59 protein-coding genes (1 of these 59 running past the window's edge) are annotated in these 57,671 nt (G+C 42.0%); 29 read left to right on the top strand and 30 right to left on the bottom strand.

The features are described from left to right. Positions 1-226, top strand: the 3' portion of a protein-coding gene (locus tag HHA41_RS06725) for a PhoH family protein (protein WP_070155261.1). The gene continues 848 nt to the left of window position 1, outside the view; 226 of the gene's 1,074 nt are visible here — the last part of the coding sequence; the start codon falls outside the window, past its left edge; it ends in the stop codon at positions 224-226. A gap of 43 nt (positions 227-269) precedes the next feature. Beyond that, the gene (gene ybeY, locus HHA41_RS06720; RefSeq protein ID WP_168461089.1) at positions 270-752 is read left to right on the top strand and encodes an rRNA maturation RNase YbeY; all 483 of its coding nucleotides are present in this window, start codon (positions 270-272) and stop codon (positions 750-752) included. Positions 753-923: 171 nt separating this feature from the next. Here ybeY and HHA41_RS06715 read toward each other — a convergent pair whose 3' ends face one another. Next, a complete protein-coding gene (locus HHA41_RS06715; protein ID WP_171525268.1) occupies positions 924-1,781 on the bottom strand; it encodes a TonB family protein in 858 nt (285 codons plus the stop codon). A gap of 273 nt (positions 1,782-2,054) precedes the next feature. On the opposite strand from HHA41_RS06715, the gene HHA41_RS06710 reads away from it, so the two are divergent. The 4 genes from HHA41_RS06710 to HHA41_RS06695 all read left to right on the top strand — a co-directional run bounded on the left by HHA41_RS06710 (position 2,055) and on the right by HHA41_RS06695 (position 4,992). Then, positions 2,055-2,735, top strand: coding sequence for a hypothetical protein (locus HHA41_RS06710; RefSeq protein ID WP_168461086.1), 681 nt, complete (start codon positions 2,055-2,057; stop codon positions 2,733-2,735). 171 nt (positions 2,736-2,906) lie between these two features. Next, positions 2,907-3,620, top strand: coding sequence for a DUF3108 domain-containing protein (locus tag HHA41_RS06705; RefSeq protein ID WP_168461085.1), 714 nt, complete (start codon positions 2,907-2,909; stop codon positions 3,618-3,620). A gap of 127 nt (positions 3,621-3,747) precedes the next feature. Beyond that, positions 3,748-4,323: a xanthine phosphoribosyltransferase gene (locus HHA41_RS06700; RefSeq protein ID WP_168461084.1), complete on the top strand. Its 576-nt coding sequence runs from the start codon at positions 3,748-3,750 to the stop codon at positions 4,321-4,323. Positions 4,324-4,596: 273 nt separating this feature from the next. Then, positions 4,597-4,992, top strand: coding sequence for a hypothetical protein (locus HHA41_RS06695; protein WP_168418531.1), 396 nt, complete (start codon positions 4,597-4,599; stop codon positions 4,990-4,992). 68 nt (positions 4,993-5,060) lie between these two features. On the opposite strand, the gene HHA41_RS06690 is transcribed toward HHA41_RS06695, so the two are convergent. Next, complete coding sequence (locus HHA41_RS06690) at positions 5,061-5,252, bottom strand: hypothetical protein (protein ID WP_168461082.1); 192 nt, start codon at positions 5,250-5,252, stop codon at positions 5,061-5,063. Positions 5,253-5,540: 288 nt separating this feature from the next. After that, positions 5,541-6,137: an NAD(P)H:quinone oxidoreductase gene (gene wrbA / locus HHA41_RS06685; RefSeq protein WP_168461101.1), complete on the bottom strand. Its 597-nt coding sequence runs from the start codon at positions 6,135-6,137 to the stop codon at positions 5,541-5,543. A 112-nt stretch (positions 6,138-6,249) separates the two neighbouring features. On the opposite strand from wrbA, the gene HHA41_RS06680 reads away from it, so the two are divergent. Further along, positions 6,250-7,497 carry a YihY family inner membrane protein gene (locus HHA41_RS06680; protein WP_168418529.1) on the top strand — a complete coding sequence of 416 codons (1,248 nt, stop codon included), beginning with the start codon at positions 6,250-6,252 and terminating at the stop codon, positions 7,495-7,497. A gap of 150 nt (positions 7,498-7,647) precedes the next feature. Here the strand turns inward: HHA41_RS06680 and HHA41_RS06675 are convergent, their stop codons facing one another. The 6 genes from HHA41_RS06675 to HHA41_RS06650 form a co-directional block, all read right to left on the bottom strand. Continuing rightward, entirely contained in the window at positions 7,648-8,577 is a 930-nt protein-coding gene (locus HHA41_RS06675) for a DMT family transporter (protein WP_168461081.1), read from the bottom strand. A gap of 171 nt (positions 8,578-8,748) precedes the next feature. Further along, positions 8,749-9,153: a biopolymer transporter ExbD gene (locus HHA41_RS06670; protein WP_168461080.1), complete on the bottom strand. Its 405-nt coding sequence runs from the start codon at positions 9,151-9,153 to the stop codon at positions 8,749-8,751. Then, complete coding sequence (locus HHA41_RS06665) at positions 9,153-9,776, bottom strand: MotA/TolQ/ExbB proton channel family protein (RefSeq protein WP_004976156.1); 624 nt, start codon at positions 9,774-9,776, stop codon at positions 9,153-9,155. Before HHA41_RS06665 ends, HHA41_RS06670 begins: the two co-directional genes overlap by 1 nt. Before the next feature lie 19 nt (positions 9,777-9,795). Continuing rightward, positions 9,796-10,581: an energy transducer TonB gene (locus HHA41_RS06660; protein ID WP_168418526.1), complete on the bottom strand. Its 786-nt coding sequence runs from the start codon at positions 10,579-10,581 to the stop codon at positions 9,796-9,798. 261 nt (positions 10,582-10,842) lie between these two features. After that, positions 10,843-11,709 (bottom strand): formyltetrahydrofolate deformylase, encoded by an 867-nt coding sequence (gene purU, locus HHA41_RS06655; protein ID WP_168418525.1) that lies wholly within the window; start codon positions 11,707-11,709, stop codon positions 10,843-10,845. A gap of 91 nt (positions 11,710-11,800) precedes the next feature. Continuing rightward, a complete protein-coding gene (locus HHA41_RS06650; RefSeq protein ID WP_168418524.1) occupies positions 11,801-12,502 on the bottom strand; it encodes a TetR/AcrR family transcriptional regulator in 702 nt (233 codons plus the stop codon). A gap of 116 nt (positions 12,503-12,618) precedes the next feature. Here HHA41_RS06650 and HHA41_RS06645 point away from each other — a divergent pair, with 116 nt between their 5' ends. The 4 genes from HHA41_RS06645 (at position 12,619) to HHA41_RS06630 (ending at position 16,501) form a co-directional block, all read left to right on the top strand. After that, complete coding sequence (locus HHA41_RS06645) at positions 12,619-14,067, top strand: coniferyl aldehyde dehydrogenase (protein WP_168461078.1); 1,449 nt, start codon at positions 12,619-12,621, stop codon at positions 14,065-14,067. Positions 14,068-14,230: 163 nt separating this feature from the next. Beyond that, on the top strand, positions 14,231-14,467 hold the full coding sequence (gene rpmB, locus HHA41_RS06640; RefSeq protein WP_004976147.1) for a 50S ribosomal protein L28: 237 nt from the start codon (positions 14,231-14,233) through the stop codon (positions 14,465-14,467). 16 nt (positions 14,468-14,483) lie between these two features. Then, positions 14,484-14,639, top strand: coding sequence for a 50S ribosomal protein L33 (rpmG, locus tag HHA41_RS06635; protein WP_003654787.1), 156 nt, complete (start codon positions 14,484-14,486; stop codon positions 14,637-14,639). A 146-nt stretch (positions 14,640-14,785) separates the two neighbouring features. Then, on the top strand, positions 14,786-16,501 hold the full coding sequence (locus tag HHA41_RS06630; protein WP_168418522.1) for a cation:proton antiporter: 1,716 nt from the start codon (positions 14,786-14,788) through the stop codon (positions 16,499-16,501). A 128-nt stretch (positions 16,502-16,629) separates the two neighbouring features. On the opposite strand, the gene HHA41_RS06625 is transcribed toward HHA41_RS06630, so the two are convergent. From HHA41_RS06625 to HHA41_RS06595, 7 genes are all read right to left on the bottom strand, one after another. Then, positions 16,630-16,908 carry a hypothetical protein gene (locus HHA41_RS06625; RefSeq protein ID WP_004976142.1) on the bottom strand — a complete coding sequence of 93 codons (279 nt, stop codon included), beginning with the start codon at positions 16,906-16,908 and terminating at the stop codon, positions 16,630-16,632. Positions 16,909-17,011: 103 nt separating this feature from the next. Next, positions 17,012-17,515, bottom strand: coding sequence for a DUF6586 family protein (locus HHA41_RS06620; RefSeq protein ID WP_096901716.1), 504 nt, complete (start codon positions 17,513-17,515; stop codon positions 17,012-17,014). A 176-nt stretch (positions 17,516-17,691) separates the two neighbouring features. Continuing rightward, on the bottom strand, positions 17,692-17,946 hold the full coding sequence (locus HHA41_RS06615) for an RNA-binding protein (RefSeq protein WP_168418521.1): 255 nt from the start codon (positions 17,944-17,946) through the stop codon (positions 17,692-17,694). 79 nt (positions 17,947-18,025) lie between these two features. Next, the gene (locus HHA41_RS06610; protein WP_168461076.1) at positions 18,026-20,014 is read right to left on the bottom strand and encodes an ATP-dependent helicase; all 1,989 of its coding nucleotides are present in this window, start codon (positions 20,012-20,014) and stop codon (positions 18,026-18,028) included. A gap of 148 nt (positions 20,015-20,162) precedes the next feature. Further along, positions 20,163-20,918 carry a hypothetical protein gene (locus tag HHA41_RS06605; protein WP_168418519.1) on the bottom strand — a complete coding sequence of 252 codons (756 nt, stop codon included), beginning with the start codon at positions 20,916-20,918 and terminating at the stop codon, positions 20,163-20,165. Positions 20,919-21,013: 95 nt separating this feature from the next. Continuing rightward, on the bottom strand, positions 21,014-23,653 hold the full coding sequence (gene topA / locus HHA41_RS06600) for a type I DNA topoisomerase (RefSeq protein WP_168461075.1): 2,640 nt from the start codon (positions 23,651-23,653) through the stop codon (positions 21,014-21,016). 34 nt (positions 23,654-23,687) lie between these two features. Further along, on the bottom strand, positions 23,688-24,137 hold the full coding sequence (locus HHA41_RS06595; protein WP_168418517.1) for an ammonium transporter: 450 nt from the start codon (positions 24,135-24,137) through the stop codon (positions 23,688-23,690). A 413-nt stretch (positions 24,138-24,550) separates the two neighbouring features. Here HHA41_RS06595 and HHA41_RS06590 point away from each other — a divergent pair, with 413 nt between their 5' ends. Next, entirely contained in the window at positions 24,551-25,579 is a 1,029-nt protein-coding gene (locus tag HHA41_RS06590; RefSeq protein WP_007116247.1) for an IS701 family transposase, read from the top strand. Positions 25,580-25,592: 13 nt separating this feature from the next. Here HHA41_RS06590 and HHA41_RS06585 read toward each other — a convergent pair whose 3' ends face one another. The 3 genes from HHA41_RS06585 to HHA41_RS06575 all read right to left on the bottom strand — a co-directional run bounded on the left by HHA41_RS06585 (position 25,593) and on the right by HHA41_RS06575 (position 27,721). After that, entirely contained in the window at positions 25,593-26,351 is a 759-nt protein-coding gene (locus HHA41_RS06585) for a PIN domain-containing protein (RefSeq protein ID WP_252726725.1), read from the bottom strand. A gap of 15 nt (positions 26,352-26,366) precedes the next feature. Beyond that, positions 26,367-27,332: a hypothetical protein gene (locus HHA41_RS06580; RefSeq protein WP_168461073.1), complete on the bottom strand. Its 966-nt coding sequence runs from the start codon at positions 27,330-27,332 to the stop codon at positions 26,367-26,369. Positions 27,333-27,478: 146 nt separating this feature from the next. Beyond that, positions 27,479-27,721 (bottom strand): SlyX family protein, encoded by a 243-nt coding sequence (locus tag HHA41_RS06575; RefSeq protein WP_154321065.1) that lies wholly within the window; start codon positions 27,719-27,721, stop codon positions 27,479-27,481. A 35-nt stretch (positions 27,722-27,756) separates the two neighbouring features. Between HHA41_RS06575 and HHA41_RS06570 the strand changes: the two genes are divergently transcribed. From HHA41_RS06570 to HHA41_RS06560, 3 genes are all read left to right on the top strand, one after another. Continuing rightward, positions 27,757-29,664, top strand: coding sequence for an ATP-binding cassette domain-containing protein (locus HHA41_RS06570; RefSeq protein ID WP_168461070.1), 1,908 nt, complete (start codon positions 27,757-27,759; stop codon positions 29,662-29,664). A 159-nt stretch (positions 29,665-29,823) separates the two neighbouring features. Then, a complete protein-coding gene (locus HHA41_RS06565) occupies positions 29,824-30,759 on the top strand; it encodes a lauroyl acyltransferase (RefSeq protein WP_168461068.1) in 936 nt (311 codons plus the stop codon). Positions 30,760-30,904: 145 nt separating this feature from the next. After that, entirely contained in the window at positions 30,905-31,759 is an 855-nt protein-coding gene (locus HHA41_RS06560) for a hypothetical protein (RefSeq protein WP_168418512.1), read from the top strand. A gap of 272 nt (positions 31,760-32,031) precedes the next feature. On the opposite strand, the gene HHA41_RS06555 is transcribed toward HHA41_RS06560, so the two are convergent. Next, positions 32,032-33,159: an endonuclease/exonuclease/phosphatase family protein gene (locus tag HHA41_RS06555; protein ID WP_168461066.1), complete on the bottom strand. Its 1,128-nt coding sequence runs from the start codon at positions 33,157-33,159 to the stop codon at positions 32,032-32,034. A 187-nt stretch (positions 33,160-33,346) separates the two neighbouring features. On the opposite strand from HHA41_RS06555, the gene asd reads away from it, so the two are divergent. The 5 genes from asd to truA all read left to right on the top strand — a co-directional run bounded on the left by asd (position 33,347) and on the right by truA (position 39,267). Beyond that, the gene (gene asd / locus HHA41_RS06550) at positions 33,347-34,465 is read left to right on the top strand and encodes an aspartate-semialdehyde dehydrogenase (RefSeq protein ID WP_168461064.1); all 1,119 of its coding nucleotides are present in this window, start codon (positions 33,347-33,349) and stop codon (positions 34,463-34,465) included. A 170-nt stretch (positions 34,466-34,635) separates the two neighbouring features. Beyond that, the gene (locus HHA41_RS06545) at positions 34,636-36,042 is read left to right on the top strand and encodes a hypothetical protein (RefSeq protein ID WP_227591979.1); all 1,407 of its coding nucleotides are present in this window, start codon (positions 34,636-34,638) and stop codon (positions 36,040-36,042) included. Between the two features lie 68 nt (positions 36,043-36,110). Beyond that, entirely contained in the window at positions 36,111-37,430 is a 1,320-nt protein-coding gene (locus tag HHA41_RS06540; RefSeq protein ID WP_168461060.1) for a fimbrial protein FimV, read from the top strand. Between the two features lie 46 nt (positions 37,431-37,476). After that, complete coding sequence (locus tag HHA41_RS06535) at positions 37,477-38,457, top strand: asparaginase domain-containing protein (RefSeq protein WP_168461058.1); 981 nt, start codon at positions 37,477-37,479, stop codon at positions 38,455-38,457. 12 nt (positions 38,458-38,469) lie between these two features. Beyond that, entirely contained in the window at positions 38,470-39,267 is a 798-nt protein-coding gene (gene truA, locus HHA41_RS06530; RefSeq protein WP_168461056.1) for a tRNA pseudouridine(38-40) synthase TruA, read from the top strand. A gap of 114 nt (positions 39,268-39,381) precedes the next feature. On the opposite strand, the gene HHA41_RS06525 is transcribed toward truA, so the two are convergent. Continuing rightward, a complete protein-coding gene (locus HHA41_RS06525) occupies positions 39,382-40,389 on the bottom strand; it encodes an AraC family transcriptional regulator (RefSeq protein ID WP_168418505.1) in 1,008 nt (335 codons plus the stop codon). A 230-nt stretch (positions 40,390-40,619) separates the two neighbouring features. Here HHA41_RS06525 and infA point away from each other — a divergent pair, with 230 nt between their 5' ends. Beyond that, a complete protein-coding gene (infA, locus tag HHA41_RS06520) occupies positions 40,620-40,841 on the top strand; it encodes a translation initiation factor IF-1 (RefSeq protein ID WP_001284370.1) in 222 nt (73 codons plus the stop codon). 160 nt (positions 40,842-41,001) lie between these two features. Then, positions 41,002-41,409 carry a hypothetical protein gene (locus HHA41_RS06515; RefSeq protein ID WP_168461054.1) on the top strand — a complete coding sequence of 136 codons (408 nt, stop codon included), beginning with the start codon at positions 41,002-41,004 and terminating at the stop codon, positions 41,407-41,409. 115 nt (positions 41,410-41,524) lie between these two features. Here the strand turns inward: HHA41_RS06515 and leuB are convergent, their stop codons facing one another. The 4 genes from leuB to leuC form a co-directional block, all read right to left on the bottom strand. Continuing rightward, the gene (gene leuB, locus HHA41_RS06510; RefSeq protein ID WP_168461052.1) at positions 41,525-42,604 is read right to left on the bottom strand and encodes a 3-isopropylmalate dehydrogenase; all 1,080 of its coding nucleotides are present in this window, start codon (positions 42,602-42,604) and stop codon (positions 41,525-41,527) included. Between the two features lie 40 nt (positions 42,605-42,644). Continuing rightward, entirely contained in the window at positions 42,645-43,208 is a 564-nt protein-coding gene (locus HHA41_RS06505; RefSeq protein WP_168417507.1) for a hypothetical protein, read from the bottom strand. A 102-nt stretch (positions 43,209-43,310) separates the two neighbouring features. Beyond that, entirely contained in the window at positions 43,311-43,961 is a 651-nt protein-coding gene (gene leuD, locus HHA41_RS06500) for a 3-isopropylmalate dehydratase small subunit (protein WP_168417508.1), read from the bottom strand. 96 nt (positions 43,962-44,057) lie between these two features. After that, a complete protein-coding gene (gene leuC, locus HHA41_RS06495) occupies positions 44,058-45,506 on the bottom strand; it encodes a 3-isopropylmalate dehydratase large subunit (protein WP_168417509.1) in 1,449 nt (482 codons plus the stop codon). A gap of 324 nt (positions 45,507-45,830) precedes the next feature. Here leuC and HHA41_RS06490 point away from each other — a divergent pair, with 324 nt between their 5' ends. Then, the gene (locus HHA41_RS06490; RefSeq protein ID WP_167845755.1) at positions 45,831-46,067 is read left to right on the top strand and encodes a DUF2061 domain-containing protein; all 237 of its coding nucleotides are present in this window, start codon (positions 45,831-45,833) and stop codon (positions 46,065-46,067) included. A gap of 235 nt (positions 46,068-46,302) precedes the next feature. Continuing rightward, complete coding sequence (locus HHA41_RS06485) at positions 46,303-47,163, top strand: LysR family transcriptional regulator (RefSeq protein WP_167845754.1); 861 nt, start codon at positions 46,303-46,305, stop codon at positions 47,161-47,163. Between the two features lie 128 nt (positions 47,164-47,291). On the opposite strand, the gene HHA41_RS06480 is transcribed toward HHA41_RS06485, so the two are convergent. Both HHA41_RS06480 and HHA41_RS06475 read right to left on the bottom strand, forming a co-directional pair. Next, positions 47,292-47,537, bottom strand: a complete 246-nt coding sequence (locus HHA41_RS06480) for a DUF2789 domain-containing protein (protein ID WP_167845753.1) — start codon at positions 47,535-47,537, stop codon at positions 47,292-47,294. A gap of 153 nt (positions 47,538-47,690) precedes the next feature. Then, the gene (locus HHA41_RS06475) at positions 47,691-48,341 is read right to left on the bottom strand and encodes an HAD family hydrolase (protein WP_168417510.1); all 651 of its coding nucleotides are present in this window, start codon (positions 48,339-48,341) and stop codon (positions 47,691-47,693) included. A 183-nt stretch (positions 48,342-48,524) separates the two neighbouring features. Between HHA41_RS06475 and HHA41_RS06470 the strand changes: the two genes are divergently transcribed. Further along, a complete protein-coding gene (locus HHA41_RS06470) occupies positions 48,525-49,007 on the top strand; it encodes an RNA pyrophosphohydrolase (RefSeq protein WP_004976084.1) in 483 nt (160 codons plus the stop codon). 121 nt (positions 49,008-49,128) lie between these two features. Beyond that, on the top strand, positions 49,129-51,426 hold the full coding sequence (ptsP, locus tag HHA41_RS06465) for a phosphoenolpyruvate--protein phosphotransferase (RefSeq protein ID WP_168417511.1): 2,298 nt from the start codon (positions 49,129-49,131) through the stop codon (positions 51,424-51,426). 13 nt (positions 51,427-51,439) lie between these two features. Here the strand turns inward: ptsP and HHA41_RS06460 are convergent, their stop codons facing one another. Then, positions 51,440-51,631: a hypothetical protein gene (locus HHA41_RS06460; RefSeq protein ID WP_168417512.1), complete on the bottom strand. Its 192-nt coding sequence runs from the start codon at positions 51,629-51,631 to the stop codon at positions 51,440-51,442. Between the two features lie 443 nt (positions 51,632-52,074). On the opposite strand from HHA41_RS06460, the gene HHA41_RS06455 reads away from it, so the two are divergent. After that, positions 52,075-52,566: a macro domain-containing protein gene (locus HHA41_RS06455; protein ID WP_004976080.1), complete on the top strand. Its 492-nt coding sequence runs from the start codon at positions 52,075-52,077 to the stop codon at positions 52,564-52,566. Positions 52,567-52,710: 144 nt separating this feature from the next. Here HHA41_RS06455 and HHA41_RS06450 read toward each other — a convergent pair whose 3' ends face one another. Then, a complete protein-coding gene (locus HHA41_RS06450; protein ID WP_168461050.1) occupies positions 52,711-54,363 on the bottom strand; it encodes an acyl-CoA dehydrogenase family protein in 1,653 nt (550 codons plus the stop codon). 82 nt (positions 54,364-54,445) lie between these two features. Here HHA41_RS06450 and HHA41_RS06445 point away from each other — a divergent pair, with 82 nt between their 5' ends. Then, the gene (locus tag HHA41_RS06445) at positions 54,446-55,078 is read left to right on the top strand and encodes a TetR/AcrR family transcriptional regulator (RefSeq protein ID WP_168461048.1); all 633 of its coding nucleotides are present in this window, start codon (positions 54,446-54,448) and stop codon (positions 55,076-55,078) included. Between the two features lie 272 nt (positions 55,079-55,350). Next, entirely contained in the window at positions 55,351-56,871 is a 1,521-nt protein-coding gene (locus HHA41_RS06440; protein WP_168461099.1) for a catalase, read from the top strand. A gap of 74 nt (positions 56,872-56,945) precedes the next feature. Here HHA41_RS06440 and HHA41_RS06435 read toward each other — a convergent pair. After that, on the bottom strand, positions 56,946-57,671 hold a 726-nt coding region (locus tag HHA41_RS06435; RefSeq protein WP_216075689.1), incomplete at its 5' end, for an IS3 family transposase.

The following is a 57,671-nucleotide window of genomic DNA, read 5'->3' as shown; positions in this document are numbered from 1 at the left end:
TTTATCTCATGCGCTGCGTGTCTTGGAAAATGTGCATGAAATTCACATCACACGTTTCCACTCACGTGATGTAGTACGTCACCAGTTGGTGCAAAAAATTGTTGAAGCCTACGAAGGCTGGGACAGTGAGCAACAGCGTTTAAGTGCCGAAGCACGTGCTGAACGCAAAGCACGTCAGGAAGCTTTAATTGCGGAAAATGATGCCGCAGCAGATGCACAGCACTAGTGGCTGTGCGTTCTGCAACCTACTGAAGTATTAAGGATTCATTTTGAAACTAAGTCTAAGCCTGCAACAGGACATTCAAGCACCTGAGCTGGTATTAAAGCGCGCCTATCTTAAAAAAGTGGTGGAAACCACTTTAAGGCATATAGACACCCCAAGTGACTGTGAAATTGGGATTGCCTGTGTTGATCATGCAGAAAGTCTCAAGCTTAATCTGGAATATCGCAAAAAAGACAAATCGACCAATGTCTTGTCTTTCCCGAGTGATTTACCCGATGAAATGGCACAAGTGTTGCCAAGCTTTCCAATTGGTGATCTGGTGATTTGTATTCCTGTGGTTTTACAGGAAGCAGCCGAACAAGCTAAAACACCTTTGGCACATTTCACTCACATGCTGGTACACGGCACGCTGCATCTCATGGGCTACGACCATGAAACCTCAGATGAGGATGCCGAAGAAATGGAAGCTTTAGAAATTGAGATTCTTGCCAAGTTGGGTTTAGAAAATCCATACGTGGAAAGAGATTGAATTTGAAGTTCTAGAAAACTATAAAAATAGCGGGCTTAGGCTCGCTTTTTTGTTTACCCCTCCCTCTAACTCCCTCCCAACGGGAGGAAGAACACAGAGTAGAATCGTATGCGTGTATCACACAAAATTCCCTCTCCTTTCAGGAGAGGGTTAGGGGGAGGTGAATAATCATTAACGCACCTCAAACTCAGCTTCAGCAGGGTCAAAGCGCCACGTCCGCACAATCCGTAATTCAGAAATATCTTTCATTTTCGCATCGAATGCGCCAAAAGGTGCAGCCTTACGCACCGAAGCCTTCGCTGCTTCATCCAACATGGCATGACCTGAACTTTCAATTAAACGAATGGCACGAATCCCACCATTGCTGTTTAAAACTACCATTAAACGCACCTCACCCGCTAAATTCTGTGCTTTGGCCTGTTCGGGGTAATAGCGGTTGCCATAAAACTCGACTTTTTGACGGAATTTTTCCATATAGCCCGCAGTGTTATCTTGCTTGGCCTGAATTCCATCAATGGTTTTAATTTTTTGCTGACGGCTAAAGTTTTGTTGGCGTTTTAAATATTGCGCTTCAATACTGGCAACCATGGCCGCCTTGGCCTGAAACTGACTATTCAATTCCTGCATGGCTTTTTTACGCTGATTTTCTGCCGCCTGCTTTTGCCAACTAAGCGTGGTCATCAACACTTTTTCTTCAAAGTTTAATTCGCGCTGTTGCTGCATACGCTCTAAGCTTTCCAGCTGTTGTTCACCTGCACTTTGCTCAGTCATAGGTGCTGGCATGTCACTCGACATGCGATGTTCTTCTCGAAAAGTCCCCGAACCTTGCTGATCGGCCTGTGCTAAAAAGTCTGCATCTTCAACTTTTGTATCACTCATTCGTACCGATACCGCAATTTCTTTAACTGCGGCATCGCTTTGCTGTGGTGCAGCAAATTGTACAGCTAAAATCATCACGTGCAGCACAGCAGCCACGAGTAACGCAGCAGCAAAAATAGGGTCTTTCCACCACTCTTGTGAAGTAGGCATCAATTGAATTTTTTTTAGCATCACATTAATCCGACAAAATGTCCGATTCCCCAAGCCGCTAAATGCGGTATAAATCTAAGAGCAAGTTACTTTGAACAGATTTTACTTTTTTCAAAACTGCCAAGTTCATCAAAAAGCTGACTGCCGAATCTTAAAATATTAAAAATGGTGCAATTTATTTTGCTAAACTGCAAGCTTCTGTGCCTGTATTTTTAATACAATTCGATAAAATATTTGTATCTGAAAAGAATCAATGAACGACCTGGACGCCGTATGCAAAGCCTGATCACCAATATCTCTCAACGTATCCGACAAGTGTACCAAAAAGCGGAAGGATTTATTGAGGATGAACGTGAATTTCCATTATCTCAAGTCTTCTTAAATGCGACTTTTCAGCGCTTTGTGACTGATAATGTGAAAATGTTGCAAGATCTGCATGCAGACTTACACGATGACTGGTTACGCCTGTACGCCACGCTGGACTATAACGGTTTAAACATTACCCTTTCGGTTGATTTAAAACTGGTGCAGATGGAGCTGAATAAAAACACGCAGCTAATCGTGTTTGAACAAATCAGTGACACCCAAGTGATTGATGCCAGTTATCCAAGTGTTTTTCATAAAATTGCTGTGAAATGCGCCTTGTTCTACTATCAAAAAATACGCAATGACGACCCTTTGGGGATGATTTTAGAAAAACTGAAAGTCATTAAAGTCAAAGATGACCTACTGCATTTGGACTTAAACCGCTGGCTAGGTAAAAACCGCTCGATCATTGACACCTTAGGTAAAGTTCACGTGAATCACGCTGTATTACGTGAAGCCGAATTGGTACTGATGGGCAACGTCAATTTAACCGCGTTGTTCCGTAAAATGTCTGAAGAAAGACAGGATGATCTGAGTGAACCTCTTGAAGATACACAAGTGACACCATTGAAACAAAAACAAAGCTAATGCCTGCCTTGCTCATCGCATCTACTCAATTTGGTTAAATTTTGGAAGAGAATACATACAGGAAAACTACATAAGCCGTATATTTTCTAATTTTCTCTTCATATTCAATGCGTATAATGGCAACAAGCAAGCAAATTGCATCTCCCTACATACAGAGGAAATATCTCAGCAATGGCAAATCATGTATTGAAAACAATGGGTATGGCAGCCGGTGTGTCCACAGCACTGTTCTTGGCTGGTTTCTCTAGCCAAGCATTTGCCATGAGTCCTTTCCAAGCCAGTTACCAGTTTAACTACAATGGTAAAAACTTGGGTTCTGCAACACGTACCTTAAGCAAAACAGGCAATCAGTGGAATTATGTATTTGCAGCCAAAGCGGGTGTGATTGCATCTGCCACTGAAACCAGCCGTTTTACTTTTAATGACGGTAAAATTGGCTCGTCTAGTTTTAGCCGCAGCAGTAAAATTTTGGTGCATAACAACACCATGAATATTAATTTTAATCCTGCTGCAAAAACTATTAACACCAAAAAAGACAGCGATGCACGCTCTTTTGCATGGAAAGCAGGTGTGTTGGATGAACTCAATGCAGAATTGCAAATTCGTGAAGATTTAAAAAGTGGCGGTTTAAAGTCGAGCTACTATATTGCCGACAACAAAGAAGTTGAATCACGTCGCTTTATTAAACAAGGCTCAGAAAAAGTCAAAACCAATTACGGTACGTTTGACACTATTAAAGTAGTTCTTAAACACAACAAACCTAACCGTGATACGATTTTCTGGCTTGCACCAAAACTTGACTACTTACCTGTAAAAGTCACCCACCAAGACAAAGACAAGTCTTATGGATTATTGCTAACAGGTTATAAAGGCCCAACCAACTAATTCCAAACATAGCTGCTGAGCAAACTCGGCAGCTATTCACCATTTGGTAAATTGTTCTTGCATTTTTTCAGGTGCTTTTTAAAATACGCTTTTGCTTTGAAAAGCACCTGCCCTTGAGGATTCTCCCGTGCATGCACTAGAACAGAAAATTTTAGCTGAAGGTATCGTTTTATCTGAGACGGTTCTCAAAGTCGATTCTTTCTTAAACCATCAAATTGACCCTGTGATGATGCAGCAAATTGGTCAAGAATTTGCGCGTTTGTTTAAAGATGCAGGCATCACCAAAATTATTACTATTGAAGCATCAGGTATTGCACCTGCAGTCATGGCAGGTTTAGAACTGGGCGTTCCTGTAATTTTTGCACGTAAATATCAATCTTTAACTTTAAAAGATGATTTATACCGCTCTAAAGTGTTTTCATTTACCAAACAAACGGAAAGCACCATCGCCATTTCAAACAAACACATTCATGCGAGCGACAAAGTGTTGGTCATTGATGACTTTTTAGCGAATGGTCAAGCAGCACTAGGGCTGGCAGATCTGATTCATCAAGCCCAAGCAGAAGTGGTTGGTATTGGAATTGTGATTGAAAAATCATTCCAGTCTGGTCGTGAATTACTCTTAGAAAAAGGCTACCGTGTCGAGTCATTGGCCCGTGTTAAATCTTTGGCAAATGGTACAGTTGAATTTGTACGTGATTAAGCCTTGCTTGCAGAAGCAATAAATCTAGTCATGACACAAAATTAAATCTCAAAAAGAGCGCTACGGTGCTCTTTTTTTAGCCCTATTATTTTGCAAACTTAAGCAACTCATTTACATATATTTTATTTACAAAATGACAGCGCTACGCCATGCTGAACCTCTTAAACAATAGTGTGTAAATCTCTTAAATATCAAGAAGGGAAAGATTACTCACTCTTTTGACATCCTGCTTGCAGTTATGCAGACAGCATTAGTACAAGGCATTTTACAGTCATGACACAAGACAATCCGTTGATGGAACACAGTATCGTCTGTCCAAAGTGTGGCTCAACCCAAGTTGAAAAACGCGACCATGAACAAAGCTTACAAAAAATTGGTGGAGTCTTATTAGGCTCGGCAGGAACAGCGGCAGGAACTGTCGGCGGTGCAGCCTCTGGAGCATCAATTGGTGCTGCAATTGGTACTGTGGCAGGGCCACTAGGGGTGATTATGGGTGGTACCATTGGTACTTTTGTAGGTGCAATTAGTGTTGGAATCACTGGCGGCTTTTTAGGGCATCGCTTTGGTAAAAAGGCAGGTGTAATTGTCGACCAAAATATCTTTCTTGATTTTCACTGTCTGAAATGCAAACACCGTTTTAAAGAACAAATCAAACCAAGCCAATCTTAAACACACCAAACGCAGATTTTCATATAAAAAAGTGCTGTATAAAACAGCACTTTTATCACATCTTTTTATTATTTTACTTGCACATTTTCGGCTGCAATTACTGGCTTTTGAGCTGCTAAATATTGAACTTCTGCAGGTTGTTTTTGGGCTTGTTGTTCTTGGGGGAAGTTCAGACTATGTACAATTTCAGTTGCAGCTATGCTCGACCACGAACAGCCTAAACTCAATACAGCTAAACCGATTAACACTAACTTATTCATTTCCACTTTTCCTCAATCTCTCATTTTTACAGCAATCCATTGTGCTTAATACATATACCTGCACAAAAAATGCTGCGTGAACCGTGACAGAAAATTCTGCTTTTAAAGTGGCTATTAAATGTGAAAAGTAAAAGACTGAATATCACTAAAAATAGTGATTTTACGTGAAAAGTAATTTGTTTTTTGCATGAATAAAAATACTCAAATTACCGCAGCCAATGAAGCTCAAATACAATCAAGGTGTAAAACATTCTATTCGTTTTACACCTGAGTTAATGATTCAGAAAATTACATTCCTTGTAACTTTTTCACCATTTCGCCTAAACGTTGCCCTTGTGCTTCACACAAGATTTTTTCATCCTGACTCAAAGCCTGATCGTGGCGTGGGCCACTCACATGAGTTGCCCCATACGGTGTACCGCCTGTCTTGGTGTTGGATAACGCAGGATGTGCATTGTGCAAGCCCATGATCATCATGCCATGGTGAAAAAGTGGCGGTAACATAGTCAGTAAAGTGCTTTCCTGTCCGCCATGCATCGAACCTGAAGAGGTAAACACACAGGCAGGTTTATTATGTAACGCACCATTCAGCCACAGACTGGTGGTTTGATCCCAAAAGTATTTCATTTCTGATGCCATATTGCCAAAGCGTGTTGGCGAACCTAAGGCTAAACCTGAACAATTGGCCAGATCATCCAAAGTACAGTAAATATCGCCTTCTGCTGGAATACTTGGCTCAGCTTGTTGTACCACAGTTGAAATATTGGGTACGGTTCTAATTTTAACAGGCATGTCACTGGCCTCTACTCCATTGGCAATTAAATGTGCCATTTCCTTAGTAGAACCATATTTACTAAAGTACAAAACCAGAATATATGCTTGCATCATGCGAATAAATCAGACTAAAAATGAAAACTATACGGTATTTTGCTGCTTTTTTGGTTAAGCTTAAACATGAAAACACATAAAGATGATTAAAAATTGAGACAGCGACTGTATGATTGTTGAGTATTTAAAGAAACTGCCCTTCTATGACAAAAAATGGTTTCAATTTGTCTTATTTGTGCTGCGTCGCTTTGAAGCCGACCGCTGCCGTGAACAAGCAGGGTCTTTAACCTACACCACCCTGTTTGCGGTTGTGCCTATGCTGACCGTTTTTTTAGTGATCATCTCTTCCATTAAGGCACTTGAACCTGCACGCCAACAATTACAACAGCTGATTTACAGTAACTTTTTACCTAAAACTACCATCGCGTTCGACAAAGCCTTAAGTGCTTTTACTGATAAATCTAGCAACCTCACGATTATCGGGATTCTGTTTTTATTCATTACCACAGTGATGATGCTGACCAGTATTGAAACCGTGTTTAATCGTATTTGGCGTGTCAAAGAAACCCGTGGTGGCATTATGGGTTTTATGCGTTATTGGACCATTATTTCTTTAGGGCCTATTTTACTGGGTAGTGCCTTTGTTATTTCATCCACTCTGGCATCTATGAATGTTCTCAGCAATAACTTTGCAGGTTATGAGCTCAACGGTGCGTTTATTTTATGGCTGATTTCATTCGCACTGACTGTTTTAGGCTTTTTTATTCTAAACTGGACGATTCCCAACCGTAGTGTGCCTGTAAAAGCCGCCCTAATTGCAGGTGTTTTTAGCGCAGTGGTGTTTGAATTATTAAAAAACCTGTTTGGTTTTATTATGTCCAACTTCACCAGCTATGAGCTGATTTATGGTGCATTTGCGGCTGTGCCTATTTTCTTACTGTGGATTTTTCTGTCTTGGAACATCGTACTCTTAGGTGTCGAAATTAGTTATGCCCTGACCGCATTTGAAGCCAGTCGAGAAAAAAAATGCCATCCCCTACTTATGCTTTTAGACTTGCTGGAATTGTTCTATAAAAAGCAAATGCGTGGCGAGAGTGTAAGCGAAGCAGAAGCACTAGATGTTTTAGGCCGCAATGAAATTGGACGCTGGCCATCTTATGTGTTGATGTTGGAACAGCAAAATTTAATTAAGCGCACTGAAAATGATGAATTCGTGTTGGTGCGTAATTTGTCTCAGGTGGATTTTTGGAGTTTTTATTCAAAATTACCTTACTCTTTACCACGCCGTCAGGAGTTAGCCAATGTGTATCCTGATGATGAATGGATGCAAAAACTAGGGCCTATTTTAATTGAATCTGACGACTACTTAGCTGCCAAACTTTCCATTCCGTTATCTAAAATTTTTGAAGCGAAATAACGGCTAATCTAGATCATTTCAATTTTTGGCACAAACCATCTTCAAGTTTAGGTATGCAATTCCCTAAGTCGCTTGAAGATGGTTTTTGCTTGATTGCAGATAAAGTCTGACAAACCACAACCCAACCGAATTCAAACCGAGCAGCACAGCTTATTTGCTTTGCATTACCTGAGTTTTATTTTTAAACCAACCTTGTGCATTGACCATCAACACGCCCAACATGACCAAAATTGCCCCGACGATAAAACTTTGACTCAGACTTTCATTCAATAACCAAACACCAAACAACACCCCGAATAAAGGCGTTAAAAATGAAAATACGCCTAAGCTAGAGGCTAAATATTGCTTCAACAACCAAAACCAAGCCAAATAGCTAATAAATGAAATCAACACAGCATGAAAAACCAAACTTGCCCATGCAATAGCAGTCCAATGAATGTCTGCTTGCCCGAGTGCATACGCCATAGGCAATAAAATCAGAAAGCCACCTACCAATTGATAAAACAGGGTTTGCGTTGCAGGTGCTTCAGACAAACGGCTTAAACGTACAGCTATCGTGGTGGCTGCCCAAAGCATACCTGCACTTAAGGCCAGTAAATCACCAAAAAGCATTTGGCTGAAGTCTTGCTGTTGAGATTCAGCACGCCACAAAAACGTAACCGCAATCCCGACAAAAGCCAAAATAATTCCGCTCCACTGCAAAGGAGATAACTGCTCTGCAGGTAGTTTCCAATGTAAGCCTAAAGCCACAAAAATAGGTGCGGTATATAGTAAAACCACCACGTGCGAGGCAGAGGTATATTGAATAGCTTGCCCTAGCATAAAAAATTCTGCGGCAAACAACACCCCGACCAATATGCCGGGATACACATATTGCGCTGCAAGCAATTGCGTATTTCTTGCCATCCACAACAAAGGCAACACCATGATGGCAGATAAACCTGAGCGTAATGCCAATTGCATTAATGGAGAAATATCAGGTGCGGCCAGCTTCAGCACTACTTGTTGTAAACCCCAAAAGACGCACAAAATAAGCATCATACTGCTGGCTTTTGCATCTAGTGCTTGGCGTGAACTCATGGCTGAACCTGATTTAAATAAAAAAATAGACTTTCAAATAAGCGGCGAACTCAACCCAAATAGCATGGATGATTAAATACGCTTGAGTAGGTGAAATATTTTGGCATTATGCGTGAGTTTGCATAAAAAAAGCGACCTTAAAAGATCGCTAATTTTAAATAAGATATGGGCTTAATCGTCTGTTGCAAAAGCAATATCACTGAGTCCGGCTTCACTCGCACGTGACATTACTTGCGCTACAGTATCATAACGCGCTTCTTTGTCGGCTCTTAACACCACCGTTGGTTGCTGTGCTTGCTGACTGGCACTGTTAAAGCGGGTTTGCAATTCATCTAAGCTAATAATTTGATCATCCCACGCCACTTCACCATTGGCATTGATACTGACCTGAATTTGATCAGGTGGTAAATCTACAATCTCTGCAGTCGTTTGCGGCAAGGTTAATGGTATAGATGGGTTGGCAACGGTCGCTGTCACCAAAAAGATGATCATCAATACCAACATAATGTCGATCAGGGGAATGAGGTTCATCTCATTCATGCCTGAGTCGTTGTCTTCACCCAATTGAAAAGCCATTAAACCTGACCTCCCACTAAACTTTGTTGTGTTGCTTTCACTTCTGTTTTTTGCACAGATGAATCTTGCTGCAACATGGTATCAATCAACAAGCTGTGTGCATGATCTTGCAGATTGTTCGATAAGGTACGGTTCACGCGTGAGCAAATGTTGTAGGCAATCACTGCTGGAATTGCGACTGCCAAACCAAAGCCTGTCATAATTAAAGCTTCACCCACTGGGGTTGCGACTTGTGCCAGTCCTGCCTGCCCACTTTTACCTACGGCAACCAGTGCATGGAAAATTCCCCAAACCGTACCGAATAAACCGACAAACGGTGCAAGTGAGGCAATTGTACCCAATACCGACACCCCTTTTTCTGCCGATGCTTTTTCTACAGAAATTTGACGCAATAGGGCCTGTTCTGCAACCGCTTTGCGCTGTTCAAAACTTAGTGGCGCCAGTTTTGCCTTAAGCTGATTTAAAGCCTGAGACAGTTGAGCATAAGCTTGTTGCTTCAATTGGCGCGTGCCCATCAAACGTAATGCGAAGATGGTCCATGTCGCAATCGACATCGCCAATAACACGAAATACAGTGTTTTGCTGACTGCATCTGCATGTTGCCAATAGACGGAAAAGTTCATACTCGAACTCCTGTTAAGGTTAGCCGTTAGGGTTCAATGTCAATTCAAAAGGCTGCTCAGCACGAATTGGATAAGCAACGCCATTTTCTTTGTACGGTTTGAATTTTGCACTACGCACAGCGCGTAAAATCTTTTGATCTAAAGCAGGTAAACCACTGGAACGGGTGATTTGTGCATGGGTAATTGCGCCTTTTTCATTGGCCTCAATGAGAACTACCACTGTTCGGGTTTCACCTTGTAAATCGCGGTTACTATAAGTTGGTTTTGGTGAGCGACTCCATTGCACCCCTGACCCACCAATTGAAACTGTTTTAGGTGCGGCTGGCACGACAGGTGCGGGTGCAACAGGCGCAGGAGTTGGTTTAGGTGCGGCTTGTACCACCTTAGTTTCAGTCACTGTCGCTACAGGTGCAGGTTTCACAACACGCTCGACAGGTTTTTCTACGGGTTTTGCCACAGGCTTAGGCGCTTCCGCTTTTTTCACCTGCTGTACTTTTTCCACTTTTTTAGGTGGCGGTGGTAACGGTTTTTCTACCACTGGCACTTCTTTCACTGGCTGCGGTTTTGGTTTTTCTGGTTGCGGCTCAGCTTTAGGTTGTGGCGGCAAAGGTTTTGGAGGTTCTTGAATTTTTACAAAGCGGACTTTTAAAGGTTCTTTTTCTATTGGCTTTAAGCTTGGGGTTGGCATCTGCCCCAATGCCCACAACACGCCCACGTGTCCCAATGCAACCACGGCTAAAGCTGTTACAACTTTCTTTTTCATGGTGTGGGATGTATGCGTCATAGCGTTGGGAGATTGGTTCATTAAAGTCAGCGACCTTGAAAAGCAATTGCCAAACCATCACAGCTTATACGATCAAACTGATCGGTTAGCACAATTAAAGTAACGCAATAATAAATGAGAAGTGTTTTCATTTGCAACTATTTTTTAATAACACATGTGAACAATCACACATTATGCTTATTAATACACAATTAAAATAAATGTTATAACATTACAATTATAGTATAAAAAAACATGCCTAGACGGCATGTTTTTTGTTCAATCTTGAGATGGCTTTACACCCTATTGAAATACAACAGTTTTGTTGCCATCTACAATAATACGGTCTTCTAAATGCCATTTGACTGCACGAGCCAGTACATTACGTTCAACGTCCTGCCCCAATTCGCGCAACTGATCTACCGTAAAGTCATGGTTTACACGCTCTACATCTTGCTCAATAATCGGGCCTTGGTCTAGGTCTGCAGTCACGTAGTGTGCCGTTGCACCAATCAACTTCACGCCTTTTTCATAGGCTTGTTTGTACGGGTTTGCTCCCACAAAGGCCGGCAAGAAAGAGTGGTGAATATTGATCACTTTCATTTCCCACTTAGACACAAACTCTTCATCCAGAATTTGCATATAACGCGCCAATACCAGCAAATCATTGCCTTGCATCAATTCATCAATTTGAGCATAAGCTTCACGTTTATTTTCTTTATTTACAGGTACCACTTCAAATGGGATACCAAAATTTTCTACCGCTTCACGCAATGTGTCATGGTTCGACACTACTTTGGTAATTTCACACGGTAAACCGCCACGTGAATGACGCCATAACAACTCAAGCAAAGCATGATCGACTTTAGACACCAAAATGCCGACTTTTTTCACATCGCTGACTAAGGCCAAACGCCACTGCATGTCATAGCGTTCTGCCACGTTAGATGCAAACGTTTGCAATAAGCTTTCTTTACGGCTTTGCAAATGATCCAGCTCAAACTCAACCCGCATGAAATAACGCCCGCCCTGTGCTTCTGTTGCGTATTGATCAAGCGCAGTAATGTTAGCTCCCTGATGATACAAAAAGCTTGATACAGCCTGCACAATACCCGGTTTATCTTCACAGGTAATCAGTAAACGTGCAGTATTCGCAGTCGTCATATTCATGTTGTTTTAAGTCACTACTTGGTTAAATTGAAAAACAAGCCGAGTATTCTAACGCGTTTCTCAGACATTCTAAATAGCCATTCACAGCCGCTTAGTCGGCTTGGGTATTTTTACTGGATGATAAACTTGCAAACAGTTCAGATGAACCCAATGTTTCCAATAATCGCTCATAAGTCGCACGGCTTTCACCACGTAAATATGCCCCCTCAAGGAACAACATTTGACGCAAAGCCTGCCATACCCATTTTTCTTCTAAATGATTGGAATCGGTAATGTGACCCGACATATATAAGAAGTTGGTCCAGTTGGTCAGCACAATCCAGATATTAATAATTAAGGCTTCAATTTCCGACTCGGTCATTTGCATGAGTCCTGCATCCACAAAGGCCTGATAAATTTTCTGCCCCTGCTGCATGACCTGCCCTGCAAAACGCGGATACATTTTGCGGAAATCTTCATTGGTTTCGACCAAGTGATAGACATCACGATGCAAAAAACGATAGGCCCATAACTGACTACTGAGTACCTGAAAATAACGAATTTTATCGTTGGCATCCAACCCACGGCTTTCAGGTAAGGCCAACATTTCTAAAGTTTCCTGCTGGTATTGCTCCATCAACTCTTTAATAATTTCGTTCTTATTGCGGAAATGGTAATACAAATTCCCTGGGCTCATGCCCAATTCAGCCGCAATATGATTGGTTGTAACTGAACGCTCACCACGCTCGTTAAACAATTGCAAACTCAATTGCAAAATACGTTCTTTGGTTTTCAACGTTTTGGTTTGTGACATCCTAAAAACAACCATTCTTTAAAATTTGGGGGAGCGAAAACATAAAGTCACTTGACTGTTTAGAGTAAATACTCTAAAAACTAACTTATATTGCTTTTATTGAATGGTAACATGCCATGAACAGTCAAACAAAAACAACTTCAATGACCCCTCATTCACCCGATTTACAACGTCTGGATGATATTTTGGCATTGCAGAAATATGCGTATCAACGTAATCCTGTCCCAAGTGCCAAAGAACGCATTGAGCGTTTAGCTCGCTTAAAACGTGTCATTGTGAAATATCAAGACCAATTTGCTGAAGCGATTAATCGTGACTATGGCAACCGTGCCATTGCAGAAACTAAAATTGGCGAGCTGCTGACTTGTTTAGAACATATCAAATACTACAGTAAAAACCTAAGCAATTGGATGAAACCGTCTAAACGTCAAGTCGGAATCATTCACCAACCTGCAAAAGCATGGGTACAGTATCAGCCTTTAGGGGTGATTGGCATTATTGCACCATGGAATTATCCATTATTACTGTCTTTAGGCCCACTCATTTGTGCTTTGGCTGCAGGTAACAATGCCATGATCAAAATTTCCAGTGCCTCGACCCATTTTGGTCGGGTATTGGAAAATGCCTTGAGTGAAGCGTTCCCACAAGAACTGGTGGCAGTGATTAATGGCGGTGGTAATCTTTCTGACGCCTTCAGCCATTTACCTTTTGACAAAATGATTTTCACAGGCTCTACCGAAGTCGGTAAAACGGTAATGGCTGCAGCATCCAAAAACTTAGTTCCTGTCATTTTAGAACTTGGTGGAAAATCACCTGTTTTGGTTCACCCTTCTAGCGACATGGCCGATGTTGCTCAACGTCTTGCCGTAGGTAAACTTTGGAACGCAGGTCAAACCTGCGTTGCGCCTGACTATATGTTCCTGCCTAAAGGTAAAACTGCCGAATTTATGGAACATTTTGAACGCTATGTGACGGAAATGTATCCACACATTCGTGACAATCAGGACTATACCGCCATTATTAATGACAAACAGTACCGCCGTTTGCAAGGTTATTTGGAAGATGCCCGTGAACGCGGTGCCAATATTATTGAAATTAATCCGCAAAGTGAAAATGTCGCTGCAACCCGCAAAATGGCGCCTACCGTACTGACCAATGTCAGCCCAGACATGCAAATTATGCAAAACGAAATCTTCGGGCCAGTGCTACCTATCTTAGAATATGATCAAATTGATGATGTAATCGAGTTTATTAATAGCCGACCGCGTCCTCTTGCTTTATACTATTTCGACTTTGATCAGGCGCGTGCCGACTATGTCGCACAGCGAACCCATTCAGGGCATTTCGGAATCAATACTGTATTGACCCACGTTGCACAAGATGACCTACCGTTTGGCGGTGTTGGCGCATCAGGGATGGGGAAATATCACGGTCCTGAAGGTTTTTTCAGCTTATCACATGAACGGTCGGTAATGTCTAATCCGAAGCTATATAGCTTGAAGTTCATTCTTCCCCCATTTGATAAGCCGATTCATCGATTGATTTCGAAGACGCTGCTTCGCTAACTGATCAAGGCATGAGCTATCAAACTAGCTCATGCTGTTTTTGAAGAAAATCGCTTGTCTTTTAAGCGTATTTTTGATATAAAACGCCCCTTGAATGAATTCATCCGTTTATTTTTGACTGGCCATACAGATTTGCTGTTGGCTAAATCAATGGAGTTACACCATGTCTAAGGTTTGCCAAGTTACCGGCAAGCGTCCAGTCGTTGGTAACAACGTCTCACACGCCAACAACAAAACTAAGCGCCGGTTCGAGCCGAACCTGCACAACCACCGTTTCTGGTTAGAAAGCGAAAAACGTTTCGTACGTCTTCGTTTAACCACTAAAGGTATGCGTATTATCGACAAATTGGGCATTGAAAAGGTTGTTGCTGACCTACGTGCTCAAGGTCAAAAGATCTAAGTAAGGAGTCAAGACAATGCGTGATAAGATTCGCTTAGTGTCTACAGCGGGTACTGGTTATTTCTACACCACTACTAAAAACAAACGTACTATGCCGGAAAAAATGGAAATCAAAAAATTTGATCCAAAAATCCGTCAACACGTGATTTTCAAAGAAGCTAAAATCAAATAATTTTGGCTTTTTAAAAAAACGACCTGAATTAGGTCGTTTTTTTTGCACTTTTTTTGCCCCACTTGTTAAAATTTCCTCGCATTTTTCTTTTGGCACTGTTTGTGCTTGTCTTCACATAAGGTTAACCATGGCTTCAGGAGTTTCTCGTGCCGCATGATGTAGAACTCATTATCTTACTTGCCGTTGGTTTTGGCTTGGCGCTGGTATTTGGTTATATCGCTGCTCGTTTACGCCTGCCGCCGCTCATGGGCTATTTAATTGCTGGGGTGATCATTAGCCCCAACACCCCCGGAATTGTTGCCGACATCCATTTAGCCAACCAACTGGCAGAACTTGGGGTAATGTTCCTCATGTTTGGCGTGGGCATGCACTTTTCCCTGAACGATCTCATGCAAGTCCGACGTATTGCCCTGCCTGGTGCAATACTACAAATTGCAGTGGCGACCTTATTGGGTGTGGGTGTGTCGATGATGTGGGGTTGGAGTTTTGGCTCTGCGCTCATCTTTGGCTTAAGCCTGTCCTGTGCCAGTACCGTTGTTTTGCTCAAAGCCTTAGGAGATCGCGGCTTACTTGACTCCGTTAACGGTAAAATTGCTGTGGGTTGGTTATTGGTTGAAGACTTAGTGATGGTCTTGGCCTTGGTACTGCTTCCCGCAACAGCCGTATTACTGGGTGGACAAGCCATTGAAGGTGCAAATGATGAAAATATCTGGCTAACTTTGGGGCTAACCTTACTTAAGGTCTCAGGCTTCATTGCCTTTATGCTCATTGTGGGCAAACGCCTTGTGCCCTTTATCATGCAAATTGTGGCGCGGTTGGGCTCTCGGGAACTGTTTACCCTAACTGTAGTTGCAGCAGCGGTATCAATTGCCTTTGGTGCCTATAAAGTCTTTGGCGTATCGATGGCGCTCGGTGCATTCTTTGCAGGTATGGTGGTGAAAGAGTCTGACTTTAGCCATCGTGCCGAAGAAGAAACTCTTCCACTACGTGAAATTTTCTCAATCCTGTTCTTTGTAGCCGTGGGCATGCTGTTTGACCCACGTATTTTAATTGAAGAACCGATACACGTACTGGCTGTGGTTGCCATTATTATGGTGGGTAAAACCATTGCAGCAATGGCGTTGGTGCTGTTCTTCCGCTACCCACTCAACACGGCCTTAACTGTAGGTGCAAGCTTAGCGCAAATTGGTGAGTTCTCCTTCATTTTGGCAACCTTAGGCGTATCGCTACAACTGTTGTCGCTGGAAGGCCAAAACCTGATTCTGGCAGGAGCACTCATTTCTATTACACTCAACTCTTTTGTTTTCTCTGCAATTGAACCCGTGCAAAACTGGATTCGGGAACGCTCTTACTTGGCACGTTTACTGGAACGTAGCAGCGACCCATTAGCGATGCTACCCGATGAAGTCTCACAGGACTATTTACGTGATCAGGTCGTGATTGTTGGACATGGTGAAGTCGGACGTCGTATTACCCAAAACCTCATGGCTGAAAATATTAAGGTCGTGATTGCCGAAGAAAACCGTGAAATTGTAGAAGATTTGCGTGCCAAAGGCATTGCTGCGGTCAGCGGAGTTGCGACAGAAGCAGGTGTGCTGATTCAGGCGCATATCCAGCATGCAAGACTGTTGGTGCTTTCGCCTATGGATATTCTGGACATTCATAAAATTGTGGATATTGCCAAAACCCTCAACCCTGAAATTCAGGTCTTGGTTTGTGCAGAAAGCAAAGCTGAAGCCGAAGTGATTCGTAAGGACAACATTGGTGAGGTGTATTTCGCCAAAGAAGAAATGGCGAAAAATATGAGTAATTATATTTTAAATCAAATTGAAATTGCGCATCATCAACCACCAACGCATTAAGCCAAGTTTGGACTTATGGCGATCTAAGCCAGATATAAAACAAACAAAAAGCGCACTTTAAACAGTGCGCTTTTTATATGAACGATTGCTTTCTCTGCTGATCTAGCAAGTTCACTAAAGCATACAGATCAACTCATAAATTTTGGCTGCTCATCCACAATTTCTGCATGCCACTCATTGACCTGTTTTTCCAACAAGCCAAATAATGCCGCCTGAATCATGTGCTGGGCAACAACAGCAGTCTGATCACCCAATAAGGCTTTGACTTCGTCATTGAACTGGATTTTCACTAACGGCTCTTTCTCTGAGCCTGCATTACGCAATGCCAACTCACCGCCTTCAAGCTGCACCAGCTCCAAAATAGCTTCCTGATTACCAAATAATTCTTTCAATTGCTCTATAGACATATATCCTCCATGCTCGACATGGCGGCAAAGGCGCTTGCACTTTGCATCGTTCAGAATATTTATATCGGGCTGATCAAAAATTTTTCAAGGGCTATTGGTCAGCTTAAAACTCCACCATCTCATTGCGAAAACCATCAATCAATTGGGTCAAATCTCGATGCCATTCGCGTAAAATTTTGGTGTCTGGCAACCATGCTTGCGGCGTTTGCGTGACTTTAATAATTAAATTAGATGATGTTTCATCTTCAGGTTCAGGCGCACTCGGTTCTGGTGTGTACTGACACAAGCGATACGCTCGCTTTAACTCTGCAATAAAGCCCGATTTACTCAGTTGCTGTAAAATAGCCACTTCAGGGGAAATCTGCCCTTTTGCGGCCATTAATTCTTCAATCGATTTAAGGGTCGGATTGCTGTCATTCAGGCGATAATAGCGTACCAATTCCTGCAAAAAAGCCAGTACTGCACCATGCAAATGAAATACCGCAGCTTCACGATGCGCCTGTGCTTGCTGAACGTGTTCGGTTTGTTCTGCCTGTTGGCACGAAAGGCGTGCGAAATATAATTTCTGATTGGTACGATCTGCATGAAAACGAGCAACACGAGACATGAGCCTTTCCTCAATTTAGCGGTCTAAGAGCTTTAGATTAAACCGATTTTTACACGATTCCCAATAAAAAATAGACTGTTTTTATACAACCTAAAATGCGCACCAATACAATACATACATCAGAATTTACATTAAAAAATACGCATAAAAAAGGAGCACTTTTTGCTCCCTTTGAACTATTTTGAGGCAGGCTTATCTTCCGCCACTTTGACTCGAATACCATGGCCATGCAGACGCAGTGTGTTCAAGCCTTTAATGGCTTTCACAGCTTCACGTGCATGCGGCATTTCTACAAATGCAAATCCTTTCGATTTTCCTGTTGCCGCATCCAGCACCAACGTACAAGATTCAACTGTGCCGTATTCCTGAAAAAGTTTTAATAACTCTTCTTCAGTAACCGTGCGCTCTAAATTACGAACTAAAATTTTCATCTTACAACCTTAAAATAGGCAAAAAACATCAAAAAGCACTCGCCTACTCTACTTTTTGCAGGAAACCATGTGACATAGTTTAATCGAGATCAATGCCAAAATCTAAATTAATCGCTTGACGTTCCACCAAAGCACTTTTAACTGTTTGCTGACGGGGACGGTGATGGGTTTCCATGCTACACAACTGACGTGTCAAATCATTCAAGAAATAACTGTCTAGCTTGCGCCCCTGTTCGTCTACCGTGTCACGCGCCCACAAATTCAGATTTTGTTTGGTTAAAATCAGTTCATTTTGGGCACGGGTCAAAGCCACATACAACACGCGACGTTCTTCTTCAATATCATCAAAACTGCCTTGCGCCCGTGCGTGTGGATACTGCCCCGGTGTCACATTGGCCACATAGCACACTTTTTGTTCTGTACCCTTGGCAGAGTGAATCGTAATCAAAGTGACAACATCAGTATCTGACTGACGTTCAATTTCTGAAATAGATACAGGATCGAGTACGTACTCTTCTAAAAATTCACTTAACTGCGCATGCTTAGCCGCCAATTGTTGCACCAACTGAAAATCGCCCTGACGACGATTCCAGTCTTTTTTATAATTTTCTGCCAATTGTTCCTGAATAGCTTCAATCCCCAAACCGACACAAGCAGCAACTTCATGCCGTAAAACGTCCATCTGCTTCATAATCAGTAAAGTTTTTTCAGGCAATTTTCCAAACTTTTCCAACTTTTCAATAATTTTATCCATGCTCGGTTCAAGCAATAGTTGTTGGGCCAACTTACTTGCACCGACATCACCCACGCCATTCCATAAGGTCAGAAAACGCATCCATGCAATATCATCTAGAGGATTGGCAATGACCCGCAATAAACTGAGCAAGTCTTTCACATGCGCGGTTTCCAATAACTTCATGCCACCAATAAAACGATACGGCACACTTGCCGCAATACATGCTGCTTCAATATGCCGTGCGGCAAAACTGGAGCGTACCAACACCATGTGATCTGACCACGGTGCACCTTCCAAGAAATGTCGCTCTTTAATATCAATGGCGATCCATTTGGCTTCATCAAACTCATTTGGAAAAATATGTATTTTCGGCTTGATGCCATCACCACGATACGCTTGCAATCGTTTGTTATAGCGAATTTCACTTTGCTCCAGCAACCAGTTAGACAGGTCTAATATTTCCTGTGTGGAGCGATAATTTTGTTCCAGTTTAAAAATTTGAGCATTCGGCACACGTTCAGTGAAATGATGAATATTTTCAAAATCCGCACCACGGAAACCATAAATCGACTGCGCATCATCACCCACGCAAAACAGGTTGACCCGATCTTTTAAGGGTTCAAGCAATGCCCATTGCAAAGGATTGGTGTCCTGCATTTCATCGACCAGCAAGTGCTGACAAATGGATGCGACATAATCGACCAGACCTTCAGATTGTGCCAATGCAGAAGCCACCACAGCCAAAATATCGTCATAATCTAGAAAACCACGCGCACGTTTACGGCTTTCATATTCCTGCATGATCTCGGCAATTTGGTCTTTCATTGCCAAATATTCAGGCTGTTGTTTTTCTAATGCCACACTCAATTTTTGGCGGGTATTTCGTGCAAAAGAATATAAGTCACATAATTCTTGAGGCTTAGGCAACTGACTTGGGTTTTTCTTATCATCTTTGCCACGAATTAAACGGAACATCATTAACTGATCATCACGATCAATAATTGAAAACTGCTCTAAGCCAAATGCTTTAGGGATACGGCGCAGCAAATACATACAAAAAGTATGGAAAGTCGAAGCACGCAAGCCCTTAGCTTGCTCACCCAGTGCTAACTCAACCCGCGCCACAATTTCACTGGCTGCACGACGGGTAAAAGTCAAAATTTGAATCTGATTAGCAGGAATACCCTGATCAATTAAATACGCTGCACGTGCCACAATGGTTTTGGTTTTGCCACAGCCTGCCCCTGCCAAAACCAGACTATGTTGATGTGCTGTGGTGGCTGCTTGTTTTTGTTGGGGGTTCAATTCATCAATTAGGCTGGCTAAACTCATAGTGACTCATCGTGCTAGGTGGATGAATAGTTTAACAGATCGGTTTGAGAATAAGCCCACGAATATCAATAGCACATTTCATACACTCAGCATACTTTTGCACAGGCTGTATCGTGAGTTGTGGATAAGTACAGGTTTATCCTCAGGCTTATTTCCAGCCCAGTTCAATAGCGGTAATTTCGTTGATGCGTGTTTGCTCCAACGACTCAGGCATTTTACTTTTGCTTTGTGAAAGCGGGATATAGCCTGCCATTAACTCGGCTTGCTGCTGTGGATATAAAGGCTGTTGATTCGGTGCTGCATAGCCAATCGGGTAAATTGGCTGACCTGTTGCCAAGTCGTATTTGTCTGTTGCACCAAATGCATGTAGTAATTCATGCACCATCACCATGGTATTGCGCTGGCTGTGCGCATTGGAGGCGAATAAATTTACTGAGCCAATTTTGCCTTTTTGCAGTGCGGTGGAGTGTTTTAAAATTTGGGTTTGGCTTGGATCATAATAATTCAGATACAGCGTCACAGTTGCCGCACCATCACTCCCCTGTCTTTGCTGCCAAGCATAAAAACGAAACTTTAAACTCCAAAGAACAGTACTGAGTAAAGAGGCATCCGTCGGGACTTTAGGCGGCAACTGCTTAAGTTCACGGCCTAACTTAAAATACAGCGCAACTGGTTGGTCGCGATACTGCTGTGATGCTTGTTTAAGATAGTCTTGTGCTGTGTTTAAATTAGCAATATTTAAGCCATTGATATAATTTTGTGTGTTTGTCCGTCCATCGGCATTAATGGGGTGTAATAATACGATGATCGGCTTAGTCCAGTCTTGATTCTGATCACGCCATGCATTGACTGCAACAACCAGTAAAACCAGCAATAAGCATAAAATTCGGATTTTTTTCCACATAACACCAGCACGCCTGTTTTCTTCTTTTACTAATTAATTGTGTGTTCAATTGAATAAAAAATGCTGACCGAAGCCAGCATTTTTATTTTGGGTGATTAAGCCTCAACCCATTTACCGTCTTGGTAAACCAATGACCATTTGGTTTGTTTGCCTTCAGGCGTTTCTGAACCAATATATTGCGCTTGGTTTTTACGGCTAAATTTCACCAAAGTTGGATTACCTTCTGGGTCTGCATCGGGTGCTTGCAAAATAAATTGATATTTTGGATCAAGCTGTTCTGCTACCGTACGCAACTCAGCCACTTTCGGGGCACGGGTTTCACGCACTTTCGGGAACTTGCTAGCTGCCAAGAATAAACCTGCTGCACCATCACGTAGTACAAAAAAGTCATCGTGTTTGGTCGAGCGTAAATGCTCCATTTTAATTGGATCAACGCGCGGTGGCGCAGGTTGACCATTCTTGAGCACTTTACGCGTGTTTTCACAACTGTTGCAGGCAAAATAAGGGCCAAAACGACCTGTTTTCAGCTGCATTTCGCCATCACACTTGTCACAAGGAATGGTTGGACCATCATAGCCTTTAATTTTGAACTCGCCTTCTTCAAGCTCAAAACCTGAACAGTCTGGGTTATTCCCACAAATGTGCAGTTTACGACCGCCATCAATTACATAACTGTCCATGGCTGTTTCACAAATTGGACAGCGCTTTTTAGACATCAAATCTGCGGTTTCAGCGGCATCATCATCGGATAAGGCGGCAAGTGATTCTACAGGTGTCAGGTTCAGCGTTCCCTTACAACGCTCTTTCGGTGGCAAGTTATAGCCTGAGCAGCCTAAGAATACGCCTGTCGTACCTGTACGAATCTGCATTGGTCGTGAGCATTCTTTACAATGTACTGCATCGACCTCTACAGGCAAGTTACGGCGCATGCCTTGTTCGCCCTGTGCATTGGTTAAACGCTGTTTGAAATCGCCATAAAAACTGTTAAGCAAATCTTTCCAGTTACGTTCACCATCTGCAACTTTATCTAGCTGACCTTCAAGGTCTGCAGTAAAGTCATAGTTCATCAAGTTATTAAAGCTTTCATCCAAACGGTCGGTTACAATCTCGCCCATTTTTTCTGCAAATAAGCGACGATTTTCCAGTTTCACATAACCACGGTCTTGAATGGTCGAAATAATCGCAGCATAGGTCGATGGACGCCCAATGCCTTTTTTCTCAAGCTCTTTGACCAAAGAAGCTTCGGTAAAACGTGCAGGCGGTTTAGTAAAGTGTTGCGATGGATCAAGCTTTTCTAATTTAAGAATTTCACCCACTTTAACGGCTGGCAACAGCACATCATCATCCGATTTGTTTTGGCCACGCACTTTGGTAAAGCCATCAAAAACCAGTGTACGGCCTTTGGCTTTTAACTCTACGCCATTGGCATCGACTAAAATGGTAGATGACAAATATTCTGCAGGCGTCATTTGACAGGCAACGAACTGACGCCAAATTAGGTCATACAAACGCTGTGCATCACGCTCTACCCCCACCAAACTGTCACCTTTCAGCGCAACATTAGATGGACGAATTGCTTCGTGCGCTTCTTGTGCGCCTGCTTTATTGCCATAACGGTTAGGTTTTGCGGGTAAATATTTTTGACCAAACTCGGATTCAATATGTGTGCGTACCATATTTACGGCATCATCACTCAAGAACGTCGAGTCCGTACGCATATAGGTAATAAAACCTGCTTCATACAGACGCTGTGCCAACATCATGGTTTTCTTGACAGAAAAACCAAGACGGGTACTGGCTGCTTGTTGCAGCGTTGAGGTGATATACGGTGCGCTCGGATTAACTTTGGTTGGCTTATCTTCACGTGCAGATACGGTGTATTGCGCATCTTTAATCAAGTTCAGTAAAGCATCGGTTTCGGCTTTATTGCGTAACTTGAGGGTTTTACCCGCTTGCTTCACCGCTTCTAGGCGAATGTCATCTTTTGCAGATTTAGTATCCGCAAACACTTGCCAGTATTCTTCAGGGACGAAAGCACGAATTTCACGCTCACGTTCTACCACCAATTTAACCGCAACAGACTGCACACGCCCTGCCGATAAACCACGGGCAATTTTTTCCCATAACAGTGGTGAGATCATAAAGCCAACCACACGGTCTAAGAAACGACGTGCTTGTTGTGCATTGACTTTATTGGTATCTAAACGTGCAGGGTGCTTAAACGCTTCCTGAATGGCATTTTTGGTAATTTCGTTAAACACCACACGCTGATAACGTGAGTCATCGCCACCAATGACTTCTTTTAAATGCCATGCAATGGCTTCCCCTTCACGGTCCAAGTCCGTTGCGAGATAGACTTCATCGACCTGCGATGCCAGTTTTTTTAATTCCGCAACGACATTTTCCTTGCCTGGCAGCACTTCATAATGTGCTTTCCAGTCATGTTCAGGATCGACGCCCATACGGTTGACTAATGCTAATTGAGCTTTTTCAGCTTTCTGAGCCTCGGTCAGCTTGGTTCGGGTGGTGGTTTTCTTTTCTGTGGTTTTAGCACCGCCACTGGTTGGTAAATCACGCACGTGACCTACCGAAGACTTCACAATGTAGTCTGAACCAAGATATTTATTGATTGTTTTCGCTTTTGCAGGCGACTCCACAATCACTAAGGCACGTTTGTGACCAGCTTCAGATTTGGCTGCTGTGCTTTTGGATGTGGACCGAGGAGCGTTCGCCATAAGTAACCGTATTTCCTATTTAATGGTTTAAAAATTAATGTTCTGCCAAGCCATGTAAAAAGGCTTTCATTTCATCTAACTGAGTAGCACGAAGGTCGGCTTCTTCATCCCAATAGATTCCTACACAGTTTGCCTGCATATCAATAGCATAAATGCCCTTTAATGCAATGGGTAAGCCCTGAAATTTCTCATCGCCATGCAGCACATTAAGCTTTTGATCTGTCACTAAAGCACGCATCAATGGTAAACGAGCATCAGCGATTAAGACGCTATAATACGCCACCATACTGGCACGTGATTCCGTTGCTTTCGGGATTTTGGTCCAGTCGGGTGCAACCACCAAACGTGGGTGTAGTCCCATTTTTCGGGCTTTCTCGCGCATTAGTCCCAAAGCTTTTTCTCTTGGGCTTACCCGCAGACCAAAAATAGAGCCCATCACAAATACAATGACGGCAACGGCAACCCAAATTCCAGTATTTTCCATAGTACAACCTTTCTATTCTTATATTAGAGTTGCATAAGCACAATATAAAACGCAAGTACCGACGACTAAAATCATAGGCTTTATCCGAAGCTTATGCTCTTTATGACAAAACTTCGGTATTAGGCTGCCCCATTAAATTTGCCTGAATTATTATTGTATTCAAACAAGTTTTGTCTAGACTAGCCCAAGCCTCAATCAAGGAATCGTTATATGTTAGTTTGGTACTCTCTTGTTTAACAATATTTTGCTTTATTAAAATATTGGTAAAATCTTGAGCCGATTGCTGAGTGTTTAACTTTAATACAGATTGAATCGAATTCAGTAAACTATTTAATTTTGCAGGTTTATTATTTCTAATAGGACTTACGCATTGACGGATTCAAAAAAGTATTAAAATACTTTATAAAGTATCTGTGATCAGACGAATTAAACATGCTTCTACAGCAACTTGTACATTACCCATTTATATGGGCTTTCTCATGACAGAACCGAACTCTATTAGCTGCACACAACTTGCCGAGACTTATAACATCTCGCATGATAGTGTAAATCGCTTTCTAGAACGTGAAGACTACACACCTCACGACCTATATCAAGAAGCAATTCAACATATTGATAATAATAAACTTATAGTCAGTATTGATGATACTGTTTTAGATAAACCCTATAGTCAACATATGGACTTGGTTAGCTATTTTTGGTCAGGCAAACACCACCGATCCGTCAAGGGTATTAATCTCATTACCTTGTATGCGACAGATCAGAATGGTCAAAATATTCCAATTAATTTCCGAATTTATGACAAATCTGAAAGTAAAACCAAGAATGATTACTTTATGGATATGTTAAGTGAAGTACTCAGTTGGGGTGCAAAGATTCAATTTATTACAGGTGATAGTTGGTATTCATCGACTGGAAATCTAAAAACCATAAGAAAATATGGTATTCGATTTATGTTTGGTATCGACTGTAACCGTAAGGTTTCCCCAGAAAAAGGACAATGGTTTCAACTGCGTTTATTGCCAAATTTCCATCAAGGTCAAGTGGTCTGGCTCAAAGATTTTGGCTTTGTACAATTATTTAAGACTCAGTTAAAAGAACAGCAGAGGTTTTATATTGTGCATCAAGATGAAGATGATTTATTGTCCTTTGAGGGTTTTCATGAATTACATTCAAGTCATTGGAAAATAGAGCAATATCACCGGGTGATTAAACAGGTTTGTCATATTGAAAAGTTTCAAGTAAGACGATCTAAACTGATTTTGAATCATATTTTTTCAGCCTTGATGGCCTACGTTGAGATACAAAAGAACCAGTTTGAGCGGATCTTTGAAAATGTATATCGTTGGCAGAAGAAATTATTTAGACCAGTTATCAAAAACTTCATTGATGACTTTATTCTCGATAAAAATCATCTGCTACCACAGAGAATCTATAAATAATAGTGCGTAAGTCCTATCTAATTTTACTTAGATAATCACAATACTGTTTCACTCTTTGTAAATGCGGCTTAATCTGAATTTCATCAACTGATGGTAAAGCTTTACTTAAAGCCTGTACCTCACCTTTTTTTCTAATTTTAAGAGCTTCTTTCATCCTAGATAGCTCATAACTTACAGTCTGATCTTTAATCTGAATTAATTGATAATCTTTTAACTGCTCAATAATTTTTCTAGTATTGCTTGTATATCCTTTTAACCAAGACTTTAAAGCATTGTTTAATGAATTAAATTGTTTTGGTTGATTTTTTAAGAGTAATTGAATTGCAAACAGTAAAGGTTTCATCTCATCAGAGCTTAAATCAATTTCCTGATTTATTAATTTAAACTCTTTACTAGGTGAAGATGAGATATCCTTTTTTAACTGTTGAGACTTAAAACCCATTACTGTCAATAAATCAACAATATATTCAATTTTCTTATCATTCGACATAACATCAAATTCAATATTTGATTTATCCATTTGAATAGACAACTGACCAGCTAAGAAAGCCAACCCAAAGTCTGCAGCATCTGGTCCTATCTTAGGCATTTTAATAAGAACAAGCTTTTTCTTAGTCACAAAATCAGAAAGCATCTGCAAACCGTCCAAGCTTAAATTTATAGGTGATTTTGCATACACCAAATACACATATTGATATTGAGCTAAGTATTTCAAAAGCTCTTTTTCAGTTTTTTGAATATTTTCGATGTCTACTAATAATATTTTTTTCATATACCCTCAGTCTTATCAACTCAAAAACATTTCATGGCTATACAGCACTTCATGCCCATTCCAATAAATATAGCCTTTTTCAATCAGTTCTTTGAGCAATAAGCGAATGTCAGATTTTGGAAAAAGTCGTTCCAATAAATCACGCAACTCATAAATATCTTTAGGCTTATCACCTTTTAACTCACGTAGTTTTTTTGCCACTTCCCATTGCACAGGGTCAATTTGGCTAAAGTTTTTAAATAACGCATGCTGAGGATGCAATTCTGCGACTTCTGTTTGCTCCGCTAGCGTAGACTTTACTGTCACCTCTTGGACGGGTTCTACTGCAGCATCTAAATCTAACTGCACCCATTGTTTCAGTACTTTTTTACGGAAACTGATCTGCTCATCTACACGTTTAACAATTTTTAGGTTAATCAACATGCCCAACACATGCTGTGCCTTATCTGCTTCAAGCTGCAAAATATTGGCGATCGAGTTTTTTAAAGCGTCTTGAGTCGTCGGTTTACCTGACATTTTTGCCAACGCATCACAGTACTTTTTCACCAATAGCAATTCAGGTTTGCTGCGAATTGCCGCAGGGCTTGGCAAATGATGTTTACTTTTCGCAGCCTGTACTTCAGGCTGAATATGAATCAGGTGACAAGCGATTTCTGAAGCCTGCAACATTTCCAATAAAATCTGAATACTGTCTGCGGCAGAAATGACTTCAACCTGTGTATCGGGCCCAAGCAGCGCCATCAGTTGCCCCACCACCACAGCATATTCAAACTCTTTAAATTCAGCACGAGGGCTATCTAAAATAATGAGCTGACCTGTGCTAACCCAGCCTGCGAACTCGGTTAAATCTTGCAGGCTATATTCAAATTTTCCTGCGCAATTAAACAGATACACACTAGGATGATGCTCAACAATCTCTCGCAACAAAGTCGCGGTAGGCATGTTGTTTTCAAGATCAAGTAACACAACTTTAGAAGACATAAATTTTAGCGAACACGGGTAGATTTTAAGATTTAGGCGCAGCAGCCGAGCATTACAACGGGAAGTATCGTAAAGGTCAAATAAAATTCATGTCTGACATTGTTTTGATCTAAACTACCTTCCCTGTATTTACCCATCTTCAAGCCTTAATAATGCGGTGGACGGTTAGTCAGTGGGTCAAATGGCGCAATGCCTTCCGACAAATCGGCAGACTCAACCCGTTGATACAACAATTGCATTTGTTGCTTTAAATCCGCAATTTCTAGACTTTGGCGTACCACTTGTTCATTCAATTGTTCAACTAAATCGTCCAAAAATGCAATTCGCACTTGCAAATCTTCAATGGGTGCGGAAAATGACGCCTGATCATCTATACTTTGTTTAGTCATTTCAAATCCTCATTTGAGATTTTTTAGGAAACACTATGGCCTATATTACTTTAAGGGATGTCCAGCTTGCATTTGGTGGACCTGCCTTGCTCGACGGCGCGAATTTTAACCTAGAACGTGGCGAACGAGTGTGTTTGATTGGCCGTAATGGGGAAGGTAAGTCTACTCTACTTAAACTGATTGAAGGAAGTTTACTGCCCGATGCCGGTGAAGTATCGCTGCAAAATGGCATCACTATTTCTATGCTGGCACAAGACGTACCGATGTCGTCTGGTAAAGTGGCCGATATTGTGGCCGATGGTGCAGGTGAAGCAGCAGCGGTGCTCAAAGCCTACCATGAAGCCAGCGATGCCTGTGTATTAGGCGATATGGATGCCTGTGATCGCATGGGAAACCTGCAACACAAGTTGGATCAGCTGGATGGCTGGGCGCTAGAAAATAAGGTCAATGCCATTTTAAGTAAAATGGGACTAGATCCGAATGCAGACTTGGCCGATTTATCGGGTGGACGTAAACGTCGTGTGTTGTTGGCACGTGCCCTGCTCACCCAACCCGATGTGTTGTTATTAGATGAGCCGACTAACCACTTGGATGTAGAAAGTATTGAATGGCTAGAAAAATTCTTACTCGATCAAAACAATTTAACCCTACTGTTTATTTCACATGACCGTGCTTTTGTAGACAGTATTGCCACTCGCATTGTCGAGCTAGATCGTGGTGTGTTACGCAGCTATGAAGGCAACTATTCACGTTATTTAGATTTAAAAGCACAGCAACTCGAAGCTGAAGAAAAACAAAACGCACTATTTGATAAAAAACTGGCCGAAGAAGAAGCATGGATTCGCCAAGGCATTAAAGCACGTCGTACCCGTAACGAAGGACGAGTGCGTGCCTTAAAAGCCTTACGTGAAGAATCTAAGGCACGTCGCTTCCAACAAGGCAAAGTCAATATGGCTGCACAGGAAGCCAACCGCTCAGGCAAACTTGTGTTTGAAATTGAACATTTACAAGTTGCCTTTGGCAATCAAGCACCAATTATTAAAGACTTTTCGGCATTGGTTTTACGTGGCGACCGTATTGGTTTAGTGGGTGACAACGGTGTGGGTAAAACCACGCTGATTAAAGCCATTTTGGGTGAAATTGAGCATGGCGGTTCTGTCAAAACAGGAACACAGCTCGAAATTGCCTATTTTGACCAATTGCGTAATGTATTGGACTTAGAAAAATCGGTTAAAGATAACGTATCTGAAGGTTCAGATTTTGTAGATGTAAACGGACAACGTCGTCATATCTATAGTTATTTGCAAGACTTTTTGTTCTCACCTGAACGTGCACGCACGCCTGTTAAAGCTTTGTCTGGCGGTGAACGCAACCGCATCTTACTGGCAAAATTATTGCTTAAACCATCTAACTTAATTGTGATGGATGAGCCAACGAACGACCTGGATATGGTCACTTTAGAATTGCTTGAGGAAATGCTCAGCGACTATAAAGGGACTTTATTACTGATTTCACACGACCGTGCCTTTATGGACAACGTGGTGACTTCAACTTGGGTATTTGATGGTAAAGGCAATATTGATGAATATATTGGCGGCTATCAGGACTATTTGCAGCAGCGTCCAGACCAAACTGTGGTTGATCAAAAAAGTGATGTTAAAAAAGCCGTTGCCAAAGCCGAGGCTGCAGCAGCTGCACCACCAGCGAAAAAAGTCAAATTGAGCTACAAAGATCAACGTGCTTTAGAGCAACTACCTGGCGAAATTGAAGCATTGGAGCAGGAACAGGCAGAATTGTCTGAAAAACTGGCAGATGGCTCTTGGTTTGTAACGGATGCTGAAGCCGCCACCAAAGCCTCACAGCGTTTGGCAGAAATTGATGAAGAGCTATTGGAGAAACTAGAACGCTGGGATGAGTTAGAAAATCTGGCCAACGGTAACTAGACCAATAAACTCTGGGGATATGCCAAACGTGTTTAAGCACTAGGCATAAATCCTCTAAAATCAGACCTCTTAAAGCATCTTTCCCATTGGACGGATGCTTTTTAATTTTAAAATCGGTTCATGCTACACTGCAACGATGCAACAAGCGATCTGGATATTATGAGTCAACGCACTGAATTTCAACCTGGTGAATTTCAATGGTCTTTCCTGTTACCCAAATACTGGGGTGTATGGATTGGCATCGTTTTTCTTATGATTTTAGCCATTTTGCCATGGGCAATTCAGTATCGTTTGGCACAGTTTTTAGGCAATTTAGCCTTTAAAAGCATGAAGTCCCGTCGATTGACCACCTTACGCAATTTAGAAGTGTGTTTCCCTGAGTGGAGCGAAACGCAACTGCATGAAAATGCGCGACAAGTATTTGTAGATCAAATGCTCGGTGTATTTGAAACGCTTAACGCATGGTACAACCCACAGTGGTTTAAAGGTCGTACCCAAGTTGAAGGTTTAGAGCATATTCAGCAGGCGCAGAGTGCAGGTCGTGGTGTTTTGCTTTTGGGCACTCATTCTACTTTACTCGATGCGGGCGGTTATGTCTGTGCCCAATATTTTGACCCTGACGTGGTCTATCGCCCACAAAACAATCCGTTATTGGACATGCTCATTTACCGTTGTCGCGCCACCATTTATGGTCATCAAATTGACCACGATGATATGCGTGGCTTAATCCGACAATTAAAAAACGGGCGTGCGATTTGGTATAGCCCAGATCAGGATTTTGGTTTAAAACAAGGGGTGATGGCGCCGTTTTTTGGCGTGCCTGCAGCTACAGTCACGGCGCATCGTCGTCTGTTAAAAATGACCAAAGCCACTGCAATTCCATTGTATTTTTATCGTACAGGAGAGCTTTCCAACCCTCAATATAAAGTGTTGATTGAACCTGAACTGCTAGATTTTCCAAGTGCAGATGAACTAGCAGATGCCACGCGCACCAATTTTATTATTGAACAACAACTACGCATCGCTCCTACCCAATATATGTGGTTTCATCGTCGGTTTAAAACGCGTCCTGAAGGTTATCCTAAGATCTACTAATCATGTAGATCTTTAAGCTTGTATTAAAAATATTCTTACACCCTTAAGTAGAACTAAAAATATTTTGTTATAAAATAATTATTTAGTGATTTTTTAGACTACATCTATTAACCTCCAGTTTTAGTTTTTATTCTAGAGGGTTCAAATGTCCAAATTAGAAGTCCGACAAGAAAATCATAAAATTTTTGTCTTTAAGAAAATTTTTGAGTTTGAGGCAGCAAAACAACAAGCGGAGAAAAAGAAACTAAATGCTTTTGGAATGTTTGCTAAGTTTAATCCTCTGAAACGCCCAACAGAAGAAACTGTACTGCTCAGCAATCAAATCTTACGCTACGAACCATTTTGGTTTGTAGCGAGTAAAAGAACTATAAATTATAACTGCTCTGTTACCTATCCAGTTCCCGTACACAACCCAAACGCTGTAACTATCGTCATAAACAATGGGCAAAGTGAACAGCTTTATCCTGTCATGCGCCAACAAGATAAAGCCAAAATAGATGTTCAAGTGATTGAAAAATGCCATAGAGTGATTGAATACTCTACCCATTTAGATGGTTTAAAACGAGAGTTAAAATCAAATGTTTTTATAGATTATATAAAAAAATTTGCCCATGACGAAGTCGACTCCGTTACTGTAGAAAATGTTTTACAACCCCTACTATCCCTAGATTCACTGACTGGCTTAGTCCGCTCAGAGTTACAAAATCAAGTCGTTAATGCTTCAAATATTGAAGATGACTTTGAAGAAATTACGTCCTTACATCTCTACTTCAGACCAGTGTATGCTTTTGAATACCATTGGTCAGCCGCAGATAAAATTGGAGTCATTGAGGTTGATGGACTAACGGGTGAAATTATTGAAAACGGGAACTGGTTCAAAAATACTTTTGATCAAGCATTTACTAGAGATAATCTGGTTGAGTTAAGTGCAGAACTGGCAAGTACTGTTGTCCCAGGTGGTGGTACAGTAATAAAAATAGCATCCAAAGTAATAAATTAACCCCCTAAAAAAATCATCGCCCGAGTTCTACTTCCTGTAAAACTCGGGCTCATGAGGTTGTGCTTTCAAAACTTATTGTTATTTTATTATGTGGCATTCCTTACCTACATCATATCCTTGATGTTCATCCATCGGCGTCGTCTTCCTTAATGGGATATTCCGTTCCCGAGTCCTTGTGCCGATGAAGTAATCTTAACCAGATCAGTCAGAATAAACTATGCGCCATGTGCCTAAATCCGTGTAAGCTATTTCGTACACTTTTCGATTGATTTCTAAACCGATTTACCCTGCTCTTTATACGGCTGCGCAATTTCATCTGTCACAATCTTTTCTTCTAGCTCAGCTTTTTCAATGCCTTCCTGAATTGCGTCCTGTGCTTCTTGCTCATCGGCATCAGTTTGAGGCAACTCTTCTTGAATCTGATCAAAAATACGCCCTGTCTGCAAAACCACATACACAGGAAAATGATCCGAGCCGATATGTGCTAAGCGTTTCATCTTGACCAAAGCAAAGTCTGTACTATGAAAAACATGGTCTAACGACCAACGCAGCAAGGGATAATCTGCATGAAAGGTATTGATGTAATGACGTCCTACCCGTGGATCAAGTAAGCCACTAATCCGCTGAAACAGTCGTGTCGTACGTGACCATGCCACATCGTTTAAATCTCCCATAACAATGCAACTTTCATCCAAATCTTTGATTTGATCACCCACAATAAGTAGCTCTGCATCACGCAAAGTTGAATCTTTGGCTTCAGTTGGGCTTGGTGGTTTAGGATGCAAACAATATAGCTGCACAGGTTGTCCTGAAGGCAAAAATACAGTGGTATGAATGGACGGAATTTCATCACTGAGAATAAATTTAATTTCTGTATCTTTGAGTGGCAAACGGCTATACAAATGCATCCCGTACAAATTATCTAAAGGAACTGCGACCCGATATGGATAATCCACCTCAATTTCAGTCAAAGCCTGTTGCCAAATTTGGTCAGACTCCAAGGTCAAAACCAAATCGGGTTTCAGTTGCTGAATTTTTTCAATGAGCAAATGATGCTTTTGATTGGGCGTCAGCACATTGGACACAATTAAAGAAATTTGTTTTTCAGGGTTCAATTGTTCAGGACGAACTTGCTTCACCTGTTTTTTCCACAATAAAGTGTACGGCAAGACCATTTTGAGTTGATAAGCCAAAGCAGCAATCACGCCAATCAAGATCACTTGGCGTGACATATCCCATGGATGTTCCCAAACTAGCAATAAAATAAAGGCAATAATCCCCAGTGCTAAAATTTGCAAACGCGGAAAATCTGCGCCCCGAATCCACCACTCATCACGCGGAATCAGCGACCAAAAACTGAGCCAAATCACCAATATTGCCAGTATCTCCACCCAAATCATGTTGTCTAACTCACTTGTATTTTTTGATTTTTCTTGCTTGAAACAAATGTTATCAATTTGTATGTAACATAAACTAGAGATTTCACTCAATAATACTCATGTTTTGTTCATGTAATGCTTGCAGTTGCGCCCCCTTTTGATAAACTCATACTCCTTTTTGTTTTTTAACGCACCGAGGCAAAGTGACATGAAAGTAGGTCTGGTCGGTTGGCGCGGGATGGTCGGTTCCGTCCTTATGCAACGTATGGTTGAAGAAAATGATTTTGCTCATTTTGAGCCATTCTATTTCTCTACCAGTAATGCTGGCGGTGAAGCACCAGCGTTTGGTGGTAAGACTGCTCCAGCACTTATGGATGCAACAGACCTAAACAGTCTGAAGCAAATGGATGTCATTATTACCTGTCAAGGTGGTGACTATACTTCTGAAGTTTTTCCAAAGCTTAAAGCTGAAGGCTGGAATGGCTACTGGATTGACGCAGCATCTACCCTACGTATGGATGATGAAGCCATTATCGTGCTTGACCCTGTCAACATGAATGTCATTAAAGATGGCTTGGTGAATGGCACTAAAACTTTCGTGGGCGGAAACTGTACTGTTTCACTCATGTTGATGGGCTTGGGCTCACTGTTCCAAAACAATTTAGTGGAATGGGCGACGTCAATGACTTATCAGGCAGCTTCTGGTGCAGGTGCGCAAAACATGCGTGAGCTGATTACAGGCATGGGCTACCTCTACAACAACACCAAAGACTTGTTGGATGATCCACGCTCACCAATTTTAGACATTGACTCTAAAATTGCAGCATTACAACGTGGCGAAGGTTTCCCATCAGCAAACTTTGGTGTGCCTTTAGCGGGTTCTTTAATTCCATACATCGACAAGCAGCTTGAAAGCGGCCAATCGAAAGAAGAATGGAAAGGTCAAGTTGAAACGAACAAGATCTTAGGCAATCAGCAGATCGTTCCAATTGATGGTCACTGTGTTCGTATTGGTGCAATGCGTTGTCACTCTCAAGCGATCACCTTGAAGCTGAAAAAAGACGTACCATTGAACGAAATTGAAGATATGATTCGTCAATCAAGCCAATGGGCTAAAGTTGTTCCAAATACTCGTGAAGCATCTATGACTGATCTGACACCTGTAGCTGTGACTGGTACTTTAACAGTTCCTGTGGGTCGTTTGCGTAAAATGAACATGGGCAAAGAGTACTTAGGTGCATTCACTGTAGGTGACCAATTACTTTGGGGTGCTGCTGAGCCATTACGCCGCATGTTACGCATCTTAATTGATTACAAAAACGCCTAAACACTCGCTTGATCACTCAATCATTTTGATGTTGTGATCTAGCACTAAAAAGCCAGTCAAATTTTGACTGGCTTTTTTATGTAATCGGTGTGTTAATATTTTACAATCGACCTACAACTCGCTACTCTATCCTTTTCGCCTTGCGATAAATGACCGAGCTAACAATTAAGATGACTGTATATAACAAATTAAAGATCGCCATTTTATCTATTTTGGCTTCGCAGCAAATGTATGCAATGAATGTTGACCCAATTCAAATTCAGTCAACAGCTGGGGAATTGCTTTATGCTGAAATCAACTTTCGTCAATCCAATATTAATGAACCGATTGATGTAAGTTTGGCTACAGCAGAAGATTTAATGTCTATTGGTGCAAGCCATCGTCCACCGGGCCATCTTAACTTTTTTACCCGCCGCAATGGCAATGGTACAGGGGTCATTACCATTACCTCCTCTCGACCTTTGACAGAGTCTGAGCTTAATATTGTGGTTAAAATTAAAGAAGGCAATGCAACACGTTTACAGCATATTCGTACACCATTAAAGCGCAGCACACCTGCCCCGCTCGCCACAACGCAGCGCAGTAATGAACAGGCTTTAACCCCTGTGATGATCGTGAATGAGCAAGATATTGCCTTAAATTTACCTGTAAGCACTCATTACCAAGTTGAAACACCGAAAGCCATTGAACGTAACGCGTTTGAAGCACCACTTACCATTCAACGCAGTGCTCCTCCTGCTCTCAATCAACAGCAAGTGACTGTAGTACAAACTGCACCAAGCCGCAGCACAACACCAAGTAACACCGTGGTTAACACAACACCAGAGCAACAAGTCAGCAATTCCACAACACCTAAAACGACGACCACAACCTCCTCTGTGACTGTGGCACAACAATCTGCTGATCCTTTGGTTCAAAAATTTGCTGCCGAACAGCGTGCAAAACAAGCAGCTCAAGCTAAACCCGAATCACCAGCCAGCAAAGCTGCTCAAACAGCAACAACCAAAGCAAAACCAAGCGTGACAGCACCAAACAAGACTCAACATGTGGTGCAATCAAATGAGTCTTTATGGGCAATTGCCTCACGTATTGCGGGTGAAAATAACCAGCCTGTTGCAAAAGTCATGCAACAAATTAAAGCCAATAATGAGCATGCTTTTATTCAGGGAGATGCCAATCGTTTACGTCGTGGTGCAACCCTAAACCTACAGACACAAGCAGGTACAAAAGCCCAGAAAAAAGCAACGATTCCAGTGCCTGAACAAGCCACTGCAGCACAATCTGGCAAAGCCAAATATCGTTTGAATCAGGCTGAAATGAGCCTTGTCGCTGAAAATCAACAAGACTCCACCCATGGTTCTGCGAAAAAGAACACACAATCCACACAAACTTCGGGTGACTTGTCATTAAAAGTTATGACATCCCGCGAGAAAACCGTTAAATTACAAAAGAACGTAACAGAATTAGAATTGGCATTACGTCAGAAGGATCACAGAATTCAATTACTCAATGCGCGCTTGGCTGAACTGCAACAACAATTGCAAAAACAACAAGCAGCAAATAAGCCAAAACACTAAATGTTACTTACAATGATTTTTTTGGGATATAAGGTCAAACACGCACCACATCCTCAAGGGGTATAAACATGCTGATTTATGTGATTCCGTTTATTTTGCTACTGGTAATCGCAATTTTCTTGAAAAAGCGTGAAGCAAGTAAAGAAGCTGAACCAACCACCAAAAAAGCAGCAACGCCAGCAAAAAGTAGTGCAAAAAAAACCACGACTACAAAAAAAACGGCACAAAAATCAGTTGCTGTTGAAGATGTGGTACCTGCAGCACAGCACTCTACCCCTGTACCTGTTAAAATTCAGACAAATATTGAAAATCTGATTAAGGAACGTAATTTCTTTGCTGCAGAAGCACAGATCAATCAGGCCTTAAAACGCGATAATTCTTTACACGGTCTGTATTTATTCTTGCTCGACATTCATTTACAGCAAAAAGATGAGTTTGCGATTAATCAGTTACTTAATCACATACAAGCTTTAGGCCTTGATGATATTTTGGTGCAAGCTGAAGCTAAAAAGCAATTATTTGATGAGCAAAATAATAAAGCAATTGATGGAATTGATTTTGAACCTACAACAGTAGATACAGTTATTACTGAACAAAAATCAACAGCTGATTTTGATGCGCTTATAGAGACCAAGAATGAAAAACATTCGGAAAGTACATCATCATTTGACCAGTTACAACACGAATTAACCTCAAATAAAACTACAGATACTGCAGCTGGCTTAGAATTTGATACCTCATCATTAAACTTAAGCCCTGCTGCACCTGTAGAAAAAGTGGCTGAGCCTGAATTAAAAGCTGAACCTGCTGCTTTAGACTTTAATTTTTCTGTAGATACTGCAACAGATAAAACTGAAACACCCACAATTACATCTGAGTCAAGTACAAGTGCTACAGAAGCAGCCCAACCACTTGAGTTTTCTTTTGATTTAAAACCGAATAAAACTGAAACACCAGCAAGTGCACCTACTACCACTGAAGCCCCAAGTTTAGACTTTGACTTTTCAACAACAGAAACCCCTACGGCTGTTGAAGCAAAAACTGAACCTGCAGCATCTGAATTCAATTTCACATTTGACAGCACTCCTGCTCCAGAAACAACAACTGAAGCCGAAACCCCAGTTGAGGTCATTGCTTCTCCAACTCAAGAGCAAGAAATTACAACTGCTCCTGTTGCTGCAACCGTTGACCTGAATGACCCATTGGTTAAATCATTCCCTGATTTAGCTCAGGTTGATGAAATTCAATTAAATTTAGACTTGGCTGCCCAATATATCGAATTGGGTGCTTTTGATGCTGCCAAGGCCTTACTCAGCGAACAAGATGCAGATTACTCAACTGAACAACGCCAACGTGCCGATCAGTTACTGAATCAAATCGCTTCTTGAAGCAAATCCAATTAAGATAAAGCAGTCATCCTTGACTGCTTTTTTTATGATGAAAAAAATCGCTTTGATTTATATGGGCGGCACCTTTGGCTGTGTCGGAGAACCCCTAAGTCCAATGCCTGCTGAGCAATTTCTACCTCGCTTAGCACAAGTCCTCCCCCTAAATTTAGATATAGAATGTTTTGTTGCACCTGTTATTAAAGACAGTAGCGCCTGTACCGCAGCAGACTGGCTATTGCTGATTCAATATATTCAACAATTACAACAACAAGATTTTCAGCATTTTGTGATTCTGCATGGCACTGACACTCTCAGCTATGCCAGTGCAGTATTGGCACGTTTTTTAACGCATTCTGCTCACGTCATTTTAACAGGTAGTCAATACCCACTTTTAAATGTACAAGGCACAGACACCCGTGAATTTAGCGATGCACTCGATAACCTAAATTTTGCTTTAGCGCAGATTCATCAAGTGAATCTGGGCGTATATCTGGCTTTTCATCACCAACTCATTCACGCGGCAACAGCCCTGAAACAACACACCACGGAGCTGAATGCGTTTACAGGGCAATCTGCTCTAGCCTGCAGTGAAATTCAGCCATACGATGAGCCACCGTTAAGCATCACAGCTCAGCATATTGAAAAAGCTCAGCACTTTAATTGCCTAAACTGGATGCTACAACCGATTGCACTTTCAGCCTTGATCCAGAATTTAAAAGCCTTACAACAACATCCACCCCACTGTCTGATTTTACAAAGTTATGGCACAGGCAATATGGCAGTCAATGCCGAGATCATCGCCCTTATTCATGCCCTGCAAAGCCAGCAATGTGCGGTGATTCTCACCACACAAGTCACCTTTGGGGCAATAGAACAACGCTACGCCATCAGCCAATGGTTGCAAGACAGTAAAATTTTGATCAGCAATTGCCACAGCCATGCAGATCTGTATGCAAAAGCCTTAAAAATACATTTACAATACGACAGCCTTGCACAGTGGTATGCGCATTGGCATTCTTCAGTGTAATTTGAGGTCATTATGCAGCGTTTTGCAGTCGGAATTGAATTTTGTGGCATTCGTTATCGTGGCTGGCAAACCCAGCAAGCAGGCGTGCCGAGTGTGCAGGAAACCATTGAAAAAGTCCTGAGCAAAATTGCCGATGAACCAATTATTTTACACGGTGCAGGACGTACCGATGCTGGCGTGCACGCAACTAATATGGTGGCGCATTTTGATACTCATGCTATTCGCCCTGAACGTGGCTGGTTAATGGGTGCCAACAGCCAACTACCTAAAGATATTGCGATTCAATGGATTAAGGCTATGGACATGGATTTTCATGCCCGTTTTAAGGCACAGGCACGCCGCTATCGCTATGTGGTTTACAATAATCCGCAACGTCCTGCCTTATTGCATAAGCAAGTTACACATGCTTATTATCCCTTAGATGTCGACAAAATGATTGCGGCTGCACAGAAATTTGAAGGTACGCATAATTTTGAGAGTTTTCGTGCTGCTGGATGTCAATCCAATCAACCTGTACGCCATGTCAGCCATTGCCGCCTGATTCGTCACGGCAATTATTTGGTACTGGATATTCAAGCTGATGGCTTTTTGCATCACATGGTTCGCAACATTATGGGTTGCTTATTAGAGATTGGGCAAGGGCTGTATGAAATTGACCATATTGACCAAATTTTTGCAGCACAAGATCGTAAGGCTGCAGGCATTACCGCCCCACCTGACGGCTTATATTTTATTCAGGCGCATTATCCGGAACAGTTTGATTTACCCAAAGTTCCTTTAGGGCCGCATTGGTTAAACATGCCTGAATAATTTCTTTTTCAAAATTTTAGTCCCCCTAACCTCCTGATCAGAGAAGAACTAAATTCCCTGAAAAAGTGCAGCAATGAAAAATCCCTCCATTTAGGAGGGACTTGAACAGGCAACTTAACGCTGTTTGCGCTTTCTATATTCCACAGGGGTTTCATTGGTCCAGCGCTTAAATGCACGGTAAAACGTGCTTGGCTCAGAGAAACCCGTTAAGTACACAATTCGCTCCACACTTTCATTGGTATTAGAAAGTAAGCGTTTCGCCAAACGACAGCGATAATCTGACAAAATCTGCTGAAAACTGGTATTGGCTTCACTCAATTGCGTACGTAAGCGACGTGGTGTGATATTCAATTGTGCCGCTACTGTTTCCAGTGTAGTTTCACCACTTTCCAAGGTAGAGCCAATGGCACGTCGTACCTCACCCACCAAATCATAACGTGCCAATTCCTGCAGCTTTTCCAATGCCAGTTGCTCATGTAACTGCAGCAGCTCAGGTTCAGCCTGCCAAAGCGGATACTCTAAAATACTTGGATCAAAGTACAAACGAGTTTCTTTTTGCCCCAAGCTTACTGGACATTCAAACACCCGAAAGTATTCATCATCCATTGCCCCTTCACTAAAATTGAAGTCGATATAAATGGGCTGAAATCTGCCTTCGGTAATAAATTTAAAAAAGCGCAGTACACCCGACATAGCACATTCAGAAAAGTGGCGATTGACAATATTTTCAGACCACGGCTGCACCCCGTTAGTCAAATAACAACGGTCATCCTCAACCACCAGTTTGGCATCAAAAGCATCACTAATTAGACGTTGATAGGCCAAGGCACGCTTTAAGCCTTCTCCAAAGTTTTCTGAAGAAATAAACAAGTGCTCAATCACTTGCCCTCGGTACAATGGCAAATGCTCACCCAAGTGTAAACCGATATCTGGGTCTTTGCTGACTTCTTCAGCTGCAACCCAAAATGCATATTGTGCATTTAAAGGCGTACGTTGATTGGCATCGACCTGATTTAAGGCCACGCCTGCTTTTGTTAAAATTTCTTCGGTTGGCAACCCCGCACGACGAATCGCTTGGTAGCCTAATCGCAATACAACCGATGCATCAGTTAGCTGACCCACGCAAAAACCTTCCTTGTATGTACTTCATTTATACCCAAAAAGATTGAAATTAGATTAACTGCGATTGACCGAACTGACAACCTACCCAAGCCCCTTTTTACAGAAAAAGTATAAACCGATGATTCGCTTATTTTACTAACAGATGCGCGGCGTATAGGGTAAAGCATCTTGATTTTTTCAGAAAAATTGCCTATAATTTGCGCCTTTCCAATTTGATACTCAGGTAGGCCATGGCCAATAAAGAGGAACTCATCGAGTTCGAAGGCGTTGTCACCGAAACGCTTCCTAATACTATGTTTCGTGTACGTTTAGAAAACGGTCATGAAGTGATTGCTCACATTTCTGGTAAAATGCGTAAACACTATATTCGCATTTTAACAGGCGACAGTGTGAAGGTTGAAATGACACCTTACGACTTAACCAAGGGTCGCATCACTTACCGCGCACGCTAAGTTTTAGAGTAAGCTAAAGCCACTTCCATAGTGGCTTTTTTACGTTCTTTTTTAAAAATTCTTCCATTCTCAAACCTTTTCTAGCTACCGCCTATCGAATCGCAACATTTCTTCCAGCTTTGCTCGCTACAATAAAATTTTGAGCAATAGAGAAAAGTTTATGTTTTTTCGATCTTGCGTTGCTTGTATAACAGGTCTTTTTGCACTCAGTTTTGTGGCGTGTAGTAGCAACCCACCGCATTCCACTTTAAACCGCGATGCTTATTTACAGCAATTTATTGGTCAATCTAGCCAGTATATCCTGACCCATCTGCAATTAAGCCAAATTGGCTATCAGCAGCTTGGTACAGCTCAAGCCACCCCTCAATTGCTACATTACCATATCATTCGTCCTGTACGTGTTCCGATCCCTATGGCGCAGCATCCCACTACAGGTATTGGTGCTGTTCCATTAAATATCGGTATCCCGAGTCATGAAAGTTACGATGTTGCACTGACTTGTGATTTGTATTTTCGCCTACAGCAGGGTATTGCTACCGCAGTGTATGTTTCAGGACAACGCTGTTAATTCTCCTAGCTAAAATAATCCGAAAGTACAAAAACTAATTAAAAAACGCAGCCCGAAGACTGCGTTTGATGATTTGATTTTGAGCTGTAAGCGATAGGTTAAATCGCCTAAATTTTTAGTTGAGTGCCGTAACGACTGCTTGACCCATTTCAACCGTACCAACTTTATTCATGCCTTCAGACATAATATCGGCAGTACGTAAACCTTGATCTAATACATTGCCTACAGCATCTTCAATGGCTTTTGCTGCAGCTTCTTCACGGAAGGTATAACGCAACATCATTGCTACAGAAAGAATCGTCGCCAATGGATTCGCTAAGTTTTGACCTGCGATGTCTGGCGCTGAACCATGACATGGCTCATACATACCTTTACCATTTTCATCTAAAGAAGCAGATGGCAACATACCAATAGAACCCGTCAACATTGCCGCTTCATCAGACAAAATATCACCGAACAAGTTAGAGGTTACAATCACGTCAAACTGTTTTGGTGCACGTACCAATTGCATCGCTGCATTATCTACATACATGTGCGATAAATTGATGTTTGGATAATCTGCTTGCTGCATTGCAGTGACTGTTTGCTTCCACAACTCTGTCACTTCAAGCACGTTAGCTTTATCGACAGAACATACTTTACCGCCACGTAAGCCAGCCAACTCAAAGGCAACTTTGGCAATACGCTTAATTTCAGACTCTGAATAAACGTCGGTGTTATAACCTTGTTTTTCACCATTTTCTAATTCACGAATACCACGTGGCTGACCGAAGTAAATACCACCTGTTAATTCACGTACAATCAGAATGTCCAAACCTGCTACAATCTCAGGTTTCAAGCTAGAAGCATCTGCCAATTGTGGGTACAAAATCGCTGGACGTAAGTTAGCAAACAAGTTCAATTCACTGCGTAGTTTTAATAAGCCACGCTCTGGACGAATTGAACGCTCAATATTATCCCATTTTGGACCGCCAACAGCGCCTAATAAAATTGCATCGGCTTTTTTAGCCTGTTCAGATGTTACTGCAGGGTACGGTTCGCCATGTGCATCAATTGCAGAACCACCCAATAAACCTTGTTCCCAAGTCAAACCCAAATTGAATTTTTCATTGACACGTGTCAGCACTTGTTCAGCAGCTTTCACAATTTCTGGACCAATGCCGTCACCAGCTAAAATCAAAATATGTTTTGACATGAAAATTTCCATTGTTAATAACAGTCAACGACTGTAGAGACTAAATTTTTTGTTCCACAAACTCGCCCAAGCCATTCAGGACATTGTAGGGTTTGCAAAAACGACGAATGGGTTTGTTGTTTTGCATCAGTTCCACGCAGAGTGGATCGGGTGCAGATACATTTAACAAGCTACCTTTAGTACGAATGCGGTCTCGATACATTCTAAAGGTGTATTTTTGCTTGGCATTAAACTTATGAATGACATGCAATTTTTCTGCACGATCTTTAGAAATCGGATAAAAACGTATCACCAACTCATGCTGCGCAGGAGGCACAGACAAATACAAGGCGTTCGATTTATTTAAGGAAGATTCCTGTAAACGCACCAAACCTTGTTTGATGGCAGTACGTGTCACACGATGATTTTCTGCATCTACAATGGTGACTTTATTTAACCGTTCAAATTCACAATCATCCGTACCTGTACAGTAAATTAATGCATTGGATTTAGTTTGCGCAGTTTCTTTTACCTGTTTAAGCCGTGCTGTATCCCACGTTTGGCATGCACTTAACGCAGTCACACAAAATCCAATTACAGCAAGCTGACCGAAAATCTTACTCATTGTTCGCGCCCAACCTCACTTGTTAGATACAAAATATAAAAATTATTATGTGCCGATGTTAGCAAGAGTTAGGCCACGATGCTATGACTAATTTGACTGGACTTAAGCCTGAATTTCAGCAAAAACCCATGGACGAGATTGCTTGGTTTTCTCTTCATAAGCACGAATATCATCTGCCGCTTGCAAAGTTAGACCAATATCATCTAAACCATTCAACAAACAATGTTTACGGAATGGATCGACCTCAAACTTAAATGCAGTACCGTTTGGTGTACGTACTTCTTGCGCTTCTAGGTCAATGGTTAATTGATAACCTTCTGTCGCAGCACACTCCTTAAATAACTGCTCCACCTGATCTTCAGCTAAAATTACAGGTAACATGCCATTTTTAAAGCAGTTATTAAAGAAGATATCAGCAAAGCTTGGTGCAATCACGGTACGGAAACCGTACTCATTCAATGCCCACGGCGCATGCTCACGGCTTGAACCACAACCAAAGTTAGCACGTGAAATCAAAATTGATGCGCCCTGATAACGTGGTTGATTCAATACGAACTCAGTATTCAACGGACGTTTTGAATTGTCCTGTCCTGGATAGCCTTCATCCAAATAACGTAATTCATCAAATAAGTTATCGCCAAAACCTGTACGTTTGATAGATTTCAAAAACTGTTTTGGAATGATTAAGTCTGTATCGACATTGGCACGGTCTAAAGGTGCAACGATACCTTGTTCAACGGTATATTTTTTCATGTTTAATTCTCACTGAATCCGTAACCTCTTCCCCTCTCTTCTATCACGAGAGAACTCCTTCTCCCTCTTAGGAGAAGGTTGGGATGAGGGAATAACTTAGAATGAACGTACGTCTACAAAATGACCTGCAATTGCAGCTGCAGCAGCCATTGCTGGACTCACCAAGTGAGTACGACCACCGTTACCCTGACGACCTTCAAAGTTACGGTTTGATGTCGATGCACAGTGCTCACCTGGTTGTAACTTGTCTGCATTCATGGCCAAGCACATTGAACAACCTGGCTCACGCCATTCAAAACCTGCTTCTACAAAAATTTTGTCTAAGCCTTCTTGTTCTGCTTGTTGCTTCACTAAGCCAGAACCAGGAACGACCATCGCTTGTTTAATGCTTTCAGCAACTTTACGACCTTTAATGACTTCAGCTGCGGCACGAATATCTTCAATACGCGAGTTGGTACATGAACCAATAAATACACGGTCTAATTGAATGTCTGCCAAAGACTGACCTGCAGTTAAACCCATATATTGATAAGCACGTGTCCAGTCATTGCGCTGTACGTCATCTTTAGCTTGTTCTAAAGTCGGTACGGCTTGTGACACTGGAATCACCATTTCTGGAGAAGTCCCCCAAGACACTTGTGGCTCAATCTCTTCACCTTGCAATACAACGACGGTGTCAAAGTGTGCGCCTTCATCTGAATGTAAGGTATTCCAATAAGCAACTGCAGCATCCCATTGCTCGCCTTTCGGTGCGTAGTTACGATCTTTCACGTATTCAATGGTTTTGTCATCAACAGCCACCATACCTACACGTGCACCCGCTTCAATGGCCATGTTACATACGGTCATACGGCCTTCAATGGACATATCTCGGAAAACTTGACCACCAAATTCAATCGCATGGCCTGTACCGCCTGCCGTACCGATTTTACCAATAATAGCCAATACGACGTCTTTTGGGGTAACGCCCTGACCTAATTTGCCATCTACACGCACCAGCATGTTTTTCATTTTCTTTTGAACTAAGCATTGGGTTGCCAATACGTGTTCAACTTCAGAAGTACCAATACCATGTGCCAAACAACCAAATGCACCATGTGTCGCTGTATGTGAGTCACCACACACCACCGTCATGCCTGGTAAAGTTAAACCTTGCTCAGGCCCAACCACGTGCGCAATACCCTGACGGATGTCATTGATGTCAAACTGCACCACGTTAAAGGTTTTACAGTTGTCATCCAAGGTTTGCACCTGAATACGTGAAGTATCATCTTCAATACCTGCAATACCATCTGCACGCTCTTTTTTAGAGGTTGGTACGTTGTGGTCAGGCGTTGCCACGTTGGCACTTAAACGCCACGGTTGACGACCTGCAAGTTGTAAGCCCTCAAACGCTTGTGGAGAAGTCACTTCATGCAATAAATGACGGTCGATATACAATAAAGCTGAGCCATCGTCACGTTGGGTGACCAAGTGATCATCCCACAATTTGTCATACAAAGTTTTTGCTGTTGGATTTTGTGCTTGTTGGTTTTCGCCTGCCATGTCAGATCTACTCCACTGGACTGGGTAATTTTTTCATTCTTTCGATTATAACCGCGAATTTGTATAAATCTAATTTATCATTTTTATTAATTTAAAAACTTTTGGGAATTAATATTTATCTCCAAGCAAAATATTTTTATTGGTTCAAACCTGTTTTGTTTTCAAGTTGAGTTCAATCAACATCGTTTCATCTAAAAAATAATTACGACTAAAATCTAATTTTCCAATCAAAAACACAAAAATATTCGTTTTTACAAATCAAACAAGAATGATTATCCTTTAGCTATCACACAGAGAAACACCAAAGCAGCACAGGAGTATCACATGAGTCATATTCAAAAATTTGTTGCTAACAATCAACGCATGTTCAAAAAGACCTTGAGCTACTACATTATGCACATCACCGTGGCAATGGTGGTTGGTTATGTGGTCACGGGTAATATTTGGATGGCTATTACCTTAAGTTTGGTCGAACCAACGGTTCAAGCGGTGGCTTATTTCATTCACGAACGTATTTGGGAAAAGAAAACACAAGCTGAAGAGACCAATATTATCGCCTAGTTAACATATCGTTATGCTCTAGTTATCCTCTTCTCAAGTGAATACTGCTGTTCTGATTCTTCCTCTTAGATCATCGTAGCGCATGCACCGATGATCTTTTTTTATACCCTTTTCAATCCGCTCCCTTGAGGATATTTCTGCCTACAGTTTCAAAATATGTAGAATTTGTTTTGATTAATTCTAATTTTTTCTAAATAATAAACACAGTGATAAAAAATACTTATAGGTAGTTCAGATGAATCTTGCAGCCTTCGAAGCTTTTGTAAAAGTCATGGAAACGGGTTCTATTTCTTTGGCCGCAGATCAACTGTTTATTACCCAGCCTGCAGTAACCAAACGCATTCACAGTTTGGAAGATTATTTTGGTGTAAAACTGTTTGAATCGGCAGGACGTGGCGTACAAGCCACACATGCGGCACATTCATTGTTACCTAAAGTTAAAAACTGGCTGAATGAGCTGGGCGATATTCATCACACCCTCAGCCATGAACAAGGGCAAGTTCAAGGCAAACTAAAAATTGGCACCAGTCACCATATTGGTTTGCACCATTTACCCAATCATTTACGTGAATACGTACAGGAATTTCCCAATGTCACGCTAGATGTGCATTTTGTCGATTCTGAACAGGCACATGAGCAGGTTTTGGCTGGAGATTTAGAACTGGCTTTTCTGACCCTTCCACCTAAACTGGATGAGCGCTTGGCTTATGTCACCATTTGGAATGATCCTTTAGTCTTTGTCGTGGCGCCATTTCATCCTCTAGCAGGTCAAAAAAACCTACAATTGTCCGACTTACTTAGCTACCCAAGTTTGTTACCCGCTGCGCAAACCTATACCAGTCAAATCACCTTAGCAGAGTTTGAAAAGCAAGGGGTAAAACCTAAAGTCACCATGAGCAACAACCCGTTAGAATCAATTCGGATGTTGGTGTCTATTGGTTTGGGCTGGTCTGTTCTACCCAAAACTTTGGTCAATCAGGACTTGCAACAGTTAGATATTGATTTAGAAATGAACCGTCAACTCGGTATGGTATGGCATCCTGGACGGACACAATCACGTGCAGTTTTAGAATTGATTGAGATGATGAAGCATTAAGCATTACAACTCAAAAACATTTTTATCTATAAAGCTTACTTTTCTAGACTCAACAAAATAGCCCTCAAGTGATTCATCACTTGAGGGCTATTTTTATCAGAATTTCAAAATGCTGCGTGGTCTATTTCTTAACGATTGACCGAATCTTCATGTAAAGATTCATTCAATTGATCCACCACAATCGCCCATGAACCATCCGATTTTATTTTTTCAACAATAAACTGACGTTGTGCGTCTGTCCAAAAATCAGCATCGGCAATATTGGTTTCTGCGCTAAGTTGATGTGTCACAATAAATTGCTGAATCGCTTCTTCACTGGCATCTAAACCTAATTGTTCAAATAAATGTGTCATTCTTGGGCGTACACCGCTCATTTTTTCACTCCTGCTGTTTTTTAATTCTTGCCTTACCTTAGCACGCCTATTCTAAAAATGAATGACATAATCCAACATTACAGCAAATAAAAACAAAACAGAAACAAGCGACTAGTTACACCTGATACAGCGACAATTGCGCTAATCTAAGCTTTAAATTGACCAATCCTGCACATCCCACCCTTGCTCTTCCGCCAAAGCCTGTAAACGTGCATCGGGGTTTACTGCAATGGCATGATCGGCATACTCCAGCAAGAAACGGTCGTTAATGGAATCTGAATATGCCCAAGACTCGGTCACATCGCGGCCTTCTAGCCATTGCTCCAAACGTACCAATTTGCCTTTTTGGTAACATGCAGTGTTAATGACCTTACCTGTATATTTTCCATCGACCACTTCCGCATTGGTTGCAATAATTTCAGTAATGCCAAATTCACGAAAAATAGGTGCCGTAATAAAGTCAGAAGTTGCAGTGATGCCTACCAATTCATGTCCTAAAGCCTGATGACGCTGAATCGCTTTAAAGCCTTCGGGACGCATTTGCGGACGAATCACCTTTTGCATAAATAGTTCATGCAATTCGGTCAGGTATTGATTGTCGTGCTGAGTTAAAAATTCAAATACAAATTCGTTATATGCAATTGGGTCGAGCTGCCCTGCTTTGTAGTCTTCATAAAACTTGTCGTTCATGGCGCGGTGACGGACTGGATCGACCAAACCTTCATTTACCAAAAACTCACCCCAAGAATGATCTGAATCAGTATTTAACAAGGTGTGATCGAGATCAAATAGCGCCAATTTCATGAAAATACTCGTAAAAACTGAAATTTAAGAAAAAAATTGTAAATCTATCTCCGCTAGTCGATAGAAATTCGTTAAGATCATAGCAATTTTAACATTATTTACACTTTGCGTTTTCGAGTTGGAGAAAAGAAATCATCATCCCCGAGTGCAAAGTCATAAATTAAACAATATTTAGGTAGCCAAATGATCGACTCAGAAGGTTTCCGACCCAATGTCGGGATCATTTTGGCAAACGAGTTTGGACAAGTTCTATGGGCAAAACGCATTGGTCACAATGCATGGCAATTTCCACAAGGAGGTATCCAATATGGAGAAACCCCTGAACAGGCACTTTATCGTGAGCTGAGAGAAGAAGTTGGCTTACTGCCCGAACACGTCCAAGTTATCGCGCAAACTAAAGGTTGGCTGCGTTATCGTTTGCCACATCGGTACATACGCACGGATTCAGACCCAGTATGTATTGGTCAAAAACAGAAGTGGTTTTTATTGCAACTGACGGCTTCAGCCCATCATATTCGGCTGAATTTGTCCGACCCACCTGAATTTGATCAATGGCAATGGGTCAGTTACTGGTATCCGCTCGGTCAGGTCGTCAATTTTAAACGTGACGTCTACCGTAAAGCGATGGTGGAATTGTGTAATCAATTACCGCTCAAAAAACCTTAAAAACCTGCAAAAAATGTAGGTTTTTAAACTTAATGTTATAGACGCAGTTGTGATAACTTAGGGTCATGAGCTGTGTAACAACTGACCTAAAAATAACCCATCTAAATATGGAGTAGCGCGTATGTCAAACATGCAACTGGATACCCTTAGACGCATTGTGCAAGAAATCAATGCGTCCACCAGTTTGCATGAATCACTCGACATTATGGTGAATCAGGTCGCAGAAGCCATGCATGTGGATGTCTGTTCGATTTACCTGTTGGATGAACGTAATCAGCGCTACTTACTCATGGCTTCAAAGGGTTTAAACCCTGAATCTGTGGGACATGTGTCTTTACATACCAGTGAAGGTCTAGTCGGACTGGTTGGACAGCGTGAAGAAATCGTCAATCTAGACGATGCACCTAAACATGAACGCTTCATGTACTTAGCTGAAACAGGTGAGGAAATTTATAATTCCTTCCTTGGCGTACCAGTCATGTACCGTCGTAAAGTGATGGGTGTTCTTGTGGTGCAAAACAAGGACAAACAAGACTTTTCTGAAGCGGCAGAGTCCTTTTTAGTGACGCTCTGCGCCCAGCTTTCAGGCGTGATTGCACATGCGCATGCCGTGGGTAATATTGATGTATTCCGCAAACCGAACAACCTGCCGGCCTACAAAACCTTTCAGGGGGTATCGGGTTCAGGCGGGATTGCTTTAGGCCGTGCGGTCATTTTGTACCCTCCTGCGGATTTGGCTGCTGTGCCAGACCGTGAAGCCGATGACATTAGCGAAGAGCTGACTTTACTGGACAACGCACTCGATGCGGTGCGTCAGGAAATTCAGGCGCTTGATGACAAAATGCAGGATGCCTTAATGGCAGAGGAACGTGCACTGTTTAGCGTGTTCCTGCGCATGTTAGATGAAAATGCCCTACCTGCCGAAATTAAAGAACTGATTCGTGAAGGGAACTGGGCGCAAGGTGCGGTGCGTATTGTCATAGACAATCACATTGCCCTATTTTCGCAAATGGAAGATGACTATTTGCGTGAGCGTGTGTCTGATCTGAAAGATTTAGGCCGTCGTATTCTTGCCTCTTTGCAAGAAGCTGATGCCAGTCACCGTGAACTGACCGATGAAAGCATTTTAATTGGCGAAGAAATTTCCACCGCAGCTTTGGTAGAACTGCCTGTTGATAAAATTGCAGCGATTGTCACCACCGAAGGGGCGATGAATTCACACATGGTGATTGTGGCACGTGCCCTTGGCATTCCAACTGTAGTGGGTGTGACAGAGCTGCCAATCAACAGTCTAGACGATGTAGAAATGATTGTAGATGCGCACCAAGGTCGGGTCTTCATCAACCCGCCACGACGTATGCGCACGCGCTATAAAGAGATTCAAAAAGAAGAAGAACAAATTGCCAAAGACCTGAAGCAATATGAAACCAAAGATGCCATTACCCCTGACGGCGTTGCGGTAAAATTGTACGTCAATACAGGCTTGATGATTGATGTTGTACGTGGCGTGCAACGTGGTGCCAAAGGGGTCGGTTTATACCGTTCTGAAATTCCGTTTATGTTGCGTGATCGCTTCCCGGGTGAAGAAGAACAACGTGCTATTTACCGCCAACAGCTTAGCCATTTTGCCAATAAACCTGTGGTGATGCGTACGCTGGATATTGGTGCAGACAAGGACTTGCCATACTTCTCAATTGAGGAAGAAAACTCAGCCTTGGGCTGGCGTGGAATTCGCTTCACGCTGGATCACCCTGAAATTTTTTCTTCACAAATTCGCGCCATGCTCAAAGCCAGCATTGGTCTAAATAATCTGCATATTTTACTGCCTATGATTACCAGTGTCAGTGAAGTAGAAGAAGCCTTGTACTTGCTAGATCGTGACTGGCAAGCAGTACAGGAAGAAGAACAGGTTAAAATTAACAAGCCTAAAATTGGCATTATGGTAGAAGTGCCGAGTGTACTGCTGCAAATTGATGAATTTGCCCCATTGGTGGATTTTTTCTCGGTGGGGTCAAACGACTTAACCCAATATTTATTGGCTGTTGACCGTAACAATCCGCGTGTAGCCAACGTCTATTCACACTTTCACCCTGCAATACTACGCGCCTTAACCCGCTTGGTAAAAGAATGTCATAAATATGATAAGCCAGTGAGTGTCTGTGGTGAAATGGCGGGAGACCCGCTGTCTGCGGTACTTCTGATGGCGATGGGCTTTAATACCCTGTCGATGAGTTCAAGTAATATTCTGCGGGTACGTAAAGCGATTTGTCATGTACCAATGAGTGATGCACAAAATCTACTAGAACAAGCCTTAAAAATGAATAACCCACTTATGGTAAAAAGTTTGCTTGAATATTATTTTAAAACCCATGGCTTGGGCGATATGGTGAAACTGGCAACACGCATCGTAGCGCCATAAACATTGCTAAAGCTCAAGCAGCACGCAATACATCCCAAAAACAACAAGGGCGATAATCATCGGAATATCGCCCTTGTTTGTGTTTGCTATAGCCTCGTTTGGCATTTTTCTTGCGGTCTACAAAAACCTGACTTTTGTTGACCTCATGCATGTGCTTTGCCACAAAGTTATGCTGAATAAGTTCTGGCTGTTTTTTCTTTGCCATGATGCTGTTCCTTTCAGTTGATCATTGAAATGAGCAGTATGCCTGCTCTATATAAATGGAGGTGTTGGCGTAAAACTCAAGCCGATAATATCTGCAAAATATGGTTAATCTTCCTTCACCCTTCCACACAAATTGGGCAGCCGATCATACGCTTTTTTGTACAATTTACAAGCGATTTACCCTAAATAGTGCTAAGATAAAAATAAGGGTGAAAAACTTACTAAAAGCAGTTTTACTGGATTTTTCTAACGGTTATTTTTGAAAGCTATTTTAAAGAATATTCAGCTGCTTTACCCATACAATTATAGCACGAAATTCTAAAAAATTTTATTACTTTGCAAAGACTTAGTAGTTATAAAATCCACTAGAAAAACGGCAATGATTGGCTAATATGAATATAGAAGATCAGTTAAACAAGACCATTAAAAACAGGAGTCAAATCTATGATTTATGAAGTATCTGGAGATATTTTACTGAGCGAAGCACGTGCAATTGCTCACGGTGTTGCCCCTAACGATAACTTTGCTACAGGTTTGGCTTTAAGTCTGCGCGAGCACTGGCCTGCATTGTATAAAGACTTCCGTAACTATTGCCATATTTACCACCCGAAAGCGGGCGAGCAATGGACTTGGGTTAATGCTGAAGGTCAACGCATTGTAAACCTGATGACTCAGGAAGCCGCTTATGACAACGGTTCAAAACCTGGTAAAGCATCAACAGAATACGTAAACCGTACTTTGAAAAACTTAAAACAGTTGATTGAAGAAGAGAAAATTGAAAGCTTGGCATTACCACGTCTTGCAACAGGTGTAGGCGGTTTAGATTGGGAAGATGTACGTCCACTGATCTACAAACACTTAGAAGATTTGGATATTCCGATCTACATTTACACGCTTTATCAAAAAGGTGTAAAAGCTGAAGAGCCTGCGAAATAAGTATTACCAGATCAGCTTTGACTCGATCTATTGAGTGTGATTATTCAACACTTAACTGAAAGAGACGGTTCGATTCACCCGTTTGGTGTTTGCCAAGCGGGTGAATTTTTTGGTGTTCTGAACACAGCGAGCGAGTATTGAGTTTTATGCCGCAAATGCACGCTGTAAAATGGCTGCAACATCTACCTGTTCAGGTTTCAGCATACCTACCACTTGCCCATGCGACTCACTATAACGTGACTGGATAAAACCCTGTGCAACAAAGTCTGGGGCATAACGCAGCAACAATACCGCTTGTGCCAAGATCACTAAACGGCTGACTAAAGAACGTGCCATAAATTGCAAATCATTGCTGTTCGTGCTCTTCAATAACTGCTGCAAACGATCTAATTCACTGCCCAAAATAGCATCTGTAATGGCAGTACCCGCCAAGTCTTGTAATAACACCTGAATTAGCTCAGGTTCTCGCTGCATGGCGCGTAGCACATCTAAGCACATCACATTGCCTGAACCTTCCCAAATGGTATTCACAGGCGCTTCTTTGAAAATACGTGCCATGATGCCGTTATCGACATAACCATTGCCACCAAAGACTTCCATCATCTCGCCTGTAAGCTCCACAGCTCGTTTGCATACCCAAAACTTCGCTGCAGGTGTCATTAAACGCTTCCATGCCAAAGACACAGCATCATCGCTTTCATAACAATTTGCCAAATGAAAACTGAGTTGTACTGCAGCTTCAGTTTCCAGTGCTAAATCTGTCAAAACCGCCTGCATTAATGGCTGATTAGCCAGCGTCTGCCCAAAAGCCTGACGCTGTCGGGTATAGGCAAGGCACTGCACAAGGGCTTGGCGCAACATGGCACTACTGCCCACAGCACAAGTTAAACGGGTGTAATTCGCCATTTCAATAATCGTGGGAATACCACGCCCCGCTTCTCCAATCATAATGCCCCAAGCCTTCTGAAATTCGACTTCTGAACTGGAGTTGCTGCGGTTTCCGACTTTGTCTTTTAAGCGCTGTACCTGAACATGATTTTTGCTGCCATCTTCCAACCAGCGCGGTACAAAGAAACAAGCCAAACCATCTTGCTCGGTATTGGCCACCACCAAATGCGCATCACACATCGGGGCCGAGAAAAACCATTTATGCCCTGTCAGTAAATAAGCTTGGCCTCGTCCTGTTTCTGCGACTGGAACGGCAAGTGTTTGGTTGGCACGCACATCTGAACCACCCTGCTTTTCTGTCATCCCCATGCCGAGCCAAATAGATTTCTTTTGTGAAATTGGCACATCACGCGGATCATATTCATTGCTTAGCAGCTTTTCGCCAATTTTGGCCCACAATTCAGGTTCACGCTGAATCAGCGGAATACTGCCCAAAGTCATAGAATTCGGGCATAAATTACCACATTCAACTTGTCCTGCCAGATAAAACCGACTGGCCCAATCCACCCACTTTGCTGTAGATTGAAGCTGTTTAAATGGATGCGCATGGGTGTCAAATTCACGATTCAGCGCCATCCAGTGATGCCATGCGGGATGAAACTCAACCACATCCTGACGACGTCCACGAGCATCAAAGGCATGTAAAATAGGGGTATGCCGATTGGCTAAATCTGCATAGTGATAATATTCTGCCGAAGCCGCAATTTGCCCCATTTCATTGAGCTGTGTCTGATCCGTACTACCATAACGAGATAAAATTTCTTGTAAAACAATGTCACTTTCAAATAAGTTATAGTCTTGTAGTTCGTCAAACTGATTTTGAATTTGATGGGTCGCCCATGTTTGCATTGTGTTAGATCCCTGATGATTTTTTCCTGATGATGCTTTTCAGTATAGAAAATAATAAGCAGCAAGGTGTTCGGCTTTATTTATGAAAAATTCTGAGATACAAGTACGTCGTAAACCGCGCCAATCAAGGGCTAAACTGACCCAAGAGGCCTTACAGGAAAGTTTTGTTCGGCTTTTACATGAACGCCCTGCAGATCAAATTACCATTCGTGAAATTACAGACTTGGCAGGCGTGGGTTTAGGCACGTTTTATGAATATTTTTCTAAAAAAGAAGATTTAATTGCACTCACCATTCACCTACACGTGAAAACCAATGCAGAACGCCTACAAACTTATGCACATCGGCAACTGGAGTTATCCACAAATCTGGCTTTTGAGGATTATTTGCAGCTAATTGTAGGCTTTCAGCTCGAACAGATTCAGGCTCAACAATTTTTATGGGCGCATAGTTTTTTATTAGAGCGGCAAATTTCTAGCATTGAAATTTATAGAAAAAGTTATGCCATGATGGTGCAGATGTGGCTGAATATTCTTGGCCCATTTATTGCCAATACAAGCCAGTGCTACGCCCTTGCTTTAAATATGCAGCGTATTTGCTATGGTTTTGTCGCACAAAGTTTATTAATGGAGCCTAATTTTCAGGATTGGCCGCAATTACGTAGTGATATGTTGCAAGCCATGCAGCCTTTTTACAACAACCTGAAAAGCCTTTAATAGCTTCCAATTTACGTCAGCCAAGCACTCAGTTTTAGCATCGTTAATGCCAATCATCAGCAACAAATTTATCTATTTGTAAAATCAATAAAATCGTTTTACATTAAAATGGTAAGATTTAGATGCTTTCAGCTATGCATGACATTTCAGCATGATATTGTGGTGTTGTAGTTGATTTTTAAACGAACAAAACGGTTCATGGCAGCTTGCTTTATGAAGATAAGTTTCTAATGCAGCCCCCTACATGATGATCACAATAATGGAGAACAATGATGAGCCAAGATATTAAAAAATGTCCTGTGACGCATTTAACCACTGACGCGGGCGCACCCGTTGTTGATAACCAAAACAGTATGACCGCAGGTGCTCGTGGTCCATTGCTTGCGCAAGATTTATGGCTCAATGAAAAACTAGCTAACTTTGTTCGCGAAGTGATTCCTGAGCGTCGTATGCATGCCAAAGGTTCAGGTGCTTTTGGTACATTTACAGTGACCCATGACATTAGCCAATATACTCGCGCTAAAATCTTCTCTGAAGTGGGCAAAAAAACTGAAATGTTTGCGCGCTTCTCTACCGTTGCAGGTGAGCGTGGTGCTGCCGATGCAGAACGTGATATTCGTGGTTTTGCACTGAAATTCTATACCGAAGAAGGTAACTGGGATTTAGTTGGTAACAACACACCAGTATTCTTCTTCCGCGACCCTCGCCAATTCCCAGACCTGAACAAAGCCGTAAAGCGTGACCCGCGCACCAACCTACGTGATGCAACCAACAACTGGGATTTCTGGACATTACTGCCAGAAGCATTACACCAAGTCACCATTGTGATGTCTGACCGTGGTATTCCAGTCGGTTATCGTCACATGCATGGTTTTGGTAGCCATACCTATAGCTTCATTAATGCCAACAATGAACGCTTCTGGGTAAAATTCCACTTCCGCACGCAACAAGGCATCAAAAACCTGACCGATGCTGAAGCAGCAGAATTAGTTGGTCGTGACCGTGAAAGCAGCCAGACTGACCTATATAACGCCATTGAACGTGGTGATTTCCCTAAATGGACGCTGTTCGTACAAATCATGCCTGAACTTGAGGCAGAACAAGTACCATATCATCCATTTGACCTGACCAAAGTTTGGCCTAAAGGTGACTATCCACTCATTCAAGTGGGTGAGTTTGAGCTGAACCGCAACCCAGAAAACTACTTCCAAGATGTTGAACAAGCCGCCTTTGCGCCAAGCAACCTTGTTCCAGGAATCAGCTATTCACCAGACCGCATGCTACAAGCGCGTTTAGTTAACTATGCCGATGCTGCTCGTTACCGTGTAGGCGTGAATCATTCACAAATTCCAGTGAATGCAGCACGTTGTCCCGTGCACTCAAACCGTCGTGATGGTCAAGGTCGTATGGATGGCAACTATGGCAGCTTGCCACACTACGAGCCAAACAGCTTCCACCAATGGCAAGAGCAGCCACAATACCGCGAACCTGCATTAAAAATCCGTGGTGATGCAGATTTTTGGGATTACCGTGAAGACGACAGCAACTATTTCAGCCAACCACGCGCCTTGTTCAACCTAATGAACCCTGAGCAAAAACAGGCACTGTTTGATAACACTGCACGTGCAATGGGCGATGCGCTAGACTTCATTAAGTACCGCCATATTCGTAACTGTTACGCATGTGACCCTGCTTATGGTGAAGGTGTTGCTGCTGCGTTGGGCATGACTGTTGCAGATGCACAAGCTGCTCGTGCAACGGATCCTGCACTTGGTCAGCCAGGTGTACTGTAATCTTTACACTTAAAGATTTACTAAAAATATGTCTTGTCCTGAAATAGATTGACAGTATTCCACTTCAAACCGAGTTAAGCAATTAGCTCGGTTTTTGTTTGCTCATACATCTGATTCGGGGTGTTCATATTTAAACTTAAATGCGGTCTATAACAATTGTAAATCATGATAGATTCCGCAATTAAGTGATCTAACTCCTTCATGGTTTGACATCGCGTGGTTAAAAACTCCTGCTTTAATATTCCATTAATTCGCTCTGCTAATGCATTCTGATAACAGTCCTTGCCATCTGTCATGGAAGGACATATCCCATAATGGCGCAATGCCGATTGATATAGCTCAGAGCAATATTGAGCACCTCTATCTGAATGATGAATCATCCTAGTCGCTCGATCTGTCGCTTGCTGCATCGCCATATGTAGAGCCTGCACAACATTCTCCGCACGCATATCATTCGATAACTTATAACCTTTAATCTGTCGGGTATAAGCATCTGTCACCAAGGATAAATAATGCACACCTTCAGCACTCTCAACATAGGTAATATCACTAACAAAGACTTCATTGGCTTGCACTGCTGAATAATCCTTTAATAAATTTGGATGCTTCTTCATCCAATGCTTGCTATCCGTAGTTTTTGTATAGCGACGCTTAGGGCGAATCAATAAGTTATTTTCTTTCAATATTTTAAATAACTGATCCCGTCCACACTTTAAACCACGTTGCAACAATTTGCCTTTAATAAGCCAATACAGCTTACGTGTTCCGATACTTGGCATGAGACAGCGATATTCCATAAC

Origin of the sequence: Acinetobacter sp. A1 (genome assembly GCF_012371315.1) — a bacterium.
GTDB lineage: Bacteria > Pseudomonadota > Gammaproteobacteria > Pseudomonadales > Moraxellaceae > Acinetobacter.
Note: the sequence above shows the minus strand (reverse complement) of the source record. Positions and strands in the feature narration are given on the sequence as shown.

What these genes read in the sequence shown, in the direction of transcription:
- HHA41_RS06690 (WP_168461082.1), bottom strand. Translation starts at nt 5,252, where the DNA reads ATGAATAAGTTAGTGTTAATCGGTTTAGCTGTATTGAGTTTAGGCTGT.
- HHA41_RS06460 (WP_168417512.1), bottom strand. Translation starts at nt 51,631, where the DNA reads ATGGCAAAGAAAAAACAGCCAGAACTTATTCAGCATAACTTTGTGGCA.
- leuC (WP_168417509.1), bottom strand. Translation starts at nt 45,506, where the DNA reads ATGGCAGGCGAAAACCAACAAGCACAAAATCCAACAGCAAAAACTTTG.
- HHA41_RS06475 (WP_168417510.1), bottom strand. Translation starts at nt 48,341, where the DNA reads ATGAAATTGGCGCTATTTGATCTCGATCACACCTTGTTAAATACTGAT.
- HHA41_RS06565 (WP_168461068.1), top strand. Translation starts at nt 29,824, where the DNA reads ATGAGTCAACGCACTGAATTTCAACCTGGTGAATTTCAATGGTCTTTC.
- HHA41_RS06455 (WP_004976080.1), top strand. Translation starts at nt 52,075, where the DNA reads ATGATTTATGAAGTATCTGGAGATATTTTACTGAGCGAAGCACGTGCA.
- HHA41_RS06535 (WP_168461058.1), top strand. Translation starts at nt 37,477, where the DNA reads ATGATGAAAAAAATCGCTTTGATTTATATGGGCGGCACCTTTGGCTGT.
- HHA41_RS06545 (WP_227591979.1), top strand. Translation starts at nt 34,636, where the DNA reads ATGACTGTATATAACAAATTAAAGATCGCCATTTTATCTATTTTGGCT.
- HHA41_RS06490 (WP_167845755.1), top strand. Translation starts at nt 45,831, where the DNA reads ATGAGTCATATTCAAAAATTTGTTGCTAACAATCAACGCATGTTCAAA.
- HHA41_RS06660 (WP_168418526.1), bottom strand. Translation starts at nt 10,581, where the DNA reads ATGAACCAATCTCCCAACGCTATGACGCATACATCCCACACCATGAAA.
- HHA41_RS06585 (WP_252726725.1), bottom strand. Translation starts at nt 26,351, where the DNA reads ATGAAAAAAATATTATTAGTAGACATCGAAAATATTCAAAAAACTGAA.
- HHA41_RS06650 (WP_168418524.1), bottom strand. Translation starts at nt 12,502, where the DNA reads ATGTCACAAACCAAAACGTTGAAAACCAAAGAACGTATTTTGCAATTG.
- HHA41_RS06715 (WP_171525268.1), bottom strand. Translation starts at nt 1,781, where the DNA reads ATGCCTACTTCACAAGAGTGGTGGAAAGACCCTATTTTTGCTGCTGCG.
- HHA41_RS06555 (WP_168461066.1), bottom strand. Translation starts at nt 33,159, where the DNA reads ATGATTTGGGTGGAGATACTGGCAATATTGGTGATTTGGCTCAGTTTT.
- HHA41_RS06680 (WP_168418529.1), top strand. Translation starts at nt 6,250, where the DNA reads ATGATTGTTGAGTATTTAAAGAAACTGCCCTTCTATGACAAAAAATGG.
- HHA41_RS06440 (WP_168461099.1), top strand. Translation starts at nt 55,351, where the DNA reads ATGAGCCAAGATATTAAAAAATGTCCTGTGACGCATTTAACCACTGAC.
- HHA41_RS06625 (WP_004976142.1), bottom strand. Translation starts at nt 16,908, where the DNA reads ATGTCTATAGAGCAATTGAAAGAATTATTTGGTAATCAGGAAGCTATT.
- wrbA (WP_168461101.1), bottom strand. Translation starts at nt 6,137, where the DNA reads ATGCAAGCATATATTCTGGTTTTGTACTTTAGTAAATATGGTTCTACT.
- leuD (WP_168417508.1), bottom strand. Translation starts at nt 43,961, where the DNA reads ATGAAAAAATATACCGTTGAACAAGGTATCGTTGCACCTTTAGACCGT.
- truA (WP_168461056.1), top strand. Translation starts at nt 38,470, where the DNA reads ATGCAGCGTTTTGCAGTCGGAATTGAATTTTGTGGCATTCGTTATCGT.
- HHA41_RS06705 (WP_168461085.1), top strand. Translation starts at nt 2,907, where the DNA reads ATGGCAAATCATGTATTGAAAACAATGGGTATGGCAGCCGGTGTGTCC.
- topA (WP_168461075.1), bottom strand. Translation starts at nt 23,653, where the DNA reads ATGGCGAACGCTCCTCGGTCCACATCCAAAAGCACAGCAGCCAAATCT.
- HHA41_RS06595 (WP_168418517.1), bottom strand. Translation starts at nt 24,137, where the DNA reads ATGGAAAATACTGGAATTTGGGTTGCCGTTGCCGTCATTGTATTTGTG.
- HHA41_RS06670 (WP_168461080.1), bottom strand. Translation starts at nt 9,153, where the DNA reads ATGGCTTTTCAATTGGGTGAAGACAACGACTCAGGCATGAATGAGATG.
- leuB (WP_168461052.1), bottom strand. Translation starts at nt 42,604, where the DNA reads ATGTCAAAACATATTTTGATTTTAGCTGGTGACGGCATTGGTCCAGAA.
- HHA41_RS06505 (WP_168417507.1), bottom strand. Translation starts at nt 43,208, where the DNA reads ATGAGTAAGATTTTCGGTCAGCTTGCTGTAATTGGATTTTGTGTGACT.
- HHA41_RS06675 (WP_168461081.1), bottom strand. Translation starts at nt 8,577, where the DNA reads ATGAGTTCACGCCAAGCACTAGATGCAAAAGCCAGCAGTATGATGCTT.
- HHA41_RS06610 (WP_168461076.1), bottom strand. Translation starts at nt 20,014, where the DNA reads ATGAGTTTAGCCAGCCTAATTGATGAATTGAACCCCCAACAAAAACAA.
- HHA41_RS06580 (WP_168461073.1), bottom strand. Translation starts at nt 27,332, where the DNA reads ATGTCTTCTAAAGTTGTGTTACTTGATCTTGAAAACAACATGCCTACC.
- HHA41_RS06645 (WP_168461078.1), top strand. Translation starts at nt 12,619, where the DNA reads ATGAACAGTCAAACAAAAACAACTTCAATGACCCCTCATTCACCCGAT.
- HHA41_RS06570 (WP_168461070.1), top strand. Translation starts at nt 27,757, where the DNA reads ATGGCCTATATTACTTTAAGGGATGTCCAGCTTGCATTTGGTGGACCT.
- HHA41_RS06480 (WP_167845753.1), bottom strand. Translation starts at nt 47,537, where the DNA reads ATGAGCGGTGTACGCCCAAGAATGACACATTTATTTGAACAATTAGGT.
- HHA41_RS06615 (WP_168418521.1), bottom strand. Translation starts at nt 17,946, where the DNA reads ATGAAAATTTTAGTTCGTAATTTAGAGCGCACGGTTACTGAAGAAGAG.
- HHA41_RS06665 (WP_004976156.1), bottom strand. Translation starts at nt 9,776, where the DNA reads ATGAACTTTTCCGTCTATTGGCAACATGCAGATGCAGTCAGCAAAACA.
- HHA41_RS06445 (WP_168461048.1), top strand. Translation starts at nt 54,446, where the DNA reads ATGAAAAATTCTGAGATACAAGTACGTCGTAAACCGCGCCAATCAAGG.
- HHA41_RS06695 (WP_168418531.1), top strand. Translation starts at nt 4,597, where the DNA reads ATGACACAAGACAATCCGTTGATGGAACACAGTATCGTCTGTCCAAAG.
- HHA41_RS06605 (WP_168418519.1), bottom strand. Translation starts at nt 20,918, where the DNA reads ATGTGGAAAAAAATCCGAATTTTATGCTTATTGCTGGTTTTACTGGTT.
- rpmB (WP_004976147.1), top strand. Translation starts at nt 14,231, where the DNA reads ATGTCTAAGGTTTGCCAAGTTACCGGCAAGCGTCCAGTCGTTGGTAAC.
- HHA41_RS06470 (WP_004976084.1), top strand. Translation starts at nt 48,525, where the DNA reads ATGATCGACTCAGAAGGTTTCCGACCCAATGTCGGGATCATTTTGGCA.
- infA (WP_001284370.1), top strand. Translation starts at nt 40,620, where the DNA reads ATGGCCAATAAAGAGGAACTCATCGAGTTCGAAGGCGTTGTCACCGAA.
- ptsP (WP_168417511.1), top strand. Translation starts at nt 49,129, where the DNA reads ATGTCAAACATGCAACTGGATACCCTTAGACGCATTGTGCAAGAAATC.
- HHA41_RS06540 (WP_168461060.1), top strand. Translation starts at nt 36,111, where the DNA reads ATGCTGATTTATGTGATTCCGTTTATTTTGCTACTGGTAATCGCAATT.
- HHA41_RS06620 (WP_096901716.1), bottom strand. Translation starts at nt 17,515, where the DNA reads ATGTCTCGTGTTGCTCGTTTTCATGCAGATCGTACCAATCAGAAATTA.
- HHA41_RS06560 (WP_168418512.1), top strand. Translation starts at nt 30,905, where the DNA reads ATGTCCAAATTAGAAGTCCGACAAGAAAATCATAAAATTTTTGTCTTT.
- purU (WP_168418525.1), bottom strand. Translation starts at nt 11,709, where the DNA reads ATGAATATGACGACTGCGAATACTGCACGTTTACTGATTACCTGTGAA.
- HHA41_RS06575 (WP_154321065.1), bottom strand. Translation starts at nt 27,721, where the DNA reads ATGACTAAACAAAGTATAGATGATCAGGCGTCATTTTCCGCACCCATT.
- rpmG (WP_003654787.1), top strand. Translation starts at nt 14,484, where the DNA reads ATGCGTGATAAGATTCGCTTAGTGTCTACAGCGGGTACTGGTTATTTC.
- asd (WP_168461064.1), top strand. Translation starts at nt 33,347, where the DNA reads ATGAAAGTAGGTCTGGTCGGTTGGCGCGGGATGGTCGGTTCCGTCCTT.
- HHA41_RS06710 (WP_168461086.1), top strand. Translation starts at nt 2,055, where the DNA reads ATGCAAAGCCTGATCACCAATATCTCTCAACGTATCCGACAAGTGTAC.
- HHA41_RS06450 (WP_168461050.1), bottom strand. Translation starts at nt 54,363, where the DNA reads ATGCAAACATGGGCGACCCATCAAATTCAAAATCAGTTTGACGAACTA.
- HHA41_RS06515 (WP_168461054.1), top strand. Translation starts at nt 41,002, where the DNA reads ATGTTTTTTCGATCTTGCGTTGCTTGTATAACAGGTCTTTTTGCACTC.
- HHA41_RS06485 (WP_167845754.1), top strand. Translation starts at nt 46,303, where the DNA reads ATGAATCTTGCAGCCTTCGAAGCTTTTGTAAAAGTCATGGAAACGGGT.